The following is a 54905-nucleotide window of genomic DNA, read 5'->3' as shown; positions in this document are numbered from 1 at the left end:
CGGCCATGCTGGCCCCGGCTGTCGCGCTTGGCATGGCGATCATCCTCAATCTGGGCCTTTATGTGCTGATAGGCCGAGATCCGGCGGCCGTCCTGTACGCGATGCTTCTCGAGCCGTTCCTCTCCTGGGCATCGTTTGCGGAGGTGCTGCTGAAGGCGGGGCCTCTTCTCCTCATTGCTCAGGGGCTGGCGATCGGTTTCCGCGCAAAAGTGTTCAACATCGGCGCGGAGGGCCAGTTTATCCTGGGCGCTATTTTCGCCTCGGCGATCCCCGTCTGGTTTCCGCAGGCGACCGGGCAGTGGATCTGGCCGCTGATGCTGCTTCTCGGTGCCCTCGGCGGTGCACTTTGGGCATCTATCACCGCCTTCTGGCGCGTCAGGCTCAATGCGAACGAGATCCTGGTCTCCCTGATGCTGAGCCTCGTTGCGGCGCAAGTCCTCAACTACTTGCTGCTCGGCCCATGGAAGGACCCGGCCGGCTTCAATTTCCCACAATCCGTCATGTTTCAGAACGACGCGATGGTGCCGACCCTGATCACCGGTACCCGCGTCAACGTCTCGCTGCTCATCACACTTGCGCTCTCGCTGGTGGCCTGGGTTTTCATGCAGCGAAGCTTCATGGGGTATAAGCTCAAGGTCGGCGGCCTTGCCCCGCGCGCGGCCGGTTACGCCGGCTTCAGCGAAGGGCGTGCGATTTGGCTGTCGCTTCTGATCGGTGGCATGGCGGCGGGACTGGCAGGCGCGGCGGAAGTCGCGGGTCCGCTCGGCCAGCTGCAGCGCTCGATCTCGACCGGCTACGGTTATGCGGCCATCATTGTCGCCTATCTCGGCGGCTTGCATCCAGTCGGCATCATCTTTTCCGCGCTCTTTATGGCTGTCCTCTATATCGGCGGCGACAATGCGATGGTGTCGGCAAACCTGCCGATCGCCGCCGTCCGCGTCTTCCAAGGCAGCTTGCTGCTCGCCTATCTCGGCGCTGTGGCCTTCGTGCGCTACCGCATCGAGTGGCGCCGCCCCCATCACCTGAGCCAGCCATGAACGCCGTCGAGTTCATTATTTCGGGCATGCTCGCAGCGGCAACCCCCTTTCTCCTTGCCGCACTCGGCGAGTTGGTGGTCGAGCGCGCCGGTGTTCTTAACCTCGGCGTAGAGGGCCTGATGGCCCTCGGCGCGGTGCTCGCGTTCATCGTCGTCTACCACGGCGGTGGACACCTGCTGGGGTTCGTTGCCGCCGGCCTCGGTAGCGCCGTCCTGTCCCTCGTCTTTGCAGTGCTGGCACTCGGATTCCGGGCAAACCAGGTCGCGACAGGCCTTGCGATCGGCATTCTCGGCCAAGGCCTTTCGGCGCTGTTCGGCAAAAGCTACGAGAGCTTGACGGTGAAGGGGCTCCCGAAACTTGTCTTTCCCGGCCTCTCGGAAATCCCGGTAGTCGGCAGGCTGTTTGTCCAGGACGTCGTCGTATGGCTTTCCCTTGCCGTGACGTTTGCGATCTGGGCGATGTTTGCCTATACGAGAGTCGGCCTTGTCGTGAGGGCAATCGGCGAGAATCCCAAGGCAGCCCACGCCATCGGCTATCCGGTCATCGCTATCCGTGTCGCGGCCATAGCTTTTGGTGGCATGATGGCGGGTTTTGCCGGCGCCTATGCGGCGGCGGTGTACACGCCCCTTTGGGCGGACGGTATGATTGCCGGACGTGGCTGGATCGCGATCGCACTCGTTGTCTTTGGTACGTGGCTCGCTGGCCGCATCTTCCTGGGTGCCTGCCTCTTCGGCGCGGTTTCGCTGATGAGCCTCGCCGCCCAGGCGACCGGTCTGGACTTGCCATCGCAACTGCTTTCCAGCCTTCCCTATCTCGTTACGATCGTCGTGCTCGGTGTCATCTCGGCGGACCGCCGCTTGCTCAGGCTGAACGGTGTCGCCTCGCTTGGCGAACCCTTCGAACGTTAGCCGGGATGAAAGTGGATTTGCGAAACTCGGCGTAAGTTGAAGAGATTCGAAACGCCAGCGGACGATCGGCATCCGATCCAAAGGGCAGAAACGCCAAACGGGGCGAAGGTATGCCCGCAAGGGTAGCGCTGACGCCGTCGACTGCGAGCAGCGGAACGATGTGACGCACAACGCGCCCGACATCGGTGGAGATCGTCGCGGGTTTCTTGGGTCGTCCCCTTTTCTGCAGTACGAGCCCCATTCTCGAGGTCCATTCTCCACCGCAGCCTAGCGAAGCGGCGTCGCAAGATGGCCTGAGGCATGCGCCCGGCAAATTCCCGCATGCGAGCACTCGTCCTGCCTGTCTAAGGTTCCGAGTCTAACCGCAAATCCTCGATTTTTTCCGCCAATTCCAAAATATATATTCCGATCGCCGCAAGAAGCCATAACAACGATTTCCAATACTACCTATTCTCGCAGAAACTAAAAACGCTACACTCGCGTAATCATATTGGTAACGGATGCTGTTCAACCTGCGTACAGGCAACCAACACGGGGAGCGTCATTATGGATTTCTTTAAAAGTTTAACAAAGGCCTTGGCCGGTGGCGCTGTTGCCGTGGCTTTGTGCTTTCCGGCTGGCGCGGGCGGGCTCAGTGTGGGCATCGGCGGCAGCGGTGGGGTGGGCGTCTCGGTCGGCGGCAGTGGCGGCGGGCTTGGCGTCGGCGTCTCGGTCGGCGGCAGCAAGGGCGCCAATGTCGGCGCAACGGTCGGCGGCACCAGCGGCACCACCGCCAGTGTCGGCGCTACGGTTGGCGGCACCAGCGGCGTTGCGGCCGGCGTCGGCGCATCGGTGGGCACGGGCGTCGGGGTCGGGGTCGGCGCAACCGTCGGCAGCGGTGTCGGGGTCGGCGCCGGTGTCGGGGTGGGCAATGGGGTGACGGCCGGGGTCGGGGTCGGCATTGGCGCACCGACCGCGCCCACCAGCCCTCGGGATCCCAACACGCCGGCGGTGCCGACGCGACCGGCGGTGGTTGCCATCAGCGCCATGTCGGCCGGCCAGATCGCCAAGATGAAGAAACGCTGCGCCAGCGTGCTCAGCGGCAAGGGCACCTACGACCGGGACCTGAAGGAGCTCTGCCGGATATTGGCGCGGCGCTGAGTACCGCAACATCGCATGTGCCGTGGGGCATCAGTCTCTCAGCCAGCCCCAATGCCGCAAGGTGGCGGGCATTCTTAGGGAGAGAGCTTTGCCGAGCGGTTCAGCGTTTCGCGGAAAGGCGGAACCGGTCAGGCTGTGCGCTTTCATCGGCGGCATTCTGCATGGCTTGGTCGCCGAGCCGAAGGAAGCGCGCCGCCCGGTTGCGGCCTTAATCTGACCTCTGCCGTCCGTCCGGTCACCCATTTGGGCCGGCTCGAAGATTCGCCTCTGGCCTTTTGTATCACCCGCTCTAGCTGCTTTGTGTTAGGCTCGTCATGTTAGCCTTGTCTTGCTGATGGAGGTTTTGATGGATCGGCGATCATTCTTGACAGCATTGTTTGGCGTTGCGGGGGCCGCGGCGCTTGCTACCGCGGTTCGGCCTCTCGAGGCCGTGGCCGGGGTTCCCAATGTCGGTAACGGCATTCTCGATGAACTCGACAAGCAGGATGCCAATTCGTTTGATGACGACGAAGGCGTTGGCGATGTTGAGCAGATCTCGCATCGGCGATGGCACCATCGTCGCCACCACAGGCGGCATGTCTGGAGACGGCACTGCCGCACGTTCTGGCGGCATGGCCGGCTGCGCCGGCGCTGCTATCGCAGGCGCTCCTTTGTCGTCTTGCGGTTCTAACCGCGGCACGTTCCCGGATAGTCCCTGCCCTGAGGCACAACCACCAAACAGACCCATCCCGATTTGCATCGGGATGGGTTGGTTCAGCTTTATCCAGCCACAGCTGCCACCGACTCCCGCTCGACCAGCGGGCATTCCAGCTTGGTAATGGGATAGCGGCCGCGGCCGGCAGGCGGCGGCACTTCGAGCTGTTCGATCGCCCATTGGCCCATCGCCATATGCGGCAGGATCGATGTCGTCAGCGGCGGGAACAGGTGACGGGCGATCTCCTCGTCGTCATAGCCGACGACGGAGATGTCCTGCGGGATGTGCAGGCCCGCCTCCTTCAGCGCTTCGTAACAGCCGATGGCCGTGCGGTCGTTCTGGCAGAAGATAGCGGTCGGACGCTCTTTCAGCGCCAAAAGCTTCACGGTCGCCGCGTAGCCGGCGCTCGCCGACCAGTCGCCCTCGACCACCAGTTCGGGATCGAACGGGATGTCGGCGGTGGCGAGCGCCCTGCGGTAGCCTTTCAGCCGGTCCTGCGCGGCCTGCATCCACGGCTCGCCGGTGATGGTGGCGATGCGGCGGTGGCCGTGGCCGATCAGATGCCGGGTCGAGTTCTGGCCGCCGGCGATCTCGGACGGCACCACGGCCGGGAAGGCATAATCGGCCGTGTAGCAGTTGAGCAGGATGACCGGGATGTCGAGGCCGTAGAGGAAGTCCGGTGCCGTGATCTCGCGGGTGAAGATGGTCATGTAGATCAGCGCCGAGATGCCGCGCCTGGTGAGCGCCGCAATGGCGCGCGGCTCCATGACGGCGTCGCCCATGGTCTGCGCCACGAGCAACACATTGCCGGCGTTCCACGATGCCTGGCGCGCGCCCTCGATGGCGACAACGGCTTCCGGGCTTGTCGCCAGCTGGTCGACAGCGAAACCGATGACACCGTCAAGTCCATCGAAGGCGGGAACAGGTTTGCGCAGCGCCGAGAAGGCGGGTGCTGCGTAGCCGAGCGCACGCGCGGCGTCGATCACCCGCTCGCGCGTCTGCTGCGACAGCCGGATGCCGGGCGAATCGTTGAGCACGAAGGAGACGGTCGCCTGCGAGCACCCGGCTGCCCTGGCGATGTCGGTCATGGTGACGCGGCCGCCCTTGGCGGCTCTCGCCGGCGCCTTGCGCCGCTTCGCCGTGTCGTCCGGATCCCTCGTCTCGCTCATGGCATTGCGTCCCAATCCCCAGCCTGTCTAGTCGCAAGCCTGCCACACCGACAAGATGGTGTCGCGCCGTCGACCAATGGAAATAGTCGAAGGCGTTTATCTTTATTAGCAGCTTTGAAGTTCGCCGCCATGCCACTTCGGGCCGCGTGAAATTTGAGGACTGCAAGGCATCTGCTTGCGCGAAGCCGTGCTGCACCTGTTCGGGAAAACTAGACCTAGGGCCACCGCCGAGTGTCCGCGCGAGACCTCTGCTAATAGTGTTTACTAATACAAAACGACGCTGTAACGTCAATCCGCCGTGTCCGGTCAGGTGGGACCCGTGCGGCGAGAAGTGCACGTGAATGGCCCGATGGCGAGCGGGGTTTGCCTCCGCAAGCGTGGTCTCGGACATGTGATATGTCAGACAAATCAGACTATTTACGAGCACGGGATGAGTCTCTAAAGTCCGTGATCGCGACCGACGACGCCATTCTTCAGCGCCGGGAACCCCTGAGGAGGAGGGCGTCCAAATCGCGAGCGGCAAGTCAGTGAATTCAGATCGGTTCAGTCCGACGACTGAGCCAAAACGGGAGGTTGAACATGAAATCCTTGATACGACATGCATCCGTGGCCACCGCAGCCCTGCTGCTTGGCCTGACCGCGACAGCCATTGCGCGCGCCGACGACAAGCCGACGCTTGCCTTCGTCGTCAACGGCGCTTCTGATTTCTGGAAGGCCGCCGAAGCCGGCGTCAAGAAGGCGCAGGCCGAATTGCCCGACTACAATCTCGAACTCAAGTATCCCGAGCAGTCCTCGGTCGCCATCCAGCAGCGGCTGATGGACGATCTGGTGACCGCCGGCGTCAAGGGCATCATGGTCTCGGCCGTCGACCCCAAGACCTCGACCGACGGCCTGAACAAGATCGCGTCGGAAACGGCGCTGTTCACCACCGACTCCGATGCCCCGCAGACCAAGCGCGTCGCCTATATCGGCTCGTCCAATGTCGACGCCGGCAAGCAGGCGGCCGAGATCGCCAAGAAAGCGATGCCGGACGGCGGCAAGTGCCTCGGCTTCGTCGGCCTGCTCGGCGCCGACAATGCCAAGGAACGCATCCAGGGCATGAAGGACGGCCTCGCCGGCAGCAAGATCGAACTGGTGGACGTGCGCGGCGACGACATCGACCAGGCGCGCGCCAAGAAGAATGTCGAGGACGCGCTGGTCGCCAGCCCCGACATCACCTGCATGGTCGGCTTCTATTCCTACAACACGCCGCGCATCTATGAAGCGCTGCGCGACGCCGGCAAGCTCGGCTCGATCACCGTCGTCGGCTTCGATGACGATCCGATCACGCTGGGCGGCGTCAAGGAAGGCACCGTGGCGGCGACCGTCGTGCAGCAGCCCTTCGAGTGGGCCTATCAGGGCATGAAGCTGATGGCCGCCTATCTCAAGGGCGACAAATCAGGCATTCCGGAAGGCGGCCTGATCATCATCCCGACCAAGATCATCGGTAAGGACGATGTCGACACCTATGCCGCCAATCTGAAGGCGATGTCCGGAAACTGAGACCACGAGCAGTTGCGCCGGCTCAGGGTTCGCCTTGAGCCGGCGATCGTGTTGACGGGCCGGCCAAGGCCCGTCAGTCTGTAGCCCACCGGCTGCTGGCAAGCCTGATCAAATATGGCGTGATGAATTATTCCGACCCATCCATCGTCGCAACCACCCCGTTCCTCGGCCTCGAGAACGTGCGCAAGACCTATCCGGGCGTGGTGGCGCTGGACGGCTTTTCCATGGAAGTCAGGCCGGGCGAGGTGATCGGCCTGGTCGGCGAAAACGGCGCCGGCAAGTCGACCTTGATGAAGATCCTCGGCGGCGTCACCAGGCCGGACAGCGGCGCCATCACCGTCGACGGCGTTGCGCATGACGCGCTCACCGTCGAAGGCAGCCTGGGGTCGGGCATCGCCTTCGTCCACCAGGAACTCAATCTGTTCGAAAACCTCGATGTTGCCGCCAATATCTTCTTCGGCCGCGAGCCGTTGCGCGGCGGGCCGCTGAGATTGGTCGACCGCGCCAAGCTGCGCGAAATGGTGGCGCCACTGCTGAAGCGCGTCGGCGCCAATTTCTCCGCCGATATGCCGGTTGCCTCGCTGTCGCTGGCGCAGCAGCAGATGGTCGAGATCGCCAAGGCACTGTCGATCAAGGCGCGGCTGGTGATCCTCGACGAGCCGACGTCGAGCCTGCCGCTCGCCGAAACCGACAAGCTGCTCGACGTCATCAAGGCGCTGAAGGCCGATGGCATCAGCGTCATCTTCATTTCGCACCGGCTGCATGAGGTCGAGCGCGTCGCCGACCGCGTCGTGGTGCTGCGCGACGGCATGCTGGCTGGCACCTTGCCGAAGAGCGCCATCAACCACGACCAGATGGTCAAGCTGATGATCGGCCGCATGCTGAAGGAGCGCGAGAAGGCCTCCGAGGCGGCTCGGGCGCCGGGCGCCACGGCTCTCTCGGCCAAAGCCATCCGCACCCCCGCCTACCCTGCCCGGCCGGTCGACCTTGACATCAGGCGCGGTGAAATCCTCGGCCTCGCCGGCCTTGTCGGCTCCGGCCGCACCGAACTGGCGCGGGTGTTCTTCGGCATAGACAGCACGCTTGGCGGTGGGCTCGAACTCGACGGCAAGCCGCTTGTGCTGGGTTCGGCGGCCGATGCGGTCGCGCATGGCATTTTCCTGGTTCCGGAAGACCGCAAGCTGACCGGCATTTTGCTTGACCTGTCGATCGCGCAGAACATCTCGCTGCCCAACCTGCCGGCGCATGCGAAGCGTCGACTGGTGTCGGCAAGCGCCGAGACCGCCACCGCCGAGAAGCAGAAGAGCAATCTCGGCATCAAGGCGCCGTCGGTGCAGACGCGAACCGGCACGCTGTCGGGCGGCAACCAGCAGAAGGTGGTGCTGGGCAAATGGCTGGCGATGAACCCGAAGGTGATGATCCTCGATGAGCCTACGCGCGGCATCGATATCGGCGCCAAGGCCGAGATTTACGGGCTGATGCGAGCCTTGGCCGATGCCGGCGTCGCCGTGCTGATGATCTCCAGCGACATGGAAGAGGTGATCGGCGTGTCCGACCGCATCGCCGTCATGCATGAGGGCCAGATCTCGGGCATTCTCGACAAGGAACAATTCAGCCAGGAAAACGTGCTGTTGCTGGCGGTCGGCAAGCCGGCAAACTAGCGGGCTTCAGGCGATTGCCGGTCCGGCGCATTGGGGAGAAGATGATGAGCAAAAAAGATCTCGGCCTGCTGATCCTGATCCTGGTGGTCGGCGCCGTGGTGACCGCCATCAACCCGCGCTTCCTTTTACCGATCAACCTCGCCAACACCTCGAACCTGATCGGCCTGTTCGGGATCCTCGCCATCGGCCAGGCCTTCGTCATCATCACCGGCGGCATCGAATTGTCGGTGGGATCGCTGGTGGCGCTGCTCGGCACGCTGTTCATCGATTTCATCGCCGTGCGCGACATGCCATGGCCGGTGGCGCTGCCGCTGATCCTGGTGCTGGGCGGCATCATCGGGCTGGCGCATGGCTGGCTGATCACAAGGCTGAAATTGCAGCCCTTCGTGGTGACGCTGTGCGGCCTTTTGATCTATCGCGGGGTCGCCCGTTTCTATACCGCCGACGGCACCGCCGGCTTCGCCTTCGGCCAGAATTTTCCCGAGCTCGAATTCCTCACTGCGGGCCGCAGCTATGGCGTGCCCAACAGCTTCATCGCACTGATCGTCATTTCGATCGTCATGTGGGTGGTGCTGCACCGCTCGGTGTTCGGACGCTACCTCTATGCCATCGGCAAGAACGAAGAGGCGGCGAAATATTCAGGAATTCGCACCGGCCGTGTCGTCATGGCCGCCTATGTCATCTGCGGCGTGCTGACGGCGCTGTCGGCGATCTATTTCGCCATGTACACGCGCTCGATCTCGCCGGCCAGCCACGGCCAGTTCTACGAACTCTACGCCATTGCCGCCGCCGTTCTCGGCGGCTTCTCGCTGCGCGGCGGCGAAGGCTCGCTGGTCGGCGTCATCCTGGGCACCGTGCTGCTGCAGGAGTTGCAGAACCTGGTCAATCTGCTCGGCATCCCGTCCTCGCTCAACTTCGCGGTGATGGGCGGCGTGATCCTGATCGGCGTGCTGGTCGACCAGCAATGGGGCGTGTTCCGCGCAAGGCGGCTGATGCTCGATGCCAGCCGCAAGACTGTCGCGGCCGAGTAGCGCTACATCACGCCGGAGATATCCGAGAAGGCCATCGCCTTGCGCAGCACCTCGGCGAAGCGTTCTCCGGCGGCTTCGCGCTGGCCGCCGTTGTCGATGGAGGTGACACCGGGTCCGGACAAAGCGACATTGGCGCTGCGGGCGAGCCGAGCCAGCACTTCGCCGCGCGATTCGCGGCCGCGCTGGGCGAGACGCTCGGCGAGGATTTCCGGCGAAGCGGTGATCTCGACGACAGCCAGATTGGCATAGCGCTCCCGCAGCACCGGGATGACTGCGCGCGAGACATTGGCCACGGCGACATGGCCATTGGCTATCGACCAGTCGACATCGGCCGGGATGCCATAGCGCAGGCCGTGCGCCTCCCAGGAAATGGCGAAAGCGCCGTCGGCCTGGGCCTCGGCAAAGGCGGCGTCGGCCAGCGTGTCGTGATCCTCGCTTGCGGCGTCGCTCGGCCTGGTGATGACCCGGCGGACGAACTCCAGCTTCGTCTCGTCGGCAAACAAGGTGCGGGCATAGCCGATTACCGTATCCTTGCCGGCGCCGCTCGGGCCGACGACGGCGACGAAGACGCCGTTGCGGACCGGAAAGGCCTCGCTGGTCAGTTCGCGCTCGATCGACGCCGAGACCATCAGGCGACCCGCCGCCCTTGGCGCCAGACGGTGCGCACGACCGGCACATGGTCGTCGACGCGCACCCGCACGAGGTCGGCGCGGCGGCCCTGTTCGATGACGCCGCGGTCGTTGAGGCCGATGGCCTCGGCCGGGTTCTTCGACACCATCGCGACCGCCTGCGGCAAGGAGATGCCCTCGACGACGTCGCCGAGGAAGAAGGCCGACTGGATCAGGCTGAAAGGGATATAGTCGGACGACAATATGTCGAGCAGGCCGTCGCCGGCCAGCGTGCGGGCCGAGACATTGCCCGAATGCGAGGAGCCGCGCATGACGTTGGGCGCGCCCATCAGCACGCCGAGCCCGGCATCCTTCGAGGCCTTGGCGGCTTCCAGCGTGGTCGGGAATTCCGCGACGCGCACGCCCTGCTCGATCGCTTCGTCGACATGGCCCGATGTGGCGTCGTCATGGCTTGCCAGCACAATGCCCCGCTCGTTGCAGGCGGCTGATATCGCCACCCGGTTCGGTCCCGAATTCTTCGCTGATTCCGACATCCGCTTTTCGCAGAACAATTGGAAGTCGCGATCGGTCAATTTCAGCTTGCGCTGATAGTAATGGGCGTAGGTCTCGAGATTGACGAACTGACGCTGTCCCGGCGCATGGTCCATCAGCGAGGCCAGCTTGACCCGCCCGTCGCCATCGAAATTGGCGAAAGCCCGCAAGCAATCCGGCGCCGAGACCTCGCAGCGCAGGTGCAGGAAATGGTCGGCCCGCAACCGGTCTTTCGCGACGCTGTCCTCGATCGCGCCGGCGAGCTTGCGGATGTCGTCGGAGGTAATATCCGCGTCCTCGTCCATGCCGACACGCAAAGCGTCGAGCACGGTGGTGATGCCGGCGGTGGCCACCTGCGCGTCATGGGCAAGGACGGCGGCGATCGGGTTCCAGCGCACTTTCGGGCGCGGCGCATAGTGGCCTTCGAGATGGTCAGTGTGCAGCTCGACCAGGCCGGGAATGATGTAGTCGCCGCCCATGTCCTCGCCGCCCATGCTCCCGCCGATTTGGCCGGTGCCGGCGTCGATGCCGGAGATAAAACCGTCGCGCAGCACGAGCGACCCTTCGACGATCTCGTCGGCAAGCACGATGCGGGCGTTGTGGAGAACGGTTTCGGCGGTCATTTCAGGCAGTCCTTGCTTACTCGGACGAATTGTGGTCAGGCAGTTTTTCGGGCAGCCCGGCGGCCGAGCGCATGATGCGAAAGCACCATGAACGGAGCGCCCGGTTCGGTTTCGACGAACAGCGTCAGCGCATCCACCAGCACCGGCTGCTGCAGCACATCGGCGAACAGGCTGTCAATTGCCGCGCGCAGACGTTGGCTTTCCTGCGGCCCGGCCCGGCCGGACAGTGTCATGTGGAAGCGAAAGGTCTCAAACACATAGGGATAGCCCCACTGGCAGAGATTGCGGAACTCGGCCGGCTTCAGCGAATCCGGGCTGCGCCGCTCGATCTCGGCCTCGGTGAGCGGCGCGCGAAAACGGTCGAAGCTAAGCACGACATCATCGGCGAAACGGTTGAGCGGCGGCAGCGGGCCTTCCGGCAGCAAAGCGAAGAAACCATCGATCTGGCTGACGACCAGGCGCGGGATGGTGACCGTCGGCATTGCTTCGGCAAAGGCGTCCAGCGCCGCGCGCAACGAGCTTTCGGTTTCGTTGGCGGCCAACCGGAAGGGCGCTTTCAGCGTCGCATGAAAACCGTAGCGCCGCGCCGATGCGGTGTGAAAGGCGACTTCGGCCGCCGACAGCTCGCCCACCGCCTCGACCGGCCTCGCGGCGGCGCCAAAGGGGTCGCGGCCCAGCCAGTTGGCGGCGATCCGCGCCAACGGCTCGTCCTGCCTTGGGGTGAAATAGATGGCGTAGCGCATCGAAAAAAATCCTCGTCAGCCCGCTGCCATAGGTGATTTCCATGACGGATTGACGAAGCTTATGCGGGTTTTCGAAGGCAAATCGACCCCATGGATCGTTAGCCGACGATTTTTTGCTGCTGGACCAACCGCTTCCGGCGCAAGCGAAGGCCGATCAGGCCTTCGTCAGCCACTCGTGCTCGGGCGCGTTGTGGAACTTCCACGTCCGCTTCGGCCCGGCCATGACGTTGAGGTAATAGAGGTCGTAGCCGTGGCAGGCGGCGCAGGGGTGATAGCCCTTGGGCACCAGCACAACATCGCCGTCCTCGATCGCCATGGCTTCGTCCAGCTCGCGGGCGCCGGTCTTGTCGGCGTCGGTGTAGACGCGCTGGAAGGCAAAACCCTGCGGCGGGTTGAGGCGGTGGTAGTAGGTTTCCTCGAGATAGGATTCGGCAGGCAGATTGTCCTGGTCGTGCTTGTGCGGCGGGTAGCTCGATGTGTGGCTGCCGGGCGTGATGACCTCGACCACCAGCAGCGAGTCGGCCGGCTTACCCTCGGGCAATATGTTGGTGACGTAGCGCGTGTTGGTGCCTTTGCCACGCACTTCCTGACCGAGGTCGTCCGGGACGATGACGCGCACCGGGAGGCCGCCGCCAAGGCCCGGCGCCGAGCAGACCGCGAGCTCGAGATCGGTGTCGGCGGTGACCGACCAATCCGACCCCTCAGGAATATAGACCGACCACGGCTTGCCCTCGAAGGGCGACATGCGCTCGCCGAGCAGGCCGAGTTCCTGGCCGCCGGCCCTTGCCGTGCCCTTGCCGGTGACGAACACCAGGCAGACTTCGCGATCCCGCGTCTTGCCGGATGCGGTCGCGCCCGGCTTCAGCCGGTGCAGGTCGAAGCCGACATAGGTCCATCCGGCGCTGTTGGGCGTGACATGGGCGACGCGGCCATGGCCCTTGTCGGCTTTGACGAGCAGTTTCGACATGTTTTGTCTCTCCTATCGCATGTCTTCGAGGTCGGCCTCTCAACTTCGTCATCCTAGGGCGAAGCAGGAGCGAAGCTCCGTCGCGAAGACCCTAGGATGACGAAGCGAGGGACGTTCCGGCCAATCATCGACGTAGGCGATACGCCAGGTGTCCAGTGTCCGACCCGCAAGCCCTTCCGAGCCACGGCCGCTTCATTCCTTCGGTCCGGCGTCCGCCTTCGCTTCGCCGGTCTTCGGTCGATCAGGCGCAGCCTTGCTCTCCTCCACCGGCTTGTAAAGATAGAAGAACTGCCAGACGGCGTAGGCGGCAAAGCCGAGCGCAATGATGCCCCAGAATGGGGTGCCGGAGGCGAATTCTATTCCGGCCCAGATCACGCAGACGGCGACGACGGCAACGCGCCGCCACAGCGGCCGGAAGAACGGGTGCTCGTAATCCTTCATCGGATCGCCTCAGGCATTGGGAAAACCCTGCGTTTCCACCGTGTAGCCGGCCGCCGTCATCACCCGCATCAATTCCTTGTGGCCGACCTGCGCCATCTTGAGCGGCGGGTTCTTCTTCGGGTCCTGCTCGGCCTCGACGACGAACCAGCCTTCATAGCCATGCTCGGCGAAGCGCTGCACAATGGCGCCGAAATCGAGCGAACCGTCGCCAGGCACCGTGAAGGCACCGAGCGCCACGGCGTCGAGAAAGGACTGCTTTGTGCGGTCGAGCCCGTCGATCACGCCCATGCGCACATCCTTCACATGGACATGGCTGATGCGCTTGTGGTGGTTGTCGATGGCGCGCAGCACGTCGCCACCGGCAAAGGCGAGATGCCCTGCATCGAGCAGCAACGGAATGCCTTCGCCGGAATGGCGCATGAAGGCATCTAGCTCCGGCTCGGTCTCGACCACTGCCGCCATGTGATGGTGATAGGACAGCGGCATGCCTTGCTCGGCGCACCATTCGCCGAATTCGGTGAGGCGCCTGGCATAGGCCCTCATCTCGTCGTTCGACAATTTCGGCTTGGTGGCGAGAGGCCTGGAGCGATCGCCCTGGATCGAGCGGCCGACCTCGCCATAGACGATGCAAGGCGCATTCACCGCCTTGAACAGGTCGATCATCGGCTGGATGCGATCCTTGTTCTTGCCCATGTCCTCATCGACCAGCGTGCCTGAGAACCAGCCGCCGCACAGCGTCACGTCGGCCTGCTTCAGGATCGGCAGCATGATTTCGGGGTCGTTTGGAAAACGCCGGCCCATTTCCATGCCGGTGAAGCCGGCAGAGCGCGACTGACGCAGGCACTCTTCCAGCGAGACGTCGTCGCTGAGGTCGGCAAGATCATCGTTCCACCACGCAATGGGGGACATGCCCAGTTTGGCTTTCAAGTTTTAGCTCCGGTTTCTTGTTCACCCTCCCGTTGTGGGGAGGGTCGCTGCGAAGCAGCGGGTGGGGTGCGGCGCCAGACCCCCACCCGGACCTGCGGTCCGACCTCCCCACAAGGGGGAGGTAGGGGGCGGGTGCATGTACATCAATCGCCGATTGTCTGCATCTGCCGCTTTTCGTCATAGGCCTTGCGCGCTGCGTTGACCTGCGGCCGTGCGGAGACTTCCGGCACCGCGACATCCCACCAATGGCCGCCGGCATCGGTGGAAATCAGCGGGTCGGTGTCGATGACCAGCACGGTGGTGCGGTCGTTGGTTTTCGACTTTTGCAGCGCGGTCTCCAGGCCGGTGATCGACGGCACCTTCTCGGCAATAGCGCCCATGCTGGCCGCATGCGCGGCGAAGTCGATGTCGGGCAGGATCTCGTGGCGCGCGTCCTTCAAGAGGTTGTTGAAGTTGGCGCCGCCGGTGGCCATCTGCAGCCGGTTGATGCAGCCATAACCCCTGTTGTCGAGCACCACGATGGTCAGCTTCAGGCCAAGCATCACCGACGTGGCGATTTCGGAATTCATCATGAGGTAGGAGCCGTCGCCGACCATGACGACGATTTCCTGGTCGGGCTTGGCCATCTTGGCGCCGAGCCCGCCGGCAATCTCGTAGCCCATGGTCGAGAAACCATATTCGCCATGGTACGAGCCGGGCGCGCCTGCCTGCCAGAGCTTGTGCAACTCGCCCGGCAGGCCGCCCGACGCATTCAGCAAGGTCACGCCGGATCCTAGCGCGCGCTGCACGGCGCCGATCACCTGCGCGTCCGACGGGAAGGCGGCGTTGGTTGACGCCGTCACCTTGGAGGCTTCGGCCTGCCAAGCCTTCTTGCCTTGGGTCGCATTGTCGGTCCATGTCGCCGGTGCTTTCCAGTTCCCCAGCGCAGCACCGAGTTCGGCGAGCCCTTCGGCCGCGTCGGCGACCAGCGGCAGCGCGCGGTGCTTGCCGGCGTCGAAAGGCTGCACGTTGAGGCCGATGATGGTCTTGCCGGAATTCTTGAACAGCGCCCACGAACCGGTGGTGAAATCCTGCAGGCGGGTGCCGATCGCCAGCACGACATCGGCTTCCTCGGCCAGCCGGTTGGCGGCCGACGTGCCGGTGACGCCGACCGCCGCCATGTTCAGCGGATGCGTGTCCGGCAGCGAGGATTTGCCGCCTTGCGTCTCGCAGACCGGAATGCCGGCGCTCTCGGCGAATTTCGCCAGTTCATCCGAAGCCTGCGAATACAGCACGCCGCCGCCGGCGATGATCAGCGGTTTTTTCGCACCCTTCAGCGCGGTGACCGCCGCCGCCAATTCATGGCGGTCCGGGCGCGGACGGCGCTGGTGCCAGACACGTTCGGCGAAAAAGCTCTCGGGATAGTCATAGGCCTCGGCCTGCACGTCCTGGCAGAGCGACAGCGTCACCGGGCCGCATTCCGCCGGATCGGTCAGCACCTGCATGGTCCGCGCCAATGCCGGGATGATCTGCTCGGGACGAGTGATGCGGTCGAAATAGCGCGACACCGGACGGAAGCAGTCATTGACCGTCGCGGTGCCGTCGGAAAAGTCCTCGGCCTGCTGCAGCACCGGATCGGGGATGCGGTTGGCGAAGACATCGCCCGGCAAAAACAGGACGGGCAACCTGTTTACGTGGGCGAGCGCCGCCGCCGTCACCATGTTGAGCGCACCGGGGCCGATCGAAGAGGTCGCGGCCATGAAGCGGCGGCGGAAATTGGCCTTGCCATAGGCGATCGCCGCATGCGCCATCGCCTGCTCATTGTGGGCGCGGAAGGTCGGCAATTCGTCGCGCAGCTGGTACAGCGCCTCGCCGATGCCGGCGACATTGCCGTGACCGAAGATCGCCCAGACACCGCCGAAGATGGGCACTCGTCTGCCGTCGATCTCGGTCATCTGCTTGCTGAGAAAGCGGGTCAGCGCCTGCGCCATCGTCAGGCGGATTGTCTTGCTCATGGTGTTTTCCTCCGCAGTCCTCTTGCCGCGCCTTTATGCTGCTTTACGGCCACGCGCGGCAAGCCACGCTTCGGTCAACTGTTCGAAGCGCGCGGCCATGTCGGCGATAGCCTCGTCATCCGTCATCTTGCCCGCCAGCCATTGTTCGGCGGCGTGGACGAAGATGGTGCGGCCGACAGCAAAACCCTTGACGATCGGCGCCTTGGCGGTGGCGGCAAAGGCCGCTTCCAGTTCGTCCTGCGGCGCTTCGAGACCCAGCAGCACGACGCCACGACACCAGGGATCGTGCTTCAGGATCACCGCTTCGATCTTGGCCCAGGCGCCGGCCGACGCCTGCGGTTCGAGCTTCCACCAGTCCGGCTTGATGCCAAGCGCATAGAGTTCTTCCAGGGCGCGCGGGATGGTCGTTTCGTCGAGCTTGCCGTGCTTGCCGGCGATGATCTCGACCAGAAGCTCCCGGCCGACCTTCCGCGCGGCTTCGAACAGCGAGCGCAGCTTCTGCTGCTGCTCTTCCTTGAGCGCTGCCGGATCGTCGGGGTGATAGAAGCACAGGCATTTGATGCAGTGGTCGACCGGCCATTCCACCAGTTGCGAGCCGATGTCCTGCGAGAACTCGAAGCGCAGCGGCCGCGAGCCCGGCAGTTCGACGGGACGGCCGAGCCAGGCAAAGGGGTGGCGGGCGAATTCGAACATCGCTTCGCGGCCATGCTTCTCATCGATCAGCATGCCATAGCCGTCGCGGCCGGCGGCGACTTTTACCGCGGCCTTGACCGCCAGCACCTTGAAGTCGCGGATGCGCGCCGGGTCGGCGCCGGTCCTGGCGGCGACGTCCTCGAGCTGCACACGGTGGTCGCAGGCGAGCGCCATCATGGAGGGGATGTCGCGGCGGCGGGTCGTCGCCCAATGGATGTGGCTGATCGCCTCGTCCTTGCGCAAAGCGAGGTGCTTGCTGCCGTTCCTGAGGAAGAACTGCAGCTCCTCGAAGGTCGGATATTCCGGCGCGCAGAGCAGCCGCGAGACGGCAAAGGCGCCGCAGGCATTGGCCCAGGTCGCCGACGTCGCATGGTTTTCCCCACCAAGCCAGCCACGCAGGAAGCCGGACATGAAGGCGTCGCCGGCGCCCAGCACATTGTAAATCTCGATCGGAAAGCCCTTGCCGACGATACCGTCTTCCAGATCGTCGCTGATCGGCCCGTCATAGACGATGCAACCCATGGCGCCGCGCTTCAAGACGATGGTCGCCGAGGACAGAGCGCGGATGGTCTTCAACGCACTCAGGCAATCGTCGGCGCCCGAGGCGATCATGATCTCTTCCTCGGTGCCGACGATGAGATCGCAATCGGGCAGCACCGTCTTCAGCTGGGCCGAGACGCGGTCGGATTTGACATAGCGCTCAAAACCTTCGGCATGGCCGGCGAGGCCCCAGAGGTTGGGGCGGTAGTCGATGTCGAACACCACCTTGCCGCCCCTGGCCTTGATGATGCGGATAGCCTTGCGCTGGGCGGCGTCGCTGTTGGGTCGGGAAAAATGCGTGCCGGTGACGACGATGGAACGGGCCGAGGCGATGAAGGCTTCATCGATGTCTTCTTCGGCGAGCGCCATGTCGGCGCAGTCGCTGCGATAAAAGATCATCGGCGAGACGCCTTCGCTCTCGACCGAAAGCAGCACCAGAGCCGTCAGCCGTTCCTTGTCGGTCTTCAGCCCGTCGACATTGACGCCTTCGCGCCGCAGCTGCTCGCGGATGAAGCGGCCCATCTGCTCGTCGCCGACGCGGGTGAGCAGCGCCGAGCGCAGGCCTAGTCTCGCCGTGCCAACCGAGATGTTGGCCGGGCAGCCGCCGACCGATTTGGCAAAGGAGGTGATGTCCTCCAGCCGCGAGCCGATCTGCTGGCCGTAAAGGTCGACGGAAGCGCGACCGATGGTGATGACATCGAGCGTCGCCTGTTTGGCGTCCACGGCTTCGCTCATTGGAACCTCCCGTCGGTCTTGTTGTCTTGAGCAACGTAGTTGGGGGACACGCGCGAGCGGCAGCGTGGCGCCGGGAATATGAAATAATAATTCCAATCCATAGTCAATATGGAATGAGCATTCCTCCGCGAATTCGAGCGCCGGGCGCCGGCCTAGGCCTTACGCTTCTTTCCGGTGCTGCGCCGCTTCTCGCCGACGCCGACGGTGAGCGCCATGGCCAGCGCCATGGTGGCCGACAGCGAGCGGAAGCCGGCGAAATCGGCCTCGGCGACCTCGAACCAGACCTTGGCGAACTGGGCGAGTGGCGAAAACGAACTGTCGGTGATGGCGACGATCGGCACGCCCTGTTCGGAAATGGTGCGGGCCTCCTCGATGGTGGCCGGTGCGTAGGGCGAGAAGCTGATGGCGATGACGGCGTCCGCCGGGGTGGCGAAGGCGACCATTTCGGCATTGAGGCCGGCGGCGGATTCGATCAGCTGGTTGCGGATCTTCAGTTTGCCCAGCGCATAGGCGATGTAGCTCGCCACCGGATAGGAGCGGCGCTTGGCCAGGACATAGATGGTCTCGGCCTTGGCCAGCAGCGCAATTGCGTCTTCCAGATGGGCCTCGTCCAGCGAGCGTGAGATGTCGTTGAGCGAAGTGCTGGCGGCGGCGACGAAGCCGTCGAAGATGGCGCGGTGTCCAGCACCCGCATCGGCCTTGGCGCGCAGCGCCTGCAGGCGTTCGTCATAAGAGGAATTGCGCTCGCGCAGCCGCTCGCGAAACACCTGCTGCAGGCTGGTGAAGCCGTCGAAGCCTAGTTGCTGGGCAAAGCGGATCAAGGTGGACGGCTGCACGCCCGCCGAAGCGGCGATGCTGGCGGCGGTGCCGAAGGCGATGTCATCGGGATTGTCGAGCGCATAGGCGGCGATCTGGGCGATGCGCTTGGGCAAGGTTTCACGGCGATCGAGGATCGTGGCGCGCAGCGTCTCGAAGTCGCGAGGTACCCGTTCGTCCATCGTCGCCCCGTCCAAGCTCATCTAGAGCATGATGCCGAAAAGTGTGCAGCGGTTTTCGGACGACATCATGCTCTCTTTAACTCAAGTGACGTCCTCTCTGCCCCATCATAGCGAGCCTGCGCAAGAAGGCCATAAAAAATGAGGCAGACATTCCATTCGGAGAAGAAATGGACTAATTCATCCATCGATCGCTTCAGGTATTGGGAGAAAGAAATGGTCGGCGTTGGTCTTATCGGCACGGGTTTCATGGGCAAATGCCACGCCATTGCGTGGAGCGCCGTCGGCGCCGTCTTTCCCGATGTCGCCAAGCCGAAGCTGGTCCATCTCGGCGAGGTCAACGAGGAGCTGGCCAAGCGCAAGGCCGGTGAGTTCGGCTTCGCCAAGGCGTCGGGCGACTGGCGTGCCGTCGTCAACGACCCCGAGGTCGATATCGTCTCGCTGACCACGCCCAATCAGTTCCATCCGGAGATGGCCATCGCTATTCTCGAAGCCGGCAAACATCTGTGGTGCGAGAAGCCGATGGCGCCGAGCTTTGCCGAAGCAGCGGCGATGGCGGCCGCGGCGAAGAAGTCCGGCAAGGTCGCAGCGCTTGGTTACAACTACATACAGAGCCCGGCCATCCGCCACATCGGCGCGCTGCTCGAGGAAAAGATCATCGGCGAGGTCAACCATCTGCGCATCGAGATGGACGAGGACTTCATGGCCGACCCCGAAGCGCTGTTCTTCTGGAAGCATGAGGCCGCATCCGGCTATGGCGCGCTCGACGATTTCGCCGTGCATCCGCTGTCGCTGGTCTCGACGCTGTTCGGCCGCGTCGCAAAAGTCATCTGCGACATGGCCAAACCCTATGTCGACCGCAAGCTGGCCAGCGGCGGCCGCCGTGCGGTGGAGACCTACGACATCGCCAGCGTTTTGATGCATCTGGAAAACGGCATTGCCGGCACGCTGCTGGTCAACCGCTCGGCCTGGGGCCGCAAGGGCCGCATCGCCATACAGATTTTCGGCTCCAAGGGATCGATCCTGTTCGACCAGGAGCGGATGAACGAAATCCAGCTCTACGTCACCGCCGATCGCCCGACCGAACAGGGCTACCGCACCATATTGGTGGCGCCGCACCACAAGCCTTACGACGCCTTCCTCCCGGCGCCGGGCCATGGGCTCGGTTTCAACGACCTCAAGATCATCGAGTGCCACGAATTGCTGACGCGGCTTGCCGGCAAGCCGGCACGGGTCATCGAATTTGCCGAAGGGCTGGAGATCGAGCGCACCGTGCACGCGATGGCGAGGTCGTTCGAGGAAGAGCGCTGGGTGGATGTGCGGTAAACCCGCTCGCTTCAGCCGCCAGCGACAGCGTTCGCCTCCCAGCCACTGACCCAGACCTGGCGCAGGCGATCGCCTTCGCCCTTGAAGCGCAGGCCGGTCGCCCGGCAATCCGCGATGCGGTCGCTGCGGAAATTGCGGATGGCCTGGCGCAATTCGCACCAGGCGACGATGTTGGCGGTTTCTGAATAGTAGATCAGCGCGATTGGACGGATCAGCCGCTCGGAGGCGCGGCCGATTTCGTCGCGATAGGACAGGTCGAGCTTTTCCTCGTCGCGGATGGCGCGGCGCACAAGCGCCAGATCGATGGTGCCGATTGCCGGTGCTGCGAACCCCCAGACATGCAGCGCGTTGGCGTCGAACGCCTGGCGCAACGGCGGCGGCACGGCGCTGGCGATCTTGGCGCTGACGCGCTTGGCCGCCTGCTTGAGTTCGCTGTCTCCCGTGCGCTCCAGCAGGGCGAGCGACAGGACGATCGCTTCCATCTCCTCGATCGAAAACATCAGCGGCGGCAGGTCGAAGCCGGGCCGCAATATGTAGCCGATACCGCGCCCGCCTTCGATCGGCACGCGCATTGCCTGCAGTGCGGCGATGTCGCGATAGATCGAACGCATCGTGACTTCCAGCTGCCCGGCGATCATGGCTGCCGTCACCGGCTGCCGCGCCAGCCGCAGGATCTGGATAATCTCGAACAGCCGCGACGCCTTGCGCATTTCCTCTCCCTGATGAACGCTACTGACACATCCCCGTCAGTTGGGATGATTTATTGGACTGCCTATCGGGTTGAAAATCAACAAATTCCTCCACGGCACCCCAGCAGGAAGCGACAGGCAACTGACATGAGCTACGCGGAAAATCTCTGGCTGTTCTTTATCCTGCTGTCCGGCATCATCATCGTACCCGGGATGGACATGCTGTTCGTGCTTGCCAATGCGCTCACCGGCGGCCGCGACCGGGGCCTCGCCGCCACCGGTGGCATCATGGTCGGCGGCATCGTGCACACGCTGAACGGCGCCATCGGCGTCGGCCTGCTGATGCATTTCGTACCGATCCTGTACAAGCCGCTGCTGATAGCCGGCGCCGCCTACATGGCCTTCATCGGCATCTCGCTGATGCGCAGTTCCATCACCGTCGGCCACGACGGGCCCGCCGGCAGCCGTACGGCCTGGAAGGCCTTTCGCCAGGGACTGGTGACCTGCCTGATCAACCCGAAGGCCTATCTCTTCATATTTGCCGTCTATCCGCAGTTCCTGAAGCCGGATTACGGCCCGATCTGGATGCAGGCGACGGTCATGGGCTTGCTGACGATGCTGACGCAGGCCGCCATCTATGGCGGGCTCGCCATCACCGCCGGCCGCAGCCGCAATCTGCTGGTGGCCAATCCGCGGGCGACCGCTTTTGCGGGCCGGGCGGCCGGACTGCTGCTGTTTGCTGTCTCGGTGTTTACGGCATGGGAAGGGTTGAGGGCAGCGTGATCCCGATCAAGCGATGACGCCGCGTTTCTTCGCCTCGGTGCGGCGCTTGCGGATCACTGTCCCGGTCTTTTCGTCGTCGAGGGCGGCAGCTACCCCGTCCGCGAGACCGATGACGTCATGACCGCCTCACGCCCTCGCCCAAGACGACGAGAAGCTCGTCCAATTGCTCGAACGTCTCGCCCATCGCATCCGCCGCCCCGGTACCGGCCGCGTCGAGAGCCTCCTTCGAGGGATAGAGTTCGTGCATGACCAGCAGCGTCTTGCCACCCTTTTCCTCGAAGGTCAGCGTGGTGACGGGTCCACCGTCACCACCTTCCTCATTGGTCCAGACGAGGCGTGAGTGGGGTGTCACTTCGATATACCTGCCGAAGAATTCGTGAAGGTCCGAGGCGTCGTGGCCGAACACCAGGCGGTACGTGCCTCCGGTACGAGCATCCATCTCGCATGAACGCAGGAACATGCCCATCGACTTCGGCACCCACCACTGCTTGAACAGCTCGGGCTTGGTCCACGCCTCGAACACGATGCGCGCCGGACCGTTGACCGTTCGCGTGACGACCAGCTCCCGTTCGGACTTCCGTTCGACCGTGGTGCGGCTGTTCGTGGGCTCACTCTCGGTTCTTTGGCGCATCGGCTTTCTCCTTCCGTTTCAATTCCTCGACAACCTTGTCCAACTCGTTGAAGCGTGCGTCCCAGAGCAGGCGGTGCCGCTCGATCCAGGCCGCCTCTTCCTCCAGTCCGCGCAGGCCGAGCTTGCAGGTCCGCACGCGGCCAACCTTCTGCGTGGTGACGAGCCCCGCCTGCTCCAGGACGCCGACGTGCTTCTTCATGCCCGTGAGGGTCATGTGGAACTTTCCGGCAAGCTCGGTGATCGAAGCGTCTGCGCGTCCGAGCTGCTCCAGAACGCCACGCCGGGTGGCGTCCGAGAGCGCGGCGAACGAGGAATCCAAGTCGGTATACTGAACCATACGGTTCAGTATTTAGCAGACCGGTTGCCGGGGTGCAAGGGGAGCCGCAGCGTCCTTCCCGCGCATCGCCTCGTATCAGGCGGCGCCCGGCCGGTTCTCCATCATGGCGCGGCGGGCTGAGCGGCGCCATTCTACGGCGCCGGCGAGGCCGTGCAGCACCGTCTCTGTGGTCGCCCAGTCGATGCAGCCATCTGTGATGCTCTGGCCATAGACGAGCGGCTTGCCTGATACCACGTCCTGCCGGCCGGCGACGAGATTGCTCTCGATCATGACGCCGATGATACGCTCGTCCCCTGCTGCCACATGGCCGGCGACATCGGCCGCCACCTTCGGCTGGTTCTCCGGCTTCTTGCTCGAGTTCGCGTGGCTGACATCGATCATCAGACGGGGGGCGACGCCGATGCGGGCAAGTTCGACCGAGGCCGCCTCGACGCTCGCCGAATCGTAATTCGGCTGAACGCCGCCGCGCAGGATGACGTGGCAGTCCTCATTGCCGGTAGTAGTCGCAATGCCGCTGCGTCCGCCCTTGGTCACCGCCATGAAATGATGCGGCTGGGCGGCGGATTTCACCGCCTCGGCGGCGATCCTGAGATTGCCGTCGGTGCCGTTCTTGAAGCCGACCGGGCAGGACAGGCCGGAAGCCAGTTCGCGGTGGATCTGGCTCTCGGTGGTGCGCGCGCCGATGGCGCCCCAGGCGACGAGGTCGGCAATGTATTGCGGCGTCGTCATGTCGAGAAATTCGGTGGCCGAGGGCAGGCCGAGATTGTTGACCGCCGACAGCACGTTGCGCGCCATCCGCAGCCCCTTGTCGATGTTGAAGCTGCCGTCGAGATCGGGATCGTTGATAAGGCCCTTCCAGCCGACAGTCGTGCGCGGCTTTTCGAAATAGACCCGCATGACGATCTCCAACCGGTCGGACAGGGTCTCGCGCAGCGCCACTAGCCGGCTGGCATAGTCAACGGCCGCGACCGGGTCGTGGATCGAACACGGGCCAACGATGACAAGCAGCCGGTCGTCGGTGCCGTTCAAGATGGCATGGGTGGCGTTGCGTGATGCGCTCACGGTGCGCGTTGCCGTCAGCGTGCGCGGGATCTCCCGCATCACCTCGTCCGGCGTACTCAATTCTCGGATTTCCTTGACCCGAAGATCGTCTGTGGTGGTCAACACGGCTTTCTGCTCCTGTTTTTAGGAGACCTGCCGGCTGATACAAAAAAGCCGCCAGGTCTGGCGGCTGTTCGGACTTGTTGCTGCAATCTTCAGATCGAGCGCAATCCTCCCGCCGCCAGCGAGCTGCTAAAGTACCAATAGGTGGCGGTCAGGTTGATCATCAGGCGTCATATAGTCGATGCCGAGGCGCTTGTCACGTGGGGTATGCGGAGACAATTCGGGATGGGCCGAATCCTCGCGATTTCGTCATCCCTGGGCGGAGCAGGAGCGAAGCTCCGTCGCGGAGACCCTGGGATCCATTCCGTGACCTGGGCCGTGGAGTGCGGCGGAGCAGAATTCTGGACCGTAGCAGCGCTCTGAAGTCGCGGCATGGATCCTCGGGTCTGCGCTGCGTCGCTACGCTCCTTGCTCCGCCCGTGGATGACGAAGTGCCGGCGGTTTCGCCAATCGCCAACACGTATAACGCGGAGCGGCTCATGCCGTCCAGGGATCGAAGAGTTCAAGCCCAAAGCCTTCGAAATCTTTCGTATTGCACGTTGCCAAGGTGAGCTCGTGCGCAATCGCAGTGGCTGCGATCAGGCCGTCCATCGACGACAGACCACGACCGCGGCGCTTCGCAAGACCCATCAGGTCGCCCCAGGCCAAGGCAACCGCATCGTTCACCGGCAAAACCCGCTGTTCGAAGCGCTGGGGCAGGTCCCGGGCGAGCCATTCGGCCAGCGCCTCGCGTTTGCGGCCCTCATCCATCAGAGAGACGCCGCGCCGGATCTCGGCGATCGACACTACGCTGATGAAGGAGCGGTCCTCATCAAGCTCGTCCAGCCAGCCCAGGACACGTGCGTCAGGCGCTAGCCTCGTCACCTCGGACAGGACATTCGTGTCGAGCAGCAGTCTCACGGCGGCAGGTCACGCGGTTCGTCGCGCTGACGTTCAAGCTCGAGATCGGCGCCGCGCAGCGGCGAGTCCAGCAGGAACTCGGCAAGCGTACCCTTGCGTGCGATCTTGCGCTGCCATTCCTCGGCCGAGACGACAACCACGCTTGGTTTGCCGTTCTTGGTGATCGTCTGCGGCGAGGACTGTGCGCGCTCGATGACCTCGGAGAGCCGGGCTTTTGCCCCGGCAACCGTCCAGTTGGGATGACGTTAGCATCGCATGCTCGTGACTAGCCTGACTATCATGACTATGTGGGAATGGCGATGTTGCTGCAACAGGGTTTGAGGCTACTCCGGCGAGGTCCCCGCGACGTTCTGGTCGTAGTCAACCAGCGAGCCGGTCATGACACCGGATTGCGGGCTGGCCATGTAGCTGATCAGCCGCGCCAGTTGGTCGGGCTTCACCAGTTGGCCCATGGGCTGGCCGGCCTCTGCCTTTGCCAGCCAGTCGTCGGAGGCACCGTGCCATTTCTTCTGCACGATGTCCTCGCCCTCGGTGTCCATCCAGCCCGGCAGCACGGCGTTGCAGCGGATGCGGTTGAAACGATAGGCGTTGGCGACGTTCTTGGTCAGCGTCGCCAGCGCACCCTTGCTCGAGGAATATGGCGCCAGGAAGGACTGGCCGCAATGCGCCGACATAGAGAGCACGTTGACGATCGAGCCCGGCGCCTTCTTGTCCAGCAGATGCGCCACCACGCCCTGCATCAGGAAGAAGGGACCACGCACATTGGTGTGGAAAATCTGGTCGAACACCTCTTCCGAAGTTTCGACAAGTGAACCACGCGCGGACGTTGCGGCGGCGTTGACCAGCGCGTTGATGGTGTCGAAATGCGAGATCGCGGTTGCCACCGCGCGCTTGCAGTCCGCCACTTTCGAGACGTCGGCGCTGATGAAGATCGCATCGACGCCGGCCTTCTTGAAGTGGGCGACCGCCTTGTCGCCCTTCTCCTGCGAGCGGCCGATGAGCGCCAGCGCTTTGCAGCCCTCGTCGGCCAGCGCTTCGGCGACGGCAAAGCCGATGCCTTGCGCGCCGCCGGTGACGATGGCGCGCGTCTTCGAATTGCGATCGGCGGATGTGCTCATCGCTCTGCTCCTGTGCCTTGGTTCCGGTTCTTACTTGTCGAGACGGACGGTCTTGCCTGATGTCGCCGACTTCAGCGCGGCATCGGCCAGCTTCAGCGCCACGAGGCCGTCGGCGCCGCTTGGCGATGCCTTCTTGCCCGAGGTTGCAGCAGTGATGAAAGCGGCAATCTCGATGGCGTAGGCGTCGAGATAGCGGGTCATGAAGAAGTCGTGCAGCGGCGGGCGCGTATAGCCCTTCTCATTGGCGACCTCGATCGACACCGGCCGCTGGTTCTCGGCGGCGACCATGCCCTTGGAGCCATGCACCTCGATGCGCTGGTCGTAGCCATAGGTGGCGCGGCGCGAATTGGAGATGACGGCCTGCTTGCCGGACGCGGTTTCGAGGATGACGCTGACAGAGTCGAAATCGCCCGCTTCGCCGATCTTCTCGTCGACCAGAACCGAGGCATGGGCGCTGACCGCGACCACCTCTTCGCCGAGCAGGAAGCGCGCCATGTCGAAATCGTGGATTGTCATGTCCCGAAAGATGCCGCCCGAGCGCTTGATGTAGTCGACGGGCGGCGCACCTGGATCGCGCGAGGTGATGGTGACCATCTCGACCTTGCCGATCGCGCCGTCGTCGATCGCCTTGCGCACGGCGGCGAAATGCGGATCGAAGCGGCGGTTGAAACCGACCATCAGCGTCGCCTTGGCCTTGTCGACCACCGCCAGGCATTTCTCGACGCGCTTGACGTCGAGGTCGATCGGCTTCTCGCAGAAGATCGCCTTGCCGGCCTTGGCGAAACGCTCGATCAGATCGGCATGGGTGTCGGTCGGCGTGCAGATGACCACGGCGTCGACGTCCTTGGCCTTCTCGATCGCGTCGATGGTGCGCACTTCGGCGCCATAGGCGGTTGCCAACTCGGTCGCGGCCTTTTCAAAAGCGTCGGCAACGGCCACCAGTCTGGCCTGCGGGTTGGAGCCGACGGCGCGGGCATGGACCTTGCCGATGCGGCCGGCACCGAGGAGGGCGAAACGAACAGTCATGGGGTATTTCCTCTAGGGGGATGGGTTCGAGAGAGTTGTGTCTCCACCTTCCTTTTGAGAAAGGTGGCAAGATAATTTTTCGAGCACGCCAGAAAACAGGATGACCATCCTGTTCAGGCCGCGAGTTCCGCCTCCCCGGTCTTGGCGCCGGTGATGTAGGAGACGATGTCGTTGCCGTCGGTGTTTTCCTTGCGCAGGTTGGCGACGATGCGGCCGCGCCGGAAGACGACGATGCGATCGCACAGGTCGAACACCTGGCGCATGTTGTGGCTGATCAGGATCAGCGGTTCGCCATTGTCCTTCAGCGTGCGGATGATGTTTTCGACCTGCGCGGTCTCCTGCACGCCAAGGGCTGCCGTCGGCTCGTCCATGATGATCAGCTTGGAGGCGAAGGTCGCGGTCCGGGCGATCGCAACGCACTGGCGCTGGCCGCCCGACATGTGGCGAATGGTGTTGGACAAATTGGGGATTTTCACTGCCGTGCGGATCAGCGCCGCCTCGGTCGCCTTGCGCATGTATTTGCGGTCGAGGATCGAGAACGGCCCGAGATTGAAAAGCACCTTTTCGCGGCCGAGGAACAGGTTCGACGGCACGTCGAGATCGTCGGCCAGCGCCAGATTCTGGAACACGGTCTCGATGCCCGCCGTGCGCGCTTCGATCGGCCCGGCGAAATTCACTTCCCTGCCGTCGAACCAGATCTGGCCGCTGGTGCGCTGCTCGACGGCGGTGATCTGGCGCACGAAGGTGGATTTGCCGGCGCCATTGTCGCCCATGATGGCGACATGCTCGCCCTTGCGCAGCTCGAAATTCGCGCCTTCCAGCGCATGGACGCCGCCATAGCGTTTGGTCAGGTTTTCGGTCTTCAGGACGATGTCTGTCGTGGAGATATCTGGCATGGTCAAGCCCTCAATGCCCGCATGCGCTGGCGCCATTGGTCGAGAACGACCGCGCCGACGATGATCACGCCCTTGACCATCTCCTGATAGTAGGCGTCGAGGCGCAGGAAGGTGAAGCCGGAAATGATGACGCCGAAGATCAGTGAGCCGATCACGGTGCCGACGATCGAGCCGCGGCCGCCCGACAAAGAGACGCCGCCGATGACCGCCATGGCGATGGCGTCGAGCTCGTACATGACGCCCATGCCGGACTGTGCCGTCAGGTTCTTGGAGGATAGCACGACGGCGGCCAGCGCGGCGAGGATGCCGGCAATGACATAGACGAGGATCTTGTGGTTGGCGATCTTGATGCCCGACATGCGCGCGGCATCTTCGTTGGAGCCGATGGCGTAGCAGTGCTTGCCGTAGCGTGTGTAGGTCATGATCAGCTGGAACAGCACCGCCAGCGACAGGAAGATGATGACCGGCATCAGGCCCTTGCCGATACCAGCGAAACTTTCGGTCGGAAACGAGATCGGCTGACCCTTGGACCACCATTTGGCAATGCCGCGCGCGGTCACCATCATGCCGAGCGTGGCGATGAACGGCGGAATGCGCGTGTATGCAATCAAGGAGCCGTTGACGAGACCGGCGAGCAGACCGCAGCCGATGGCGACCAGCACCGGCACGATGACCGGCAGGTCGGTCCAGCCTTGCGCCAGGAACATCGCCTTGGGGTTGGGGTTACCGTTGACCGTCGCCACCTGGGCAAAACTCATGGCGATCATGGCGGTGGCGCCGACGATCGAGCCCGAGGACAAGTCGATGCCGCCGCAAATGATCACCTGCGTGACGCCGATGGCGATGATGCCGACGATCGACACCTGCAGGATGATGATCTGCAGGCGGGCCTCATTGAAGATCCCGGCGACGTTGTCGCGCGTGTTGAACAGGAAGCTGTCGCCAAGAAAGATGCGGCCGATCATTTCGAAGATGACGACCAGAATGACCAGCGCCAGGAAGACGTTGAATTCGGCCGGCCATGTCCGCCTCTTCGCGTCATAGCTGACCCCGCCGACGCCATGAGATGTCTGTGACATGCCTTGTCCTCCGTGAGGCCGCATTTGCCCTTCCGCCCCTCAGGGCGGTGGGGGAAACGGGAGCGGCGCGGTTGCGCCGCTCTCTTGTTTGTTTGTCGCAATTCCGGACGGAAAACCGCTTCACACTTTTTCCTGGAATTGCTTACGCGTGAGTTGCCGGCTCAGTTCTTCTTCAGGAACTTGTCGATGTTGGCCGGCGTAACCAGCTGGAAGGGCACGTAGACCTTGTGCTCGACCTTCTCGCCCTTGGCGAGCTTCAGTGCCGCGTCGAGCGCGCCGGCGCCCTGGCCGGCCGCATCCTGGAACACGGTGGCATCGAGGTCGCCGGCCTGCATGGCGGCAAGCGCGTCCTGCGTGGCGTCGACACCGCCGACGACCACCGTCTTCATGTCGATGTTGGCGGCCTTCATCGCCTGGATGGCGCCGATGGCGCTTTCGTCATTGTTGGCGATGACGCCGTCGAACGGCTTGCCGGTCGACAGCCAGTTGGTCATCAGGTTCTGCGCTTCGTCGCGGTTCCAGTTCGAAGTCTGCTTGTCGATGATCTTGATGAAGCTGCACTCCGGCGTGGCGATCACCTCTTCGATGTCCTTGGTGCGCTGCACGGCGGCCTGGTTGGAAAGCTCGCCCATGATGACATAGACATTGGCTTCCTTCTTGCCGGCCTCGGTGAACAGGCGGCAGACTTCCTTGGTCTCGAGCGTGCCGGAATCGGCCTCGTTCGACGCGACGAAGGCCTGGTTGTCCGGCAGCGTGTCGACATTGACCGGCTGGCGGTTGACATAGACCAACGGGATCTTGGCGGCGGCTGCGGCGTCCGACATCGCCTGCGTGGCCGAGGTGTCGACCGGGTTGACGATGATGGCGTCGACGCCCGAGGCGGCGAAGTTCTTGATCTGGTCGAGCTGCTTGGCGACGTCGTTCTGCGCGTCCTCGACCTGCAGTTCCACGCCGCTCATGCCCTTGGCCTGCTCGATCATGCCGTTGCGCAGCACGGTGAGGAAGTTGTCGTCGAACTTGGCCATCGACACGCCGACCTTGGCGGCAAAAGCGGACGAACTCATCAGCGCCGCAAAGGCGACGCCCAAAATCAGTTTCTTCATTGTGTTTCTCCTCCACATTGGTGTCCGGCTGCACCGATCTACCCGGAATCCCCGATAGCCCGAGGAATCTCTCCCTGATGCCTTCCTGTTCCGTATGGCGTTTTGTCCAAGCGATGGAACGCCAGGCTCCCAGTTTGAAACAGATGTTCCGGAACGAAAGAACCAAAATACCAATCTGATGAAATATTTATTCCATTTTTTCGCGAGACGTCAAGAGCGATTCCTAAGTCGGAAAGCGGATTTTCGGTCGCCTCGCCGCAATTTCACGTCGAATCAAGGCCGGCAGCGGCACAGGCCGTGTCTGAAGGCAGACTCTGATAGATTCTATCATCGCCGGAGAGCCCGCGCCGAACGGGTCGGCGCGGCAACGCGTTAGATATTTTCCGGCAGATATATGTCGAAGGGCAGAAAGGTCTGGCCCGGCGCGTTGGCGGCGCCGGCCTCGATGGAATGCGCCATCAGGTCGACAAGCTCGCGGCACAAGGCGGCGAGCGGCGTCGAGATCACCATGGTCAGGATGTTGTCGGCGAGTGCCGCGCGCGATTCGGCGTTGATCTCGTTGCAGACGACCACCGGCATGCTTGCGGGCTTCGCAGCCCGCAGCGCCGAGACCGCGCCTTCCATGCCGCCGCCGGCGACATAGCAGCCGGCAAGATCCGGATACCGCACCAGGAGATCGATCATCGCATCGTGGGTGACCTGGTTGGCTTCCAGATTGACCAGCGTTTCCATCACCGTGAAGTCCGGCGCATGTTCGCGGAAGAAGGAGCGAAATCCGATCTCGCGCAGTTCATGGCCGTGGAAGCGATGACTGCCGACGAAAAGGGCGACCTTGCCGGGGTTCTTTGCCGCCCTGGCGATCATCCAGGCCGCGGTGCGACCGACCTTGCGATTGTCGAGGCCGACATATCCCTCACGGATGCCAGCGGCAAAGTCGGACAGCAGCGAGAAGACAGGTTGCCCCCTCGCTTTCAGCGACTCCACGACCGCCGTCAGCGTCGGATGGTCCGGACCGACAACGGCGATTGCTCTGGATTTCGCTGCCAGCTTGCGCATCTGGGCGGCGATCTCGTCGGCGGCTAGCGAGCTGGCGAAATCGATGGTGGCGACGCCGCGGAAGCGCTGCGATTGCGAGACCGCCATTTCTAGCTCCCTCGCGAAATCGCCGTAAAAAACATCATTGCCCCGCAGCAGCAGAAAGCCGAGGCGGTATTCCGGCAATTCCTGGCGCATGCGCCGCTTGATCAGCCCGGCGGCGTGGTAGCCGATGCCGGTCGCCGCCTCATAGACGCGGCGCGCGGTTTCCTCGCGCACCGGCAGCCGGTTGTTCAGCACCCTGTCGACAGTGGCGACGCTAACGCCGGAGATGCGCGCCAGATCGGTGATGGTTGGCCGTTTTGCCATGACTGTCCCGCATGAGTGCCTGCAACTGCTTACATCGTTCTGATGGAAAATGATAGAAACTATCTTTGTGATATTGAGACTATCACCGCATGGCGCTATTTTGCGCTCGGACACAAGCGCCTGTAATGGACATATCCGTCCTGACGGATGCTGTGGCCGACGGAGGCAGCCCCTATGGAAGCGACACTATCCACACTACCGTTTCGGCGCGACTACAGCCTGATGGGCCGCGATTCCAAGCTCGCCGTCGAGACCGGGCTGGCGGCGGCCGAGTGGTATCACACCGATATTCCGCGCAAGCAGATGAAGGAGCTGATGCAGCGCTCCGACGGGCCGGCGATCCGCGACACCGCGATCTGGCTGGCCGCGCTGATCCTGAGTGCCGCCGGCGGCGCCTGGTTCTGGGGCAGCTGGTGGTGCGTGCCGTTCTTCTTCGTCTATGGCGTGCTCTACGGCTCCTCCACCGACTCACGCTGGCACGAATGCGGCCACGGCACCGCCTTCCGCACCCAGTGGATGAACGACGCGGTTTACCAGATCGCCTGCTTCATGATCATGCGCAATCCGGTGACCTGGCGCTGGAGCCACACCCGCCACCACACCGACACCATCATCGTCGGCCGCGACCCGGAAATCTCCGTCATGCGGCCGCCGGATCTGTTCCGGGTCGCGCTTGGCTTTATCGGCGTGCTGGATGCCTGGCATGCGATGTCGGACATGCTGCGCAATGCCGCCGGCAATATCAGCGCGGCGGAAAAGACTTTTATCCCCGAACAGGAGCAGCCTAAGGCCATTCGCATCGCCCGCATCTGGACGGCGATCTATGCCGTGACGATCGCGCTGGCGCTTTATTTCGGTTCATGGCTGCCGCTGATGCTGGTCGGGCTGCCCCGGCTCTACGGCGCCTGGCATCATGTCATGGTCGGCCTGCTGCAGCATGGCGGGCTCGCGGAAAATGTCGTCGACCACCGGCTGAACAGCCGCACCGTCTACATGAACCCGGTCAGCCGCTTCATCTACTGGAACATGAACTATCACGTCGAACACCACATGTTCCCGATGGTGCCCTATCATGCGCTGCCTAAACTGCATGCGCTGATCAAGCACGATCTGCCGGCGCCGACGCCGTCGATCCTGGCGGGCTATCGCGAGATGATCCCGGCTTTTTTGCGCCAGCTGCGCAACGAGGACTATTTCCTCAAGCGCGAACTGCCGCCGACGGCGCGGCCGTACCGCGAGGAACTCCACAAAGACGCCGTCGCCGCCGCGGCGGAATGATCGCGCGATTAAGGTTTTGTTTTGACGCAACTCCGAACGGAAAACCGCAACGCACTTTTCCTGGAATTGCTTTTGGGAGGAACACATGAGCGACTGGATCGAAGCCTGTGCTGCCGGCGACATCGACGAAGAAGATGTGATGCGCTTCGATCATGGCGGCCGCACCTTCGCCATCTATCGCAGCCCCGATGACGACTACTTCGCCACCGATGGCCTGTGCACGCACGAAAAGGTGCATCTGGCCGACGGGCTGGTGATGGATGACATCATCGAGTGCCCCAAGCACAATGGCCGCTTCAATTACAAGACGGGGGCGGCACGCGGCGCGCCGGTTTGCGTCAATCTCGCCACCTATCCGGTAAAGGTCGAGGCCGGCAAAGTGCTGATCCAGATCGGGTAGGACCATGCAGGCGGGAATGGTCATCATTGGCGCCGGCGAGTGCGGCGGGCGGGCAGCCCTTGCTCTGCGCGAACTGGGCTATGACGGGCCGGTGACGCTGGTGGGTGACGAACCCCATGTGCCCTATGAGCGGCCGCCCCTGTCCAAGGACGCAATGACGAGCGACGCGGCCGAGATCAAGACGATCGCCAGCGACGAAATTCTGGCCGAGAAATCGATCCGGCATATCCATTCCGTTCAAGCGGTGGCGATCGACCGCCCGGCGCATATGGTGCGGCTGTCGGACGGTTCGGCCCTGCCCTACGACAAGCTGCTGCTGGCGACCGGCTCGACACCGCGCAAGCTGCCGATGCCGGGATTGGGGTCGCGCTGCGTCTACCTCCGCACCTTTGCCGACGCGCTGGCCATTCGCGCCCACCTCAGCCCGGCAAACCGCATCGCCATCATTGGTGGTGGCTTTATCGGCCTGGAACTCGCCGCTTCGGCGCGCAAGGCAGGGGCTGCCGTCTCCGTCATTGAGGCGCAGCCGCGCATCCTCATGCGCGGGGTGCCGGCGGAGATCGCTGAAATCATCCATCAGGCGCATGAGGCCGAAGGCGTGACCGTGCTCACCGGTCAGGGCATCGCTGATATCGCCGACGACGGCGCTGAGGTGCACATCATGCTCGCCGATGGGCAGGACATCGTCGCCGATCTCGCCGTCATCGGCATCGGCGCCGTGCCGGTGACCGGGCTTGCCGCGGAAGCGGGCCTGACCGTCGATAACGGCATCGCCGTCAATGGCGAACTCCAAACAATCGATCCCGACATCTTCGCCGCCGGCGATTGCTGCTCGTTTCCGCTCGCTGTCTATGCTGGCCGGCGGGTGCGGCTGGAAGCCTGGCGCAATGCGCAGGAACAGGGTGCGCTGGCCGCGAAGAACATGTTGGGCGCCCGCGAAGCGCATGCCGCGGTGCCATGGTTCTGGTCGGATCAGTATGGTTTGTCGCTGCAGATCGCCGGCCTTTCGGACGAGGGCAAAAGCACGGTCCGCCGCGATCTCGGCGACGGTGCTTTTATTCTGTTTCATCTGGCCGAGGATGGCAGGCTGGTGGCGGCGAGCGGCCTCGGTACGGGCAATGCCGTGGCGCGCGACATCAGGCTGGCCGAGATGCTGATCGCGAAACGGGCACAGCCGGCGCCGGAGGCGTTGGGGTCGCCGGATGTGAAGCTGAAGTCGTTGCTGGCAGCGTGAAGGGCTGACTTACCCTCCCCCTTGTGGGGAGGGTCGCTGCGAAGCAGCGGGGTGGGGGTGCGGCACCGGCCCCCACCCGGACCTGCGGTCCGACCTCCCCACAAAGGGGGAGGTAGACGGCTGAGCTAAGCCCGCTAAAACAGCGCCTTCAGCTCGTCCAGCTTGTCGTTGACCAGCCAGCCGTAATAATTCTCCTCGGGCAGTTTGACCGCCTCACCCGCCGCGCGGCGCTTGTCGTTCTCGGCCTTCAGCGCATAGGCGCGCTGCTCGGGATTGCCGACATTGTAGAGCGTGGCGGTCAGCCCCGGATTGCCTGAGATGTCGAAGCCGGCAATGTTTTTGTAGGCGTCGATCGACTTCCTGATCGTCGCTGCGACGTAGGGCAATGTCAGGTCCGGATCCATGATGGTCTTGTAGACCCCATTGGGATCGCCGACATCGAGCTCGGGCAGCCCCGACACCTTGTGCACGAGATCGCTCATCTGCAGCGCGGTCAGCGGGTTGAGCTGGCCGAGGCCAAAGGTCTGGCCGGCATAATAGGGCTGGAAGAAGGTTGCGCCGAAGCGGTCGTTGGGAAAGCTTGTGCCGCCGACGGTCTTGCCGCGGAAGGAGCGGTTCCACACCTGCTCGCGGCATTCCCACAGGTCGTAGCTGTCCGACATTGTGCACTTCTTGAATTCCGGCCGCTGCACGAAATCGGTGATGTCCTCGCCGTCATAGGCGAAGGACAGCTTGCTGGAGAGGTAGGAGATCGCCTTGACGTAGTAGGTCTGCAGCCGGTCGTAGGCATCGACATTGTAGGTGTGCTCGCCGACGATGGCGCCGACGATGTGCAAGGGGTTGATGCCGTAACCGGCAGCCGCCTTCCTGATCTTGGCGCGCAATTCGGCGTCGTTCTGCAACAGAGCGTAGACCTTGCGGTATTTGGCCTGGAAGGTGGTGTTGGTGGCCTGGGTGCGGCGGCTGGAGGCGCCCGGTATGTCAGGCTGCACGACATTGCGGTTGCCCGCCGGCACCAATGTCGCCGCGTCAGCCGCGAACAGCGTCGCCGCCAGCGTCAAGCCGAGAATGAGCAGGATCAGTTTTTTCATGCGCCGCCGCCTAGAGAATTGCCGCGCAAACTAGGTAAAGCTCCCGGTCGAGTCGAGAGCGCCCTTGCAGCCGGCAAGACGAAAGGTGGCCGCATGATACCATCCGGCCACACACGATGATGTTTGCCGGAAATTGGTGCCTAAGCATCGGCCCAAAAATCGAAACCGATTTTTGGAAAGTCCGATGCGTCGATTCAATACTGTTAGAGCGACCTTTGCGCGTCCAAAGGACGCGCGGCGCTCTAATACCGGCGCCGGATGAACCGGCGCCCTCGTTTAAAGGATGAATCGCGACAAATCTGTGTTTCGCGAGAGGTCGCCGACATGCTTTTCCACATAGGCGGCATCGATGGCGACGCTGGTGCCGTTGCGGTCGGGCGCGTCGTAGGAGATCTCGTCCAGCACGCGCTCCATCACCGTCTGCAGGCGTCTCGCTCCGATGTTTTCGACGCTGGCGTTGAGGTCGACAGCGATGCCGGCCAGCGAATCGATGGCATCGTCGGTGAAGGTGAGGTCGACGCCTTCGGTCTTCATCAGCGCGATATACTGCTTGATGAGGCTGGCCTCGGTCTCGGTGAGGATGCGAATGAAATCGTCCTTCTCCAGCGCCCGCAACTCGACACGGATCGGCAGGCGGCCCTGCAATTCCGGCAACAGGTCGGACGGCTTGGAGACATGGAAGGCGCCCGAGGCGATGAACAGTATGTGGTCGGTCTTCAACGGTCCGTATTTGGTCGCCACCGTCGTGCCTTCGATCAGCGGCAGCAGGTCGCGCTGCACGCCTTCGCGCGAGACGCCGGCGCCCATGCCGCCTTCGCGCGAGGCGATCTTGTCGATCTCGTCGAGGAAGACGATGCCGTCATTTTCGGTCGCGTCGAGTGCCCGGCGCACCACCTCGTCCTGGTCGAGCAGCTTGTCGGACTCGTCGTTGACCAGCAGCGCGTAGGACTCCTTGACCGTCGTCTTGCGCGCCTTGGTCTTCTTGCCACCCATCGCCTTCGACAGCATGTCGTTGATGTTGAGCACGCCGATATTGGCGCCCGGCATGCCGGGGATCTCGAAGCCGGGCATGCCGCCGGTGCCGGTGTCGGCAACCTCGATCTCGATCTCCTTGTCATCGAGCTCGCCGTCGCGCAGCTTCTTGCGGAAGCTATCGCGGGTCGCCGGGCTCGCCGTCTTGCCGACCAGGGCTTCCAGCACGCGCTCCTCGGCATTGAGGTGCGCGCGCGCCTTCACGTCCTCGCGCATCTTCTCGCGCACCAGGCCGATGGCGATCTCGACCAGATCGCGGATGATCTGCTCGACATCGCGGCCGACATAGCCGACTTCGGTGAACTTGGTGGCCTCGACCTTGACGAAAGGCGCACCGGCGAGTCGCGCCAGGCGGCGCGAGATCTCGGTCTTGCCGACGCCGGTCGGGCCGATCATCAGGATGTTCTTCGGCATCACCTCTTCGCGCATCTGGCCTTCCAACTGCTGGCGGCGCCAGCGGTTGCGCAAGGCAATGGCCACGGCGCGCTTGGCGTCCTTCTGGCCGATGATGAAGCGGTCGAGTTCCGAAACGATTTCACGGGGAGAGAAGGTGGTCATATCACTAGATTCCACTTTGCCACTGCTTGATGGACTCGAACGGATGCAGCAGCATGATCACGTTGAGTGTCAGATTGTCCCGGATGAGGTAGCCGACACCCAGTTCGAAGATGAGGGCGAGGCCGACGATGCTCCATATAGGTAGCTTTCTGGCCATCACAAACCCCAGCACCATGGCCAGCGTGTCGGACACCGAATTGATGATCGAGTCGCCATAGTAATCCAGCGAAATGGTGCCGGCGCGGTAGCGCTCGATGATGAACGGGCTGTTTTCCAGGAGTTCCCAGCCGCCCTCGATGACAACGGCGAAAGCCAGGCGCAGACCGATTGGCGAGCGCGGGAAGAGGAACCAGGCCAAGGCGTAGAACAGGAAGCCGTGGATGATGTGCGAGAACGTGTACCAGTCGGAAATATGCTGGGAATTCTCCGAACTGTTCACCACACCGTGCCAGAGTTTGACGTAACCGCAGGTGCAGATCGGCGTGCGGCCCATGCCGTAAAGCGCACCGGCCTGGAAGATGAGCAGAGCGAGCACGAGCAGAAGCCCCATCCGCCAGCTGTCTTCGTAGGCCGAGTAATTTTTGGCAGTGCCCGGTGTCGCCATCAACTCATTCCCCTTCTTCCACGTCGCTGGTCGCTCTCTTCGGCATCGACGGCCATCAGCACGACTTCCCCATATCTAGAGTGTCTGCGATCGATAGCCCTGAAGCCCGCTTTTTCATAGGCGCGGATGGCGCGGCCATTGTCGGGATGCGGATCGATGATGACGCGCGGCGCACCTTCCTCGAACAGTTGCTCGACGAATTGCCTGACGATAGCCGAGCCATGACCTTTGCCAACCAGGTCCGGCACGCCGATCGACAGGTCGATGCCGAGCGTGCCGAACGGCTGGTCGGCATAGGGATGGCCATCTTCCAGATGCGGATCGTAGCTCTGCAGATAGGCGATCGGCCTGCCGTCGAGCTCGACGATCAGCGGCTCTACAGAAATAGAGTCGATGTGCTCCCCGATTTCGGCGATTTCCGTCTCCGGATCGTCCCACCATTCGGCGACATGCGGCTCGGCCAGCCAGCCGGCGATCATCGGCAGGTCTTTTTCGGTAACCGGTCGAAAATCATAGAGCACCGGCGGGTTAGCCGGCATCGAGCGTTTCGACAACAAAGTTGTTGTTGGTGTAAACGCAAATGTCGGAGGCGATCTGCATCGCCTTGCGGGCGATCTCCTCGGCATCCTTGTCGCTGTCCATCAGCGCGCGGGCAGCGGCCAGCGCATAGTTGCCGCCGGAACCGATGGCCATGACGCCGAATTCGGGCTCCAGCACGTCGCCGGTGCCGGTGAGCGCCAGCGAAACCGACTTGTCGGCCACCAGCATCATCGCTTCCAGCCGGCGCAGATAACGGTCGGTGCGCCAGTCCTTGGCGAGATCGACGCAGGCGCGCGTCAACTGGTCGGGATATTGTTCGAGCTTGGCTTCGAGCCGCTCCAGAAGGGTGAAAGCGTCCGCCGTGGCGCCGGCGAAACCAGCAATGACATTGCCGCCTTTGCCGATGCGGCGCACCTTTTTGGCATTGCCTTTCATGATGGTCTGGCCAAGGCTGACCTGGCCGTCGCCGGCGATCACCACCTTGTTGCCCTTGCGCACCGTCACGATGGTCGTGGCGTGCATGCTCAGTTCATTCGACATTTTTAGCTCCGATTCGCGCGATCCCGATAAGGCGATTGGCGCGCGGTAGAGTGATTTCGATCGGCCATATGTATGCATGGGGCGGGTGATTGCAAACGGCGTCCGCCATGGCCGGTGGCTGTCCGCATCGCAACTGGCAATCGCCGGATCATGCTGCTAGAAGGCTTTCGTTTTCAAGCAAATGACAGCTTGGAACCCCGTCTTGAGTTTCGAACCCCTCAGCCAAGGACAAGGTAATGGCGTCCCGTTCCGCCGAAGTCAGCCGCAAGACCAAGGAAACCGAGATCAGCGTCTCGGTCCATGTCGACGGCACCGGAAAATCCGACATGTCGAGCGGCGTCGGCTTCTTCGACCACATGCTGGACCAGCTGTCGCGCCACTCGCTGATCGACATCACGGTGAAGGCCAAGGGCGACCTGCACATTGACGACCACCACACGGTCGAGGACACCGGCATTGCGATCGGCCAGGCGCTGGCCAAGGCGCTGGGCGAGCGGCGCGGCATCATGCGCTACGCCTCTGTCGACCTTGCCATGGACGAGACGCTGACGCGGGCCGCGATCGACGTGTCGGGCCGTCCGTTCCTGGTCTGGAATGTCGCCTTCTCGTCGCCCAAGATCGGCACGTTCGACACCGAACTGGTGCGTGAATTCTTCCAGGCGCTGGCGCAGAATGCCGGTATCACGCTGCATGTCACCAACCATTATGGCGCCAACAATCACCATATTGCCGAAACCTGCTTCAAGGCGGTGGCGCGCGCGCTGCGTTTCGCACTGGAGCGCGACCCGCGCCAGCCGGAAGCGGTTCCCTCCACCAAGGGATCTCTGAAAGGGTAGGCTGATGGCCATCTATGTCGTGATGGAACCGCCAGGCCGCACCGAGGCGGCCGACGCAACCGTTTTGGTCCGCGACGGTTTTTCCTGGCTGGCTTTCCTGGTGGCGCCGCTGTGGCTCGCCTGGCACAGGCTGTGGATCGAGGCCGCGCTCGCCTTCGTCGCCATGGGGCTCATCTCGGTGCTCGGCCAATGGCTGGGACTGGACTGGGCCGGCTCCGCACTGTCTTTACTGGTCTCGCTCTATATCGGGCTGGAAGGCCAAGGGCTGCGGATCGCAGCGCTGCGCTGCCGCGGCTGGCATGAATGGGGCGTCGTCGAAGCCGACAATCCTGACGATGCCGACATCCGCCAGACACTGGACGCCGAGGCGCTTGCCGACGAGCCGGCGCCGCTGCCGCGCATCGTGCCGGACGCCAGCCTGGCCCGGCCGACGCAGACCGGGCTGACGCTGGGCCTGAGCCATACGCCGGGAAAAGCCTGAGATGCGGGTTGCCATCATCGATTACGGGTCGGGCAATCTGCGCTCGGCCACCAAGGCCTTCGAGCGCGCCGCGCATGAAGCCGGCATTGCCGCTGCCATCGAGCTGACCGCCGATGCCGAGCGGGTGCGCAGCGCCGACCGAATCGTTTTGCCCGGCGTCGGCGCCTATGCCGATTGCGCGGCGGGCCTGCGCGGCGTCGCCGGCATGTGGGAAGCGGTGGAAGAGGTAGCGATCGCCAAGGCGCGGCCGTTCCTCGGCATCTGCGTCGGCATGCAGCTGATGTCGGAGCGCGGCCTGGAAAAGACCGTGACCAAGGGCTTCGGCTGGATTGCCGGCGACGTCAAGGAGATCACGCCCGCCGATCCGGCACTGAAGATCCCGCAAATCGGCTGGAACACCATCGATCTGGAGCGCAAGCACCCGCTGTTTTCGGGTATTGCGACCGGGCCCAAGGGTCTGCACGCCTATTTCGTTCATTCCTACCATCTCGACGCGACAAGGCCGGACGAAGTGCTGGCCGTCGCCGATTATGGCGGCCCGGTAACGGCGGCGGTCGCGCGCGGTAACCTTGCCGGCATGCAATTCCATCCGGAAAAGAGCCAGGCGCTCGGCCTGGCACTGATCACCAACTTCCTGCGCTGGAGGCCTTGAGATGAGCAAGAAGGGCTACTGGATGGCGATGGTCGATGTGACCGATCCGGAAAACTATCCGAAATACATCGCCGCCAACAAAGCGGCGTTCGACAAATACGGCGCGAAATTCCTGACGCGAGGCGGTCAGTCGTCAAGCCCGGAAGGGCCATCCGGCAATCGCCATGTGATCGTCGAGTTCGAAAGCTACGAGGTCGCGCTGGCTTGCTTCCATTCCCCCGAATACCAGGCAGCGCTGAAATTCCGGCGCGCTTATTCGACCTCGCATTTCGCCATTGTGGAAGGGGTCTGAACGGTGATCCTGTTTCCGGCCATCGACCTCAAGGACGGCAAGTGCGTGCGGCTGAAGCACGGCGATATGGCGACCGCGACCATCTACAATGACGACCCTGCGGCCCAGGCCAAGGCCTTCGAAGAGCAAGGGTTTGAATGGCTGCATGTCGTCGACCTCAACGGCGCCTTCAAGGGCCAGAGCGTCAACAGCGCGGCGGTCGGCGCCATCCTCAAGGCGACGAAAAACCCGGTGCAGCTCGGCGGCGGCATCCGCACGCTGGCGCAGATCGAGGACTGGCTCGACCGCGGGCTGGCCCGCGTCATCCTCGGCACGGTGGCGGTGCGCGATCCCGACCTGGTCCGGGAAGCCTGCAAGGAATTTCCTGGAAAGATCGCCGTGGGCATCGACGCCAAGGGCGGCAAGGTGGCGGTCGAAGGCTGGGCCGAGGCTTCCAGCCTCGGCGTCATCGAACTGGCGCAGAAATTCGAAGGCGCCGGCGTTGCCGCCATCATCTACACCGACATCGACCGAGACGGCGTTCTGACCGGCATCAACTGGGATGCCACGATCGATCTCGCCGACGCGGTCTCGATCCCGGTCATCGCCTCGGGCGGGCTGGCTTCGATCGCCGACATCGTGCGCATGACCATGCCCGACGCGAAGAAACTGGAAGGCGCCATCTCCGGCCGCGCGCTCTATGACGGGCGCATCGACCCGGCCGAGGCGCTGGCGGTGCTGCAGGGCAAGGCGATGGAGACCCGGCCGTGAAAATCTCCATCATCCTGGCCTCCTATGACAGCGGCCACTATCACGGCGGCATGGGCCGAGGCCCGGATGCACTCATCGCCGGCGGGCTTGTCGACGCGCTGACGCTCTCCGGGCATGACGTCGTCGTCACCGATATCGGCAGGGTTGGCGACGAACAACAGCGCGAGATCGCCACCGGCTTTGCCGTGTGCGGTGCCGTCTCCGGCGAGGTCCGCATCGCCATAGACCGCGGCCGGTTTCCCATCGTGCTGGCCGGCAATTGCCTGACATCGGCCGGTGCGGTTGCCGGCGAGGATTCCGATGCGATCATCTGGGCCGACCAGCATGGCGATCTCAACACCCCGGAGACGTCCATCTTCGGCTTTCTCGACGGCATGGCGCTGGCCACGGTTCTCGGCCTGTGCTGGAAGCCGATGGCCTCGGCCATCCCCGGCTTCAAGCCGATCGATCCGGCGCGCTGCGTGCTGGTCAACGCGCGCGATCTCGATCCGGCCGAAACAGAGCTGTTGAAGACTTTGCCGGTCATCCGCACCGAATGCCCGGACTGGGCGACGGCGAGCACCAGGCTGAAGGCGCCGGACGCGAAGCGGGTGCACCTGCATCTCGATCTCGACGTGCACGACCCCGGGGCGCTGCAGGCCAACCGCTACACCACGCCCGGCGGCCCGGAGCCGAAACAGCTGCGCCAGGCTGTCTGCGGCATGGCCGGCCTGCTGCCGATTTCCGGCATCACCATTTCCGCCTACGATCCGGCGTTCGATGCGCAGGCCGAGGTTCCGCCGCTGGTCGGCGAACTGCTCAGCGAGTTGCTGGCGACGATGGAGAAGGGCTGATGCTGAAGGCCCGAGTCATCCCTTGCCTCGACGTCAAGAACGGCCGCGTCGTCAAGGGGGTCAATTTCGTCGACCTCATCGATGCCGGTGATCCGGTCGAGGCGGCCAAAGCCTATGACGCGGCCGGCGCAGACGAGCTTTGCTTTCTCGATATCACCGCGTCGTCCGACAACCGTGAAACCATCTTCGACGTCGTCGCCCGCACCGCCGAACAATGCTTCATGCCGCTGACCGTCGGCGGCGGCGTGCGCCAGGTGGCCGATATTCGCAAACTGTTGCTGGCCGGCGCCGACAAGGTGTCGATCAACACTGCGGCGGTGAAGAACCCCGATTTCGTCGCGGAAGCCGCCGACAAGTTCGGCAACCAGTGCATTGTCGTCGCCATCGACGCCAAGAAGGTGTCGGCACCCAATGAAGCCGACCGCTGGGAGATCTTCACCCATGGCGGCCGTGAAAAGACCGGCATCGATGCGGTCGAGTTTGCGCGAAAAATGGTCGATCGCGGCGCCGGCGAGATTCTTTTGACCTCGATGGACCGTGACGGCACCAAGGCCGGTTACGACATTGCGCTGACCCGCGCGATAGCGGATGCGGTGCGCGCGCCGGTCATCGCGTCGGGCGGCGTCGGCACGCTCGACCATCTGGTCGAGGGCATTCGCGACGGCCACGCCGGCGCCGTGCTCGCGGCCTCGATCTTCCATTTCGGCACTTACACGATTGCGGAAGCCAAGGCGCATATGGCCGAGGCCGGGCTGCCGATGCGGCTGGACTACCCGGTTCAATCCACTCCACAAAGGCTGTAGGCTGCGCCATGGCTGAATTTTCGCTGTCCAATCTGGAAACGATCATTGGCGAACGCGCCCGTTCCGGCGACCCGGACTCGTGGACGGCAAAACTGTTCGCCAAAGGCATCGACAAGGCGGCGCAGAAGCTTGGTGAAGAGGCAGTCGAGACGGTGATTGCCGCCGTCAAAGGCGACAAAAATGCCCTCGTTTCCGAAAGTGCCGATCTCATATATCATTGGCTCGTCGTGCTTGGCATGGCCGGCGTTTCGCTGGGCGAGGTGCTGAAGGAGCTTGAGGGCCGTACCGGCCGTTCGGGCGTCACTGAAAAGGCATCCCGGCCGAAAGGCTGACCGCGAGAGCCGGATGATTTCGGGCCGAGGCCTTAAATCTGAATCCGTCTCTAAATTGATAGAGGGAGCATGATGTCGCCCGAAAACCGCTTCACACTTTTCGGCCTCATGCTCTAGAGGGCAGGAAACTCGATGGACCAGCTCGCTCCGACCGAGAAATATTCCCCCTATCGTTTCTTCTCGGCCGAGCAATGGTCGAACTTCCGCGCCGACACGCCGATGACGCTGGGCGAAGACGAGATCAACCGTCTGCGCTCACTGAACGATCCGGTCGACCTGGAAGAAGTCAAGCGCATCTATCTGTCGCTCTCGCGGCTGCTTTCGGCGCATGTCGAGGCCAGCCAGTTGCTGTTTCGCCAGCGCCAGGCCTTCTTCAACGCGCTGGATGTGGTCAAGACACCGTTCATCATCGGCATTGCCGGTTCGGTTGCGGTCGGCAAATCGACCACGGCGCGCGTGCTGAAGGAGCTTCTGGCGCGCTGGCCGTCGAGCCCCAAGGTCGATCTCATCACTACCGACGGGTTCCTGCTGCCCAACAAGGTGTTGCGACGCGACAATTTGATGGAGCGCAAGGGCTTTCCCGACAGCTACGATGTCGGTGCGCTGCTGCGTTTCCTCTCGGGCATCAAGTCGGCCCAGCGCAATGTCCGCGCGCCCGTCTATTCGCATTTGACCTATGACGTCATTCCCGGCGAGTTCGTCACCATCGACCGGCCAGACATTCTGATCTTCGAAGGCATCAACGTTCTGCAACCCGGCAAATTGCCGAAGGACGGCAAGATAGTGCCGTTCCTGTCGGATTTCTTCGATTTCGCCATTTATATCGACGCCGACGAAAAGCTGATCCACCAATGGTACATCGCCCGCTTCATGCGCCTGCGCGAGACGGCCTTCCGCAATCCGGACTCCTTCTTCCACCGCTATTCGCAGCTTTCGGAAGACGCCGCGCGTGCCATTGCGGAAGGCTTGTGGGCCAACATCAACCTGAAAAACCTGCGCGAGAACATCGTGCCGACACGAGCGCGGGCCGACCTCATCCTGCGCAAGGGCGCCAATCATCTGGTCGAGGAAGTGGCGCTCAGGAAACTGTGACGACTGGGTTAACGGCGCCTTAGGCAATCCCGGCTAGTTTTTGCTGCAATTCCAGCGGGTCGGGAGCAAGCGGTGATCAATGCGAGCGATGCCGTGGGCCGCCAAGCCCCGGTCTATTCCCTGGTCATTCCGATCTTTAACGAGGAAGCGGTGCTACCGCTGCTGGTGCGGCGGATCCGCATGCTGCTGGACGCGCTGGACGGCCGTGCCGAAGCGATTTTCATCGACGATGGCAGCCGCGACACCAGCCTCATCTTCCTGCGCGGCATGGTTGCCGAAGACGACCGCTTCCGGCTGATCGAGCTGTCGCGCAATTTCGGCCACCAGATCGCCATCACCGCCGGCATGGATGCTGCCGCCGGGGACGCCGTCATCGTCATGGATGCCGACCTGCAGGACCCGCCGGAGGTGGTGCTCGATCTCGTCGCCAAGTGGAAAGAAGGCTACGAGATCGTCTACGCGCGGCGCATCCGGCGCGAGGGCGAAACCTGGTTCAAGCGGGTCAGCGCCAATCTGTTCTATCGCGCGCTCGAGCAGATGACCTCCGTCAGCATTCCGCGCGATGTCGGCGATTTCCGCCTCGTCGGCCGCAAGGCGCTCGAGACTTTCAAACGCATGCCCGAGCGTGACCGCTTCGTGCGCGGCATGTTCGGCTGGATGGGTTTCAAGCAGACCGCCGTGCCGTTCGAGAGGCCGACGCGGGCAGCAGGCGAAACCAAATATCCGTTCTGGAAGATGGTGCGGCTGGCCGTGCACGGTATCATCAGCTTTTCCGACAAGCCGCTGCGGCTGGCGCTGTGGGCGGGTCTGGCCATTTCCGGCCTCGCCGCCCTGCTTGGGCTCTACGCGGTGTTTTCCTGGCTTTTTGTCAGCGGCGTCGTCCATGGCTGGACATCGACGGTGGTGATCATTTCCTTCCTGTCAGGCATCAATCTGCTGATGACCGGCGTCATCGGCCTTTATGTTGGCGGCATTCATGCCGAGGTGAAACGGCGGCCGCTTTACGTCGTCGACCGGCTGACCGGCTTCGAGGAAGCGATCGCCGCCATCAGCAATTCCCAGACGTCGAAAAAGACGCCGCCCGCGACGCACGAACGCCGGTTCGGTTGACTGTGCGCCAGGCGGTCAACGATCCTTTGCCCGGCTACCGGTTCTGGTCATGGGCCATGGGCCGTTCGGAGCCGGCGCGAATCCTGCGGTTTGCTGCAATCGGCGGCGTATCGACCCTGATCTACGCCGTGCTGACCTTGGCCCTTTCGGCTCTGCATGGCTTTGGCAGGCCTGCGGCAATCGCCTCGGTCGCTGGCTATGGCGCCGGCGCGGTGTTCTCCTATTGCGGGCATCGCTTCGTGACGTTCATGTCGGACGGCTCGATTGGCTTCGAGATCGTCCGCTTCGCCTGCGCCACGGCGATCGGGTTTCTGCTCTCGGTCGGGCTGGCTATGATCCTTACCGACGTAGCTGGACTGCCGCCGTTGGTGCCAGTGGCAATCGCTTCCATCCTGGTTCCGGTCCTGAACTTCATTATCCTGCGCAAATTCGTCTTCGTGGCGGCCAGATGAGTACGGAGATCCGCACTTCGCTCATCGAGAGATCCGCCCTGACTTCGGCCCAGGGCAGCTCGCGAACGCTGCCACCGACCAGGATCATCTGCCTGCTCGTGCTGGTGGCGGCCGTGCCCTGGCAGATGCGCTGGGGCGTCATACCCGACACCAGTTGGGCAATCACCATGTCCGAGAAGGTGCTTGCCGGCTCACGGCTCTATGCGGATCTCTTCGAGGTCAATCCGCCGTTCACGCCGTGGATGTTCATGCCGGCCGTGGCCTTGGCGCACGCTCTCGGCATTTCGCCGGAAGTCGTCATTCATCTCTATGCCTATACGATCTGCCTGCTGGGTCTCGGCATTGCCGCGCGGATCGCCAGATTGGCCGGCTTTGCCGAGAACCATGTGCTGTTCTCGATGCTGCCGCTGTTTCTGGCACTGCTGATCATTCTTCCGGGCAACGCTTTCAGCGAGCGGGAACATCTGGGCATCGCCATGTTTCTGCCGTTGCTGGTGTTGATGGCTTGGCGCGCCGCGCCGACGGAAGGGCGCACGCCGAGCTTGTCGATAGCGGCATTGGCCGGCCTTTGTGGCAGCGTCCTGGTGCTGGTGAAACCCTATTATGCGCTGATGGTGCTGGTTCCGGCGCTGTACGTGGCCTTTCAGCGCCGGTCGATCTGGTCGCTCTTCCGCATCGAATACTGGGTAATCGGCTTGGTCTGCGTCGCCTATCTCGTCGCCGTGCTGTACTTTTATCCAGAGTTCCTCAACACCATCTATCCGGTGCTGACCGACACCTATATGCGGCTGCGGGTGGTGCAAGCGCTGTTGGTCAAGTATGCACCAGCCTATCTCGTCGCTCTCTACATGTTACGCTCGCTTCGGCCAGGCCTCTCCCTGTCGCCGATGATCGTGGTGTTCGCCCTGGCGTCATTGGCCGCCACCGTGCCTCTCGTCTACCAGGCCAAGGGCTGGCCTTATCATGCATTCCCGGCGATCAGCCTGATAGCGGCGGCGTTGCTGCTCAGAGCCATCCAGATTGACCCAGCGAGGCAATCGCTATCGGGCATGGGGCTGGCGCGGATGCTTTTGCTTGCCGCCACCATTTTGGCCAATGCTGTCCCCTTCTGGCCCAGCCAGAAGCCCAGCGCCGATTTCGTCGCGACGATAAATGCCGCGGTAGACCATCCGAAGGTCGCGCTCATAGGTTCGGACATTGCGGCGGGCCATCCACTGACGCGAATGGTCGGCGGGAGCTGGATCTCGACGTACTGCAGCGATTGGCTCGGGGGATTTGCTACCTATTTCGCGAAGGTCGAGGCGCAAAGCGGCAACGAGGCGGGGGCCGAACACTACAAGCGGATCACCGATCGCTACATCGAGGACAAGCTTGCCCAACTCGAAACCAACCAGCCATCGCTGGTCATTGTGCAGAAGGAGGACATCTTGTGGCTGACCGAGCTTTCCGGCCGGCAGGATTTCGTCCGCTTCATGCAACACTATCGCCAGATCGCGGAGGACGATACGTTGAGGGTCCTTGTTCGCGACGACTTTAGCCGGGCTCCGTCACCCGCCGCAGCGTCAGATTGATCCGGCCGCCATTTTTCAGCAGCGCCGAGGTCGACGGATAGATGCGGTCGACGCCGTGGAAGCAGAGCCGGCCTTCGCCGCCGAGCACGACGACGTCGCCGCTTTTCAGGCGGAACGATTTGGTACCGCCGTCGCGTGTGGCCCCCCTGCCCGTCACTTGGCCGACCCGGAACAGGCAATCGTCGCCAAGTGACACCGAGACCACTGGGGCCGAGAAATCGGCTTCGTCGCGATCCTGGTGCAGACCCATTTTGGCGTCCTGCGTATAGAAATTGACCAGGCAGGCCTCCGGCGGATTCGGATAGGCGGCGACCTCCCGCCACAATTGCAGCAGCGCGTCCGGGATCGGCGGCCATGGCTCTCCGGTGAGTGGGTGCGTTGGCTGGTAGCGATAGCCCAGCTCCTTGTCAGTGACCCAGCCGAGCGTGCCGCAATTGGTCATGCGCACGCTCATCTCCTTGCCGGTCCGCGGCATCGCCGGCACGTACAGCGGCGCCCGCTGTACAATGGTCCTCACCTCTTCGACCAGCGCTTCCTGCGCCGCGCGGGACAGATAACCAGGCATGTGGCGGACGCCTTTGGGCAGAACGAGCATGACTTCGCCTCCGGTTGATACTGAAACCATGCCACCGCCAATCAGAAACAGCGACCCGAAAGCCACCGTTGTCGGCCTCCCTTTCTGTGGCAATGGTGAAACCTTGCGTCTGCGGTTCCGAAGGGGAGGCCGCTTTATGCACGCAGTCGGCGCGGTCCTTAGTCGTTCTCTACCCGGCCGCGCAGCTTTTTGATCGTGCCGCGCCCTGCCTTGCTTTGCAGCCGCCGCTCCACCGAGCCTTTCGACGGCCTGGTCTTCTTGCGCGGCGGCGGCGGCGGTTCCGCGGCCTTGGCGACCAGCGCCGTCAGCCTTGCCCGGGCATCGGCCCGGTTCTGCTCCTGGGTGCGGAAGCGGCCGGCCTCGATGACGATGACGCCGTCCTTAGTGGCGCGCTGGCCGGCGAGCTTGATCGTGCGCGCGCGCACGCGTTCGGACAGGCCAGCCGCATTGGCGGCGTCGAAGCGCAATTGGACGGCGGTCGCCACCTTGTTGACGTTCTGGCCGCCGGGACCCGACGAGCGGATGAAATCCTCGTGCAGGTCGCCCGGATGGATTACGGCTTCGTCTGATATGATGATGTCGTCGATAGGCATGCCGCAGTCATGGCGCGGCGGACCAAAAAAGAAAAGGCCCGATCGAGATCGCGCCTTTCAAGGATGCTTCGGTGAAGACGCCTCGACTATTCCGCAGCTTCCTGCAGGCGGGGTGCTGCGCCGAGCACGACGGCATCGACATGGCTCTCGAATTTCTCGAAGTTGACGGCGAACATGCCGACCAATCGCGCTGCCTGCCGGTCATAGGCTGCCTTGTCGGCCCAGGTCGAACGCGGGTCGAGAATGGCGCTGTCGACGCCAGGCACAGCAACCGGCACCTCGAAGCCGAAATTGGCGTCGGTGCGGAAACCGGACGCCTTCAACGAACCGTCAAGCGCTGCGGCCAGCAAGGCGCGCGTCGCCTTGATCGGCATGCGCTTGCCGGTGCCGTAGGCGCCGCCGGTCCAGCCGGTGTTGACCAGCCAGCAATCGGCGCCGTGGCGGGCGATCAGCTCGCGCAGCAGATTGCCGTATTCCTTGGGGTGGCGCGGCATGAACGGGGCGCCGAAGCAGGTCGAGAAAGTCGCTTCCGGCTCGGTAACGCCCTTCTCGGTGCCGGCCACCTTGGCGGTGTAGCCGGAGAGGAAGTGGTACATCGCCTGCGCCGGGGTCAGCCGGGCGATCGGCGGCATGATGCCGAAGGCATCGGCGGTCAGCATGATGATGTTTTTCGGGTGGCTGGCCCGTCCGCTCTTCGAGGCATTGGGGATGAAATCCAGCGGATAGGCGCAGCGCGTGTTTTCGGTGAGCCGGCCGTCGTTGAAGTCCGGCACGCGGTCGGCGTTGAGCACGACATTTTCCAGCACCGTGCCGAAACGCTGCGTGGTGGCGAAAATCTCCGGCTCGGCCTCGGCCGACAGCCGGATCGTCTTGGCGTAGCAGCCGCCTTCGAAGTTGAAGATGCCGTGCGGTCCCCAGCCGTGCTCGTCGTCGCCGATGAGCGTACGTGACGGATCGGCCGACAGCGTCGTCTTGCCCGTCCCGGAAAGCCCGAAGAAGATCGCTGCGTCGCCGCCCGGGCCCTCATTGGCCGAGCAGTGCATCGGCATGACGCCCTTTTCCGGCAGCAGATAGTTGAGCATGGTGAACACCGATTTCTTCATCTCGCCGGCATAGGAAGTGCCGCCGATGAGCACGATCTTGCGGGTGAGATCGACCGCAATCACCGTTTCGGTGCGGCTGCCGTGGCGGGCCGGATCGGCGCGGAAGGACGGTAGGTCGATGATCGTCATCTCCGGCACGAAATCCTCGAGCTCGGCGGCCTGCGGGCGGATCAAAAGATTGCGGATGAACAGCGAGTGCCAGGCGAATTCGGTGATGACCCGCGTCGGCAGCTTCAGCTCGGCATCGGCGCCGCCGACGAGGTCCTGCACATAGAGATCGCTATTCGCGGCGTGGACAAGGAAATCGGCGAGCAGCATTTCGAACTGGCCCGCCGAAATCGCCTTGTTGTTGTCCCACCAGACATGGGGCTCGGTGGCGCCATCGCGGACGACAAACTTGTCCTTGGGCGAGCGGCCAGTGTGCTGGCCGGTCTCGGCAAGCAGCGCGCCGCCGGCGGTCAACCGGGCCTCGCCACGACGGATCGCTGCCTCATAAAGGGCGGCCGCACCAAAATTATAATGCACCGTGCCGGTGGTTTTCAGGCCGATACGATCGATCGCGCAAGCAGAATTGCGTTTGCCGACTTCCGACATCAAGGGTCCCTTCTTCTGGATTCGCCGCACTTTGCCGGCGCGTTTCCGGCGAGCCCGCGTTAGGGGCTGAGACGGTGAGAACCAGAAAACTCGAATGAAATCAAATCATTAATCGATTTAAAAATTTTGAAAGTTGTTTAAATCGTTTATATGTGCAAAAAATCACGGTGGTTGCCCAAAGGATTGGCACACAGTGTTCGTCCAACCCGTGTAGAGGTTCCGATGGGGCCGCCGGCAAGCCGTCCGCGACAGCGGGTGGAGCCTGTGCCACATTTTGTACCTAATTTGTCCTGCAAAAGCCCCTTCTCTAAGACAGAAGGGACAGCTCATGAGGGAGCCGCTTGAAATGGCAACAATCGCGCTTGTCGATGACGACCGCAACATTCTGACATCGGTGTCGATCGCCCTCGAGTCCGAGGGGTATCGCGTCGAGACCTACACGGATGGTGCGTCGGCGCTGGAAGGCCTGGCGGCGCGGCCGCCGAATCTCGCCATCCTCGACATCAAGATGCCGCGCATGGACGGCATGGAGCTGTTGCGCCGGATGCGGCAGAAGTCCGACCTACCGGTGATCTTCCTGACCTCGAAGGACGATGAGATCGATGAGCTTTTCGGCCTCAAGATGGGCGCCGACGATTTCATCCGCAAACCGTTCTCGCAGCGCCTGCTGGTCGAGCGGGTGCGCGCCGTGCTGCGCCGCGCCAGCGCCCGCGAAGCTGCGGCAAAGGCGCCCAGCCAGCAGGCCCGTTCGCTGGAACGCGGCCAGCTGGTCATGGACCAGGAACGCCATACCTGCACCTGGAAGGGCGAGCCGGTGACGCTGACGGTCACCGAATTTCTCATCCTGCACTCGCTGGCGCAGCGCCCCGGCGTGGTAAAAAGCCGTGATGCGCTGATGGATTCGGCCTATGATGAGCAGGTCTATGTCGACGACCGCACCATCGATAGCCACATCAAGCGGCTGCGCAAGAAGTTCAAGGCCGTCGATGACGACTTCGAAATGATCGAAACCCTTTACGGAGTCGGATACCGGTTCCGCGAAGCTTGAGTTGATGCATGTCGCCCAAAAGTGGTCGCGTTTTTGGGACGACGACATGCATAAAACCAAAGACTAGGCGGGAGCTGCTATTCGATGGCAGTGGATGTACAGCGGAGCAGACGAACGAGCGCTGTCAGGCGGTCGCGGATTCTGCCCGCATTCCTGTCGAGGTTGACGGTGCCGATGCGCCGCTTCCTCGGCCACCACATCTTTTCCAGCCTGACCCGGCGCATCCTGTTCCTCAACCTGGCCGGCCTCGCCGTGCTGGTCACCGGCATCCTCTATCTCAACACCTTCCGCGACGGGCTGATCGACGCCCGCGTCGAAAGCCTGATGACGCAGGGCGAGATCATCGCCGGCGCCATTGCCGCGTCGGCAACGGTCGAGACCGATTCGATCAGCATCGATCCGGAAAAACTGCTCGAACTGCAGGCCGGTGAAAGCCTGGGGCCGGGCTCAGACCAGCTCGACAATCTGGATTTCCCGATCAATCCCGAGCGCGTCGCGCCGGTGCTGCGGCGGCTGATTTCGCCGACGCGCACCCGGGCCCGCATCTATGACCGCGACGCCAATCTGCTGCTCGATTCGCGCCATCTCTATTCGCGCGGCCAGATCCTGCGCTACGACCTGCCGCCGGTCGAGGACGAGCAGCCGGATATGCTGGAGCGCGTGCAGAAATTCGTCTTCGACTTCTTCCGCAACAAGGACCTGCCCGTCTACCATGAGCAGCCCGGCGGCAACGGTGCGGCCTTCCCGGAAGTGGTCAAGGCGCTGACCGGCAGTCCATCGACGATCGTGCGGGTGAGCGAACAAGGCGAGCAGATCGTTTCGGTGGCGGTGCCGATCCAGCGCTTCCGCGCCGTTCTCGGCGTGCTGATGCTGTCGACGGAAGGCGGCGACATCGACAAGATCGTCGCCGCCGAGCGCAAGGCTATTTTGCGCGTGTTCGGCATCGCCGCCCTGGTCACCGCCATCCTGTCGATGCTGCTCGCATCCACCATCGCCAATCCGCTGCGCCGGCTATCGGCGGCGGCAGTGCGGGTGCGGCGCGGCGTCAAGAGCCGCGAGGAGATCCCCGACTTTTCCGACCGCCAGGACGAGATCGGCAATTTGTCGGTCGCGGTGCGCGACATGACCAATGCGCTCTATGCCCGCATCGAGGCGATCGAAAGCTTCGCCGCCGATGTCTCGCACGAGCTGAAGAACCCGCTGACCTCGCTGCGCAGCGCGGTGGAGACCTTGCCGCTGGCCAAGAACGACAATTCACGCGGCAGGCTGATGGAGATCATCCAGCACGATGTCCGGCGTCTCGACCGGCTGATCACCGACATTTCCGATGCCTCGCGCCTCGACGCCGAACTGGCGCGTGAGGATGCCGCCACGGTCGATTTGAAGAAATTCATTACCGATCTCGTCGCCGTGTCGCGCGAAGCGACGCGCAACAAAAAGGCTGTCGAGATCGAATTCAAGGCCGCCAAGCTGCCGCAAGGCGTCAAAGGCTATTTCGTCACCGGCCATGATCTGAGGATCGGCCAGGTCATCACCAATCTGATCGAGAATGCCCGCTCCTTCGTGCCGGAGGACCACGGCCATATCGCCATTTCCCTGGCACGCTCGGGCAAGGTCAACATCGTCACCGTCGACGACAACGGCCCCGGAATCCGCGCCGACGCCATCGACCGCATCTTCGAGCGCTTCTACACCGACCGCCCGGCGGGCGAGGCGTTCGGCCAGAATTCGGGGCTTGGCCTGTCGATATCCAGGCAGATCGTCGAAGCCCATGGCGGCACGCTGACCGCCGAGAACATCCCCGGCACCAAGCCCGGCGACATCAAGGGCGCGCGCTTCGTCGTTACGCTGCCGGCCGAAGGCTGATCGCGGCTGCGCATGCCCGATCCCACCGCGGAACCCGAGAACATCCATGCCACCGCAGTCCTGATTGGCGAGCGGGGCGTCCTGATCACCGGGCCGTCCGGCTCGGGCAAGACAACGCTGGCGCTGGCGCTCATCGACCATTTCAGCCGGCTCGGGCTGTTTGCGCGGCTGATCGGCGACGACCAGCTGTTTGTCGCGGCGCGTTTCGGGCGGCTGGTCTGCCATGCGCCCGCCAGCATTGCCGGCCTCGCAGAGGTGCCCGGACTTGGTCCGAAGCCGCTTTTGTTCCAACCTGTGGGAGTCATCGACCTTACGATCCAGCTGGTTGCCGCTAACGCTGTGGAGCGTTTCCAGGAAGAGTCGAGCGCGACCATTGCCGGCTGTGTGGTGCCGCGCATCGACCTCGTTCAGCGCAACGTCACTGCGGCTTTGCCGGCGGTAATGGCGCGGCTGGCGATTGCGCCTTTCGTATGATCCGCCGCCGGTTTTTTGCTGCAATGCGTCAAATTGGCCATGGCCGACGCAATTTTGGGCTTGTCAACGCGCCGCGCGTCGACAAGATAGCGCTCCCGCCGCCTGGGATGGCCGGCGAGCATAAAAAGCGCCTGTGAAGCGGCGATGACGGGAGCCACCATAGAATGATCGGACTCGTGCTTGTAACGCACGGTCAACTGGCCGCCGAGTTCCGCCATGCCGTGGAACATGTCGTGGGGCCACAAGACAATTTCGAAACCGTGGCAATCGGCGCCGATGACGATATGGAGCAGCGTCGGCGCGATATCGTCGACGCCGTCGGCCGCGTCGACACCGGGACCGGCGTCATCGTTCTGACCGATATGTTCGGCGGCACGCCTTCCAACCTCGCCATTTCGGTGATGGAATCCGGTCGCACCGAGGTCATCGCCGGCATGAACCTGCCGATGCTGATCAAGCTGTCGTCGATCCGCAAGGGCGACAACATGGCGACCGCGCTCGACGAGGCGCAGGCCGCGGGGCGCAAATACATCAACGTCGCAAGTCAGCTGCTGAGCAGCAAATGAACGCGCTGTCGCCCGGTGAGATCGTGCGCGAGTTCCCGATCGTCAACCAGCGCGGCCTGCATGCGCGCGCCTCGGCGAAGTTCGTCCAGGTCGCCAGCGGCTTCGACGCCACCGTCCATGTCGAGAAGG

58 protein-coding genes and 1 pseudogene (2 of these 59 running past the window's edge) are annotated in these 54905 nt (G+C 63.3%); 28 read left to right on the top strand and 31 right to left on the bottom strand.

From position 1 onward, the window contains the following. From NLY36_RS16810 to NLY36_RS16800, 3 genes are all read left to right on the top strand, one after another. On the top strand, nt 1–1037 hold the 3' portion of the coding sequence (locus NLY36_RS16810; protein ID WP_023695008.1) for an ABC transporter permease. It extends 64 nt beyond the left edge of the window; 1037 of the gene's 1101 nt are visible here — the last part of the coding sequence; its start codon lies beyond the left edge, outside the window; its stop codon occupies nt 1035–1037. Continuing rightward, nucleotides 1034–1945, top strand: a complete 912-nt coding sequence (locus NLY36_RS16805) for an ABC transporter permease (protein WP_023734807.1) — start codon at nt 1034–1036, stop codon at nt 1943–1945. Before NLY36_RS16810 ends, NLY36_RS16805 begins: the two co-directional genes overlap by 4 nt. A 546-nt stretch (nt 1946–2491) precedes the next feature. Then, nucleotides 2492–3085, top strand: a complete 594-nt coding sequence (locus NLY36_RS16800; RefSeq protein ID WP_286461242.1) for a hypothetical protein — start codon at nt 2492–2494, stop codon at nt 3083–3085. Nucleotides 3086–3443: 358 nt separating this feature from the next. Here NLY36_RS16800 and NLY36_RS16795 read toward each other — a convergent pair whose 3' ends face one another. Both NLY36_RS16795 and NLY36_RS16790 read right to left on the bottom strand, forming a co-directional pair. After that, nucleotides 3444–3641 (bottom strand): hypothetical protein, encoded by a 198-nt coding sequence (locus NLY36_RS16795; RefSeq protein WP_198020870.1) that lies wholly within the window; start codon nt 3639–3641, stop codon nt 3444–3446. A gap of 203 nt (nt 3642–3844) precedes the next feature. Then, nucleotides 3845–4948, bottom strand: coding sequence for a LacI family DNA-binding transcriptional regulator (locus NLY36_RS16790; protein ID WP_031249415.1), 1104 nt, complete (start codon nt 4946–4948; stop codon nt 3845–3847). 579 nt (nt 4949–5527) lie between these two features. On the opposite strand from NLY36_RS16790, the gene NLY36_RS16785 reads away from it, so the two are divergent. The 3 genes from NLY36_RS16785 to NLY36_RS16775 all read left to right on the top strand — a co-directional run bounded on the left by NLY36_RS16785 (nt 5528) and on the right by NLY36_RS16775 (nt 9182). Further along, nucleotides 5528–6490 (top strand): sugar-binding protein, encoded by a 963-nt coding sequence (locus NLY36_RS16785; RefSeq protein WP_023672352.1) that lies wholly within the window; start codon nt 5528–5530, stop codon nt 6488–6490. Nucleotides 6491–6612: 122 nt separating this feature from the next. Further along, a complete protein-coding gene (locus NLY36_RS16780; protein WP_023736943.1) occupies nt 6613–8151 on the top strand; it encodes a sugar ABC transporter ATP-binding protein in 1539 nt (512 codons plus the stop codon). A 44-nt stretch (nt 8152–8195) separates the two neighbouring features. Beyond that, nucleotides 8196–9182 (top strand): ABC transporter permease, encoded by a 987-nt coding sequence (locus tag NLY36_RS16775; RefSeq protein ID WP_023684050.1) that lies wholly within the window; start codon nt 8196–8198, stop codon nt 9180–9182. Between the two features lie 2 nt (nt 9183–9184). On the opposite strand, the gene phnN is transcribed toward NLY36_RS16775, so the two are convergent. The 9 genes from phnN to NLY36_RS16730 form a co-directional block, all read right to left on the bottom strand. Further along, complete coding sequence (gene phnN / locus NLY36_RS16770; RefSeq protein ID WP_023695969.1) at nt 9185–9814, bottom strand: phosphonate metabolism protein/1,5-bisphosphokinase (PRPP-forming) PhnN; 630 nt, start codon at nt 9812–9814, stop codon at nt 9185–9187. Further along, nucleotides 9811–10965 carry an alpha-D-ribose 1-methylphosphonate 5-triphosphate diphosphatase gene (locus NLY36_RS16765; protein WP_023736944.1) on the bottom strand — a complete coding sequence of 385 codons (1155 nt, stop codon included), beginning with the start codon at nt 10963–10965 and terminating at the stop codon, nt 9811–9813. Before NLY36_RS16765 ends, phnN begins: the two co-directional genes overlap by 4 nt. Nucleotides 10966–11000: 35 nt before the next feature. Then, the gene (locus NLY36_RS16760) at nt 11001–11708 is read right to left on the bottom strand and encodes a DUF1045 domain-containing protein (protein WP_023687399.1); all 708 of its coding nucleotides are present in this window, start codon (nt 11706–11708) and stop codon (nt 11001–11003) included. A 154-nt stretch (nt 11709–11862) separates the two neighbouring features. Then, nucleotides 11863–12675 (bottom strand): 5-deoxy-glucuronate isomerase, encoded by an 813-nt coding sequence (iolB, locus tag NLY36_RS16755; protein ID WP_023736945.1) that lies wholly within the window; start codon nt 12673–12675, stop codon nt 11863–11865. A 192-nt stretch (nt 12676–12867) separates the two neighbouring features. Beyond that, a complete protein-coding gene (locus tag NLY36_RS16750; protein WP_023728866.1) occupies nt 12868–13116 on the bottom strand; it encodes a hypothetical protein in 249 nt (82 codons plus the stop codon). Between the two features lie 9 nt (nt 13117–13125). After that, the gene (gene iolE / locus NLY36_RS16745) at nt 13126–14043 is read right to left on the bottom strand and encodes a myo-inosose-2 dehydratase (RefSeq protein ID WP_023736946.1); all 918 of its coding nucleotides are present in this window, start codon (nt 14041–14043) and stop codon (nt 13126–13128) included. Between the two features lie 143 nt (nt 14044–14186). Then, nucleotides 14187–16037, bottom strand: a complete 1851-nt coding sequence (iolD, locus tag NLY36_RS16740) for a 3D-(3,5/4)-trihydroxycyclohexane-1,2-dione acylhydrolase (decyclizing) (RefSeq protein WP_286461241.1) — start codon at nt 16035–16037, stop codon at nt 14187–14189. A gap of 33 nt (nt 16038–16070) precedes the next feature. After that, a complete protein-coding gene (locus NLY36_RS16735; RefSeq protein WP_023736950.1) occupies nt 16071–18005 on the bottom strand; it encodes a bifunctional 5-dehydro-2-deoxygluconokinase/5-dehydro-2-deoxyphosphogluconate aldolase in 1935 nt (644 codons plus the stop codon). Nucleotides 18006–18157: 152 nt separating this feature from the next. Continuing rightward, nucleotides 18158–19003: a MurR/RpiR family transcriptional regulator gene (locus tag NLY36_RS16730; protein ID WP_023672343.1), complete on the bottom strand. Its 846-nt coding sequence runs from the start codon at nt 19001–19003 to the stop codon at nt 18158–18160. Nucleotides 19004–19216: 213 nt separating this feature from the next. Here NLY36_RS16730 and NLY36_RS16725 point away from each other — a divergent pair, with 213 nt between their 5' ends. Continuing rightward, nucleotides 19217–20326, top strand: coding sequence for a Gfo/Idh/MocA family protein (locus NLY36_RS16725; RefSeq protein WP_023687403.1), 1110 nt, complete (start codon nt 19217–19219; stop codon nt 20324–20326). A gap of 11 nt (nt 20327–20337) precedes the next feature. Here the strand turns inward: NLY36_RS16725 and NLY36_RS16720 are convergent, their stop codons facing one another. Continuing rightward, complete coding sequence (locus NLY36_RS16720; protein ID WP_023672341.1) at nt 20338–21036, bottom strand: helix-turn-helix transcriptional regulator; 699 nt, start codon at nt 21034–21036, stop codon at nt 20338–20340. Between the two features lie 126 nt (nt 21037–21162). On the opposite strand from NLY36_RS16720, the gene NLY36_RS16715 reads away from it, so the two are divergent. After that, on the top strand, nt 21163–21798 hold the full coding sequence (locus tag NLY36_RS16715; RefSeq protein ID WP_023672340.1) for a LysE family translocator: 636 nt from the start codon (nt 21163–21165) through the stop codon (nt 21796–21798). Nucleotides 21799–21913: 115 nt separating this feature from the next. On the opposite strand, the gene NLY36_RS16710 is transcribed toward NLY36_RS16715, so the two are convergent. The 11 genes and pseudogenes from NLY36_RS16710 to NLY36_RS16660 all read right to left on the bottom strand — a co-directional run bounded on the left by NLY36_RS16710 (nt 21914) and on the right by NLY36_RS16660 (nt 31456). Next, on the bottom strand, nt 21914–22429 hold the full coding sequence (locus tag NLY36_RS16710; protein WP_023672339.1) for an SRPBCC domain-containing protein: 516 nt from the start codon (nt 22427–22429) through the stop codon (nt 21914–21916). Continuing rightward, the gene (locus NLY36_RS16705; RefSeq protein ID WP_023672338.1) at nt 22407–22766 is read right to left on the bottom strand and encodes an ArsR/SmtB family transcription factor; all 360 of its coding nucleotides are present in this window, start codon (nt 22764–22766) and stop codon (nt 22407–22409) included. Before NLY36_RS16705 ends, NLY36_RS16710 begins: the two co-directional genes overlap by 23 nt. A 75-nt stretch (nt 22767–22841) precedes the next feature. Then, nucleotides 22842–23933 (bottom strand): 3-deoxy-7-phosphoheptulonate synthase, encoded by a 1092-nt coding sequence (locus NLY36_RS16700; RefSeq protein ID WP_023672337.1) that lies wholly within the window; start codon nt 23931–23933, stop codon nt 22842–22844. A gap of 474 nt (nt 23934–24407) precedes the next feature. Then, the gene (locus tag NLY36_RS16695; RefSeq protein WP_023703750.1) at nt 24408–24830 is read right to left on the bottom strand and encodes a type II toxin-antitoxin system VapC family toxin; all 423 of its coding nucleotides are present in this window, start codon (nt 24828–24830) and stop codon (nt 24408–24410) included. After that, nucleotides 24827–25066, bottom strand: a pseudogene (locus NLY36_RS16690) (type II toxin-antitoxin system Phd/YefM family antitoxin); the annotation flags it as partial. The pseudogene NLY36_RS16690 and the gene NLY36_RS16695, both read right to left, overlap by 4 nt. A gap of 87 nt (nt 25067–25153) precedes the next feature. After that, on the bottom strand, nt 25154–25948 hold the full coding sequence (locus tag NLY36_RS16685; protein WP_023703751.1) for an SDR family oxidoreductase: 795 nt from the start codon (nt 25946–25948) through the stop codon (nt 25154–25156). A gap of 30 nt (nt 25949–25978) precedes the next feature. Continuing rightward, complete coding sequence (gene iolG / locus NLY36_RS16680; protein WP_023703752.1) at nt 25979–26974, bottom strand: inositol 2-dehydrogenase; 996 nt, start codon at nt 26972–26974, stop codon at nt 25979–25981. 113 nt (nt 26975–27087) lie between these two features. Continuing rightward, complete coding sequence (locus NLY36_RS16675; protein ID WP_027049093.1) at nt 27088–27870, bottom strand: ATP-binding cassette domain-containing protein; 783 nt, start codon at nt 27868–27870, stop codon at nt 27088–27090. Between the two features lie 2 nt (nt 27871–27872). Next, complete coding sequence (locus NLY36_RS16670; RefSeq protein ID WP_023687413.1) at nt 27873–28949, bottom strand: ABC transporter permease; 1077 nt, start codon at nt 28947–28949, stop codon at nt 27873–27875. 161 nt (nt 28950–29110) lie between these two features. Continuing rightward, nucleotides 29111–30052 (bottom strand): sugar ABC transporter substrate-binding protein, encoded by a 942-nt coding sequence (locus NLY36_RS16665; RefSeq protein WP_023684065.1) that lies wholly within the window; start codon nt 30050–30052, stop codon nt 29111–29113. Between the two features lie 372 nt (nt 30053–30424). Beyond that, nucleotides 30425–31456, bottom strand: a complete 1032-nt coding sequence (locus NLY36_RS16660) for a LacI family DNA-binding transcriptional regulator (RefSeq protein ID WP_023672329.1) — start codon at nt 31454–31456, stop codon at nt 30425–30427. 174 nt (nt 31457–31630) lie between these two features. On the opposite strand from NLY36_RS16660, the gene NLY36_RS16655 reads away from it, so the two are divergent. The 3 genes from NLY36_RS16655 (at nt 31631) to NLY36_RS16645 (ending at nt 34368) form a co-directional block, all read left to right on the top strand. Continuing rightward, on the top strand, nt 31631–32734 hold the full coding sequence (locus NLY36_RS16655) for a fatty acid desaturase family protein (RefSeq protein ID WP_286461240.1): 1104 nt from the start codon (nt 31631–31633) through the stop codon (nt 32732–32734). A gap of 85 nt (nt 32735–32819) precedes the next feature. Beyond that, nucleotides 32820–33134 (top strand): MocE family 2Fe-2S type ferredoxin, encoded by a 315-nt coding sequence (locus tag NLY36_RS16650; RefSeq protein ID WP_023672328.1) that lies wholly within the window; start codon nt 32820–32822, stop codon nt 33132–33134. A gap of 16 nt (nt 33135–33150) precedes the next feature. Then, nucleotides 33151–34368: an NAD(P)/FAD-dependent oxidoreductase gene (locus tag NLY36_RS16645; RefSeq protein WP_023736952.1), complete on the top strand. Its 1218-nt coding sequence runs from the start codon at nt 33151–33153 to the stop codon at nt 34366–34368. Nucleotides 34369–34502: 134 nt separating this feature from the next. Here the strand turns inward: NLY36_RS16645 and NLY36_RS16640 are convergent, their stop codons facing one another. The 5 genes from NLY36_RS16640 to hslV form a co-directional block, all read right to left on the bottom strand. Further along, entirely contained in the window at nt 34503–35459 is a 957-nt protein-coding gene (locus NLY36_RS16640) for a DUF1402 family protein (RefSeq protein WP_023736953.1), read from the bottom strand. Between the two features lie 276 nt (nt 35460–35735). Then, the gene (hslU, locus tag NLY36_RS16635; protein ID WP_023672325.1) at nt 35736–37049 is read right to left on the bottom strand and encodes an ATP-dependent protease ATPase subunit HslU; all 1314 of its coding nucleotides are present in this window, start codon (nt 37047–37049) and stop codon (nt 35736–35738) included. A gap of 4 nt (nt 37050–37053) precedes the next feature. After that, entirely contained in the window at nt 37054–37653 is a 600-nt protein-coding gene (locus NLY36_RS16630) for a DUF2585 domain-containing protein (RefSeq protein WP_023695986.1), read from the bottom strand. Next, nucleotides 37653–38192, bottom strand: a complete 540-nt coding sequence (locus NLY36_RS16625) for a GNAT family N-acetyltransferase (RefSeq protein WP_023695987.1) — start codon at nt 38190–38192, stop codon at nt 37653–37655. Before NLY36_RS16625 ends, NLY36_RS16630 begins: the two co-directional genes overlap by 1 nt. Next, on the bottom strand, nt 38182–38733 hold the full coding sequence (gene hslV, locus NLY36_RS16620; protein WP_023695988.1) for an ATP-dependent protease subunit HslV: 552 nt from the start codon (nt 38731–38733) through the stop codon (nt 38182–38184). The genes NLY36_RS16625 and hslV overlap by 11 nt, the downstream gene beginning before the upstream one ends. Nucleotides 38734–38969: 236 nt before the next feature. Here hslV and hisB point away from each other — a divergent pair, with 236 nt between their 5' ends. The 12 genes from hisB (at nt 38970) to NLY36_RS16560 (ending at nt 47937) form a co-directional block, all read left to right on the top strand. Next, nucleotides 38970–39569, top strand: coding sequence for an imidazoleglycerol-phosphate dehydratase HisB (gene hisB / locus NLY36_RS16615; RefSeq protein WP_023672321.1), 600 nt, complete (start codon nt 38970–38972; stop codon nt 39567–39569). 4 nt (nt 39570–39573) lie between these two features. After that, on the top strand, nt 39574–40050 hold the full coding sequence (locus tag NLY36_RS16610) for a DUF2628 domain-containing protein (RefSeq protein WP_023695989.1): 477 nt from the start codon (nt 39574–39576) through the stop codon (nt 40048–40050). A gap of 1 nt (nt 40051) precedes the next feature. After that, the gene (gene hisH / locus NLY36_RS16605; protein WP_023695990.1) at nt 40052–40702 is read left to right on the top strand and encodes an imidazole glycerol phosphate synthase subunit HisH; all 651 of its coding nucleotides are present in this window, start codon (nt 40052–40054) and stop codon (nt 40700–40702) included. 1 nt (nt 40703) lies between these two features. Next, nucleotides 40704–40994, top strand: coding sequence for a DUF1330 domain-containing protein (locus NLY36_RS16600; protein WP_023672318.1), 291 nt, complete (start codon nt 40704–40706; stop codon nt 40992–40994). A gap of 3 nt (nt 40995–40997) precedes the next feature. Continuing rightward, a complete protein-coding gene (gene hisA / locus NLY36_RS16595) occupies nt 40998–41744 on the top strand; it encodes a 1-(5-phosphoribosyl)-5-[(5-phosphoribosylamino)methylideneamino]imidazole-4-carboxamide isomerase (protein ID WP_023672317.1) in 747 nt (248 codons plus the stop codon). After that, nucleotides 41741–42577 carry an arginase family protein gene (locus NLY36_RS16590; RefSeq protein ID WP_023695991.1) on the top strand — a complete coding sequence of 279 codons (837 nt, stop codon included), beginning with the start codon at nt 41741–41743 and terminating at the stop codon, nt 42575–42577. Before hisA ends, NLY36_RS16590 begins: the two co-directional genes overlap by 4 nt. Continuing rightward, a complete protein-coding gene (gene hisF, locus NLY36_RS16585; protein ID WP_023695992.1) occupies nt 42574–43380 on the top strand; it encodes an imidazole glycerol phosphate synthase subunit HisF in 807 nt (268 codons plus the stop codon). Before NLY36_RS16590 ends, hisF begins: the two co-directional genes overlap by 4 nt. Nucleotides 43381–43388: 8 nt before the next feature. Next, nucleotides 43389–43712, top strand: coding sequence for a phosphoribosyl-ATP diphosphatase (locus NLY36_RS16580; RefSeq protein WP_023695993.1), 324 nt, complete (start codon nt 43389–43391; stop codon nt 43710–43712). Between the two features lie 132 nt (nt 43713–43844). After that, nucleotides 43845–44804 carry a type I pantothenate kinase gene (gene coaA, locus NLY36_RS16575; RefSeq protein WP_023672313.1) on the top strand — a complete coding sequence of 320 codons (960 nt, stop codon included), beginning with the start codon at nt 43845–43847 and terminating at the stop codon, nt 44802–44804. Between the two features lie 72 nt (nt 44805–44876). Then, nucleotides 44877–45914 carry a glycosyltransferase family 2 protein gene (locus NLY36_RS16570; protein WP_023695994.1) on the top strand — a complete coding sequence of 346 codons (1038 nt, stop codon included), beginning with the start codon at nt 44877–44879 and terminating at the stop codon, nt 45912–45914. A gap of 2 nt (nt 45915–45916) precedes the next feature. Beyond that, entirely contained in the window at nt 45917–46366 is a 450-nt protein-coding gene (locus NLY36_RS16565; protein ID WP_050588992.1) for a GtrA family protein, read from the top strand. Further along, nucleotides 46363–47937: a hypothetical protein gene (locus NLY36_RS16560; RefSeq protein ID WP_023736954.1), complete on the top strand. Its 1575-nt coding sequence runs from the start codon at nt 46363–46365 to the stop codon at nt 47935–47937. The genes NLY36_RS16565 and NLY36_RS16560 overlap by 4 nt, the downstream gene beginning before the upstream one ends. Here the strand turns inward: NLY36_RS16560 and NLY36_RS16555 are convergent. The 3 genes from NLY36_RS16555 to NLY36_RS16545 form a co-directional block, all read right to left on the bottom strand. After that, on the bottom strand, nt 47900–48532 hold the full coding sequence (locus NLY36_RS16555; RefSeq protein ID WP_023672310.1) for an alpha-ketoglutarate-dependent dioxygenase AlkB family protein: 633 nt from the start codon (nt 48530–48532) through the stop codon (nt 47900–47902). The genes NLY36_RS16560 and NLY36_RS16555 overlap by 38 nt on opposite strands. Before the next feature lie 158 nt (nt 48533–48690). Beyond that, nucleotides 48691–49125: an alternative ribosome rescue aminoacyl-tRNA hydrolase ArfB gene (gene arfB, locus NLY36_RS16550; protein WP_023672309.1), complete on the bottom strand. Its 435-nt coding sequence runs from the start codon at nt 49123–49125 to the stop codon at nt 48691–48693. A gap of 86 nt (nt 49126–49211) precedes the next feature. Continuing rightward, entirely contained in the window at nt 49212–50822 is a 1611-nt protein-coding gene (locus tag NLY36_RS16545) for a phosphoenolpyruvate carboxykinase (protein ID WP_023695997.1), read from the bottom strand. Between the two features lie 346 nt (nt 50823–51168). Between NLY36_RS16545 and NLY36_RS16540 the strand changes: the two genes are divergently transcribed. The 5 genes from NLY36_RS16540 to NLY36_RS16520 all read left to right on the top strand — a co-directional run. Then, nucleotides 51169–51870 carry a response regulator transcription factor gene (locus NLY36_RS16540; protein ID WP_010912942.1) on the top strand — a complete coding sequence of 234 codons (702 nt, stop codon included), beginning with the start codon at nt 51169–51171 and terminating at the stop codon, nt 51868–51870. Nucleotides 51871–51954: 84 nt separating this feature from the next. After that, the gene (locus tag NLY36_RS16535; RefSeq protein ID WP_023672307.1) at nt 51955–53736 is read left to right on the top strand and encodes a sensor histidine kinase; all 1782 of its coding nucleotides are present in this window, start codon (nt 51955–51957) and stop codon (nt 53734–53736) included. Between the two features lie 12 nt (nt 53737–53748). Beyond that, nucleotides 53749–54210 carry an HPr kinase/phosphorylase gene (locus NLY36_RS16530; RefSeq protein WP_023672306.1) on the top strand — a complete coding sequence of 154 codons (462 nt, stop codon included), beginning with the start codon at nt 53749–53751 and terminating at the stop codon, nt 54208–54210. A gap of 164 nt (nt 54211–54374) precedes the next feature. Next, nucleotides 54375–54776, top strand: a complete 402-nt coding sequence (locus NLY36_RS16525; protein ID WP_023672304.1) for a PTS sugar transporter subunit IIA — start codon at nt 54375–54377, stop codon at nt 54774–54776. Beyond that, nucleotides 54773–54905, top strand: the 5' end (the start) of a protein-coding gene (locus NLY36_RS16520) for an HPr family phosphocarrier protein (protein WP_023672303.1). The gene runs 158 nt beyond the window's last position; 133 of the gene's 291 nt are visible here — the first part of the coding sequence; it begins with the start codon at nt 54773–54775; the stop codon falls past the right edge of the window. The genes NLY36_RS16525 and NLY36_RS16520 overlap by 4 nt, the downstream gene beginning before the upstream one ends.

The organism is Mesorhizobium sp. C399B, from assembly GCF_030323185.1.
Taxonomy (GTDB): Bacteria; Pseudomonadota; Alphaproteobacteria; order Rhizobiales; family Rhizobiaceae; genus Mesorhizobium.
Note: the sequence above shows the minus strand (reverse complement) of the source record. Positions and strands in the feature narration are given on the sequence as shown.

What these genes read in the sequence shown, in the direction of transcription:
- hisB (WP_023672321.1), top strand. Translation starts at nt 38,970, where the DNA reads ATGGCGTCCCGTTCCGCCGAAGTCAGCCGCAAGACCAAGGAAACCGAG.
- hisH (WP_023695990.1), top strand. Translation starts at nt 40,052, where the DNA reads ATGCGGGTTGCCATCATCGATTACGGGTCGGGCAATCTGCGCTCGGCC.
- NLY36_RS16555 (WP_023672310.1), bottom strand. Translation starts at nt 48,532, where the DNA reads ATGCTCGTTCTGCCCAAAGGCGTCCGCCACATGCCTGGTTATCTGTCC.
- NLY36_RS16660 (WP_023672329.1), bottom strand. Translation starts at nt 31,456, where the DNA reads ATGGCAAAACGGCCAACCATCACCGATCTGGCGCGCATCTCCGGCGTT.
- NLY36_RS16685 (WP_023703751.1), bottom strand. Translation starts at nt 25,948, where the DNA reads ATGAGCACATCCGCCGATCGCAATTCGAAGACGCGCGCCATCGTCACC.
- NLY36_RS16780 (WP_023736943.1), top strand. Translation starts at nt 6,613, where the DNA reads ATGAATTATTCCGACCCATCCATCGTCGCAACCACCCCGTTCCTCGGC.
- NLY36_RS16775 (WP_023684050.1), top strand. Translation starts at nt 8,196, where the DNA reads ATGAGCAAAAAAGATCTCGGCCTGCTGATCCTGATCCTGGTGGTCGGC.
- NLY36_RS16540 (WP_010912942.1), top strand. Translation starts at nt 51,169, where the DNA reads ATGGCAACAATCGCGCTTGTCGATGACGACCGCAACATTCTGACATCG.
- iolD (WP_286461241.1), bottom strand. Translation starts at nt 16,037, where the DNA reads ATGAGCAAGACAATCCGCCTGACGATGGCGCAGGCGCTGACCCGCTTT.
- NLY36_RS16545 (WP_023695997.1), bottom strand. Translation starts at nt 50,822, where the DNA reads ATGTCGGAAGTCGGCAAACGCAATTCTGCTTGCGCGATCGATCGTATC.
- NLY36_RS16715 (WP_023672340.1), top strand. Translation starts at nt 21,163, where the DNA reads ATGAGCTACGCGGAAAATCTCTGGCTGTTCTTTATCCTGCTGTCCGGC.
- NLY36_RS16760 (WP_023687399.1), bottom strand. Translation starts at nt 11,708, where the DNA reads ATGCGCTACGCCATCTATTTCACCCCAAGGCAGGACGAGCCGTTGGCG.
- NLY36_RS16645 (WP_023736952.1), top strand. Translation starts at nt 33,151, where the DNA reads ATGGTCATCATTGGCGCCGGCGAGTGCGGCGGGCGGGCAGCCCTTGCT.
- coaA (WP_023672313.1), top strand. Translation starts at nt 43,845, where the DNA reads ATGGACCAGCTCGCTCCGACCGAGAAATATTCCCCCTATCGTTTCTTC.
- NLY36_RS16730 (WP_023672343.1), bottom strand. Translation starts at nt 19,003, where the DNA reads ATGGACGAACGGGTACCTCGCGACTTCGAGACGCTGCGCGCCACGATC.
- NLY36_RS16580 (WP_023695993.1), top strand. Translation starts at nt 43,389, where the DNA reads ATGGCTGAATTTTCGCTGTCCAATCTGGAAACGATCATTGGCGAACGC.
- NLY36_RS16665 (WP_023684065.1), bottom strand. Translation starts at nt 30,052, where the DNA reads ATGAAGAAACTGATTTTGGGCGTCGCCTTTGCGGCGCTGATGAGTTCG.
- NLY36_RS16790 (WP_031249415.1), bottom strand. Translation starts at nt 4,948, where the DNA reads ATGAGCGAGACGAGGGATCCGGACGACACGGCGAAGCGGCGCAAGGCG.
- NLY36_RS16670 (WP_023687413.1), bottom strand. Translation starts at nt 28,949, where the DNA reads ATGTCACAGACATCTCATGGCGTCGGCGGGGTCAGCTATGACGCGAAG.
- NLY36_RS16720 (WP_023672341.1), bottom strand. Translation starts at nt 21,036, where the DNA reads ATGCGCAAGGCGTCGCGGCTGTTCGAGATTATCCAGATCCTGCGGCTG.
- NLY36_RS16785 (WP_023672352.1), top strand. Translation starts at nt 5,528, where the DNA reads ATGAAATCCTTGATACGACATGCATCCGTGGCCACCGCAGCCCTGCTG.
- NLY36_RS16675 (WP_027049093.1), bottom strand. Translation starts at nt 27,870, where the DNA reads ATGCCAGATATCTCCACGACAGACATCGTCCTGAAGACCGAAAACCTG.
- hslU (WP_023672325.1), bottom strand. Translation starts at nt 37,049, where the DNA reads ATGACCACCTTCTCTCCCCGTGAAATCGTTTCGGAACTCGACCGCTTC.
- NLY36_RS16705 (WP_023672338.1), bottom strand. Translation starts at nt 22,766, where the DNA reads ATGGTTCAGTATACCGACTTGGATTCCTCGTTCGCCGCGCTCTCGGAC.
- NLY36_RS16525 (WP_023672304.1), top strand. Translation starts at nt 54,375, where the DNA reads ATGATCGGACTCGTGCTTGTAACGCACGGTCAACTGGCCGCCGAGTTC.
- NLY36_RS16560 (WP_023736954.1), top strand. Translation starts at nt 46,363, where the DNA reads ATGAGTACGGAGATCCGCACTTCGCTCATCGAGAGATCCGCCCTGACT.
- NLY36_RS16600 (WP_023672318.1), top strand. Translation starts at nt 40,704, where the DNA reads ATGAGCAAGAAGGGCTACTGGATGGCGATGGTCGATGTGACCGATCCG.
- arfB (WP_023672309.1), bottom strand. Translation starts at nt 49,125, where the DNA reads ATGCCTATCGACGACATCATCATATCAGACGAAGCCGTAATCCATCCG.
- NLY36_RS16610 (WP_023695989.1), top strand. Translation starts at nt 39,574, where the DNA reads ATGGCCATCTATGTCGTGATGGAACCGCCAGGCCGCACCGAGGCGGCC.
- NLY36_RS16655 (WP_286461240.1), top strand. Translation starts at nt 31,631, where the DNA reads ATGGAAGCGACACTATCCACACTACCGTTTCGGCGCGACTACAGCCTG.
- NLY36_RS16795 (WP_198020870.1), bottom strand. Translation starts at nt 3,641, where the DNA reads ATGGTGCCATCGCCGATGCGAGATCTGCTCAACATCGCCAACGCCTTC.
- NLY36_RS16650 (WP_023672328.1), top strand. Translation starts at nt 32,820, where the DNA reads ATGAGCGACTGGATCGAAGCCTGTGCTGCCGGCGACATCGACGAAGAA.
- hslV (WP_023695988.1), bottom strand. Translation starts at nt 38,733, where the DNA reads ATGTCGAATGAACTGAGCATGCACGCCACGACCATCGTGACGGTGCGC.
- NLY36_RS16640 (WP_023736953.1), bottom strand. Translation starts at nt 35,459, where the DNA reads ATGAAAAAACTGATCCTGCTCATTCTCGGCTTGACGCTGGCGGCGACG.
- NLY36_RS16530 (WP_023672306.1), top strand. Translation starts at nt 53,749, where the DNA reads ATGCCCGATCCCACCGCGGAACCCGAGAACATCCATGCCACCGCAGTC.
- NLY36_RS16625 (WP_023695987.1), bottom strand. Translation starts at nt 38,192, where the DNA reads ATGCCGGCTAACCCGCCGGTGCTCTATGATTTTCGACCGGTTACCGAA.
- NLY36_RS16535 (WP_023672307.1), top strand. Translation starts at nt 51,955, where the DNA reads ATGGCAGTGGATGTACAGCGGAGCAGACGAACGAGCGCTGTCAGGCGG.
- NLY36_RS16765 (WP_023736944.1), bottom strand. Translation starts at nt 10,965, where the DNA reads ATGACCGCCGAAACCGTTCTCCACAACGCCCGCATCGTGCTTGCCGAC.
- iolB (WP_023736945.1), bottom strand. Translation starts at nt 12,675, where the DNA reads ATGTCGAAACTGCTCGTCAAAGCCGACAAGGGCCATGGCCGCGTCGCC.
- NLY36_RS16750 (WP_023728866.1), bottom strand. Translation starts at nt 13,116, where the DNA reads ATGAAGGATTACGAGCACCCGTTCTTCCGGCCGCTGTGGCGGCGCGTT.
- NLY36_RS16735 (WP_023736950.1), bottom strand. Translation starts at nt 18,005, where the DNA reads ATGAGCGAAGCCGTGGACGCCAAACAGGCGACGCTCGATGTCATCACC.
- NLY36_RS16805 (WP_023734807.1), top strand. Translation starts at nt 1,034, where the DNA reads ATGAACGCCGTCGAGTTCATTATTTCGGGCATGCTCGCAGCGGCAACC.
- NLY36_RS16710 (WP_023672339.1), bottom strand. Translation starts at nt 22,429, where the DNA reads ATGCGCCAAAGAACCGAGAGTGAGCCCACGAACAGCCGCACCACGGTC.
- NLY36_RS16630 (WP_023695986.1), bottom strand. Translation starts at nt 37,653, where the DNA reads ATGGCGACACCGGGCACTGCCAAAAATTACTCGGCCTACGAAGACAGC.
- NLY36_RS16725 (WP_023687403.1), top strand. Translation starts at nt 19,217, where the DNA reads ATGGTCGGCGTTGGTCTTATCGGCACGGGTTTCATGGGCAAATGCCAC.
- iolG (WP_023703752.1), bottom strand. Translation starts at nt 26,974, where the DNA reads ATGACTGTTCGTTTCGCCCTCCTCGGTGCCGGCCGCATCGGCAAGGTC.
- NLY36_RS16800 (WP_286461242.1), top strand. Translation starts at nt 2,492, where the DNA reads ATGGATTTCTTTAAAAGTTTAACAAAGGCCTTGGCCGGTGGCGCTGTT.